The 43,685-nt window shown below is 72.1% G+C and carries 43 protein-coding genes (1 of these 43 cut by a window edge); 16 read left to right on the forward strand and 27 right to left on the reverse strand.

Annotated elements, in window-relative coordinates; genetic code table 11:
* On the reverse strand, nt 1-2,479 hold the 5' portion of the coding sequence (locus ACFY8W_RS34455) for a phosphotransferase (protein ID WP_391114081.1). It extends 485 nt beyond the left edge of the window; only the first 2,479 of its 2,964 coding nucleotides appear in the window; the start codon lies at nt 2,477-2,479; the stop codon falls past the left edge of the window.
* A gap of 134 nt (nt 2,480-2,613) precedes the next feature.
* Nucleotides 2,614-3,375 (reverse strand): hypothetical protein, encoded by a 762-nt coding sequence (locus ACFY8W_RS34460; protein ID WP_391114083.1) that lies wholly within the window; start codon nt 3,373-3,375, stop codon nt 2,614-2,616.
* A gap of 263 nt (nt 3,376-3,638) precedes the next feature.
* On the opposite strand from ACFY8W_RS34460, the gene ACFY8W_RS34465 reads away from it, so the two are divergent.
* Entirely contained in the window at nt 3,639-4,028 is a 390-nt protein-coding gene (locus ACFY8W_RS34465; RefSeq protein WP_391114245.1) for a MerR family transcriptional regulator, read from the forward strand.
* A gap of 78 nt (nt 4,029-4,106) precedes the next feature.
* Here the strand turns inward: ACFY8W_RS34465 and ACFY8W_RS34470 are convergent, their stop codons facing one another.
* The gene (locus ACFY8W_RS34470; RefSeq protein WP_391114086.1) at nt 4,107-4,985 is read right to left on the reverse strand and encodes an ABC transporter substrate-binding protein; all 879 of its coding nucleotides are present in this window, start codon (nt 4,983-4,985) and stop codon (nt 4,107-4,109) included.
* 294 nt (nt 4,986-5,279) lie between these two features.
* Between ACFY8W_RS34470 and ACFY8W_RS34475 the strand changes: the two genes are divergently transcribed.
* A complete protein-coding gene (locus tag ACFY8W_RS34475) occupies nt 5,280-5,522 on the forward strand; it encodes a hypothetical protein (protein WP_391114089.1) in 243 nt (80 codons plus the stop codon).
* 132 nt (nt 5,523-5,654) lie between these two features.
* Here the strand turns inward: ACFY8W_RS34475 and ACFY8W_RS34480 are convergent, their stop codons facing one another.
* A complete protein-coding gene (locus tag ACFY8W_RS34480; protein ID WP_391114092.1) occupies nt 5,655-6,260 on the reverse strand; it encodes a TIGR03086 family metal-binding protein in 606 nt (201 codons plus the stop codon).
* A 110-nt stretch (nt 6,261-6,370) separates the two neighbouring features.
* Here ACFY8W_RS34480 and ACFY8W_RS34485 point away from each other — a divergent pair, with 110 nt between their 5' ends.
* A complete protein-coding gene (locus ACFY8W_RS34485; protein WP_391114094.1) occupies nt 6,371-7,396 on the forward strand; it encodes a DUF6597 domain-containing transcriptional factor in 1,026 nt (341 codons plus the stop codon).
* 15 nt (nt 7,397-7,411) lie between these two features.
* On the forward strand, nt 7,412-7,972 hold the full coding sequence (locus ACFY8W_RS34490; protein ID WP_391114097.1) for a GNAT family N-acetyltransferase: 561 nt from the start codon (nt 7,412-7,414) through the stop codon (nt 7,970-7,972).
* On the opposite strand, the gene ACFY8W_RS34495 is transcribed toward ACFY8W_RS34490, so the two are convergent.
* Nucleotides 7,956-8,396, reverse strand: a complete 441-nt coding sequence (locus tag ACFY8W_RS34495) for a GNAT family N-acetyltransferase (protein ID WP_391114099.1) — start codon at nt 8,394-8,396, stop codon at nt 7,956-7,958. The two genes, ACFY8W_RS34490 and ACFY8W_RS34495, sit on opposite strands and share 17 nt — an antisense overlap.
* 302 nt (nt 8,397-8,698) lie before the next feature.
* On the opposite strand from ACFY8W_RS34495, the gene ACFY8W_RS34500 reads away from it, so the two are divergent.
* A complete protein-coding gene (locus ACFY8W_RS34500) occupies nt 8,699-9,439 on the forward strand; it encodes a Mut7-C RNAse domain-containing protein (RefSeq protein ID WP_391114102.1) in 741 nt (246 codons plus the stop codon).
* A 24-nt stretch (nt 9,440-9,463) separates the two neighbouring features.
* On the opposite strand, the gene ACFY8W_RS34505 is transcribed toward ACFY8W_RS34500, so the two are convergent.
* Together ACFY8W_RS34505 and ACFY8W_RS34510 are read right to left on the reverse strand one after the other, a co-directional pair.
* Nucleotides 9,464-9,958, reverse strand: coding sequence for a MarR family transcriptional regulator (locus tag ACFY8W_RS34505; RefSeq protein WP_391114105.1), 495 nt, complete (start codon nt 9,956-9,958; stop codon nt 9,464-9,466).
* Between the two features lie 55 nt (nt 9,959-10,013).
* Complete coding sequence (locus ACFY8W_RS34510; RefSeq protein WP_391114108.1) at nt 10,014-10,574, reverse strand: TetR family transcriptional regulator; 561 nt, start codon at nt 10,572-10,574, stop codon at nt 10,014-10,016.
* Between the two features lie 115 nt (nt 10,575-10,689).
* Between ACFY8W_RS34510 and ACFY8W_RS34515 the strand changes: the two genes are divergently transcribed.
* Complete coding sequence (locus tag ACFY8W_RS34515) at nt 10,690-12,129, forward strand: FAD-dependent monooxygenase (protein ID WP_391114110.1); 1,440 nt, start codon at nt 10,690-10,692, stop codon at nt 12,127-12,129.
* A gap of 155 nt (nt 12,130-12,284) precedes the next feature.
* On the opposite strand, the gene ACFY8W_RS34520 is transcribed toward ACFY8W_RS34515, so the two are convergent.
* Nucleotides 12,285-12,995 carry an AAA family ATPase gene (locus tag ACFY8W_RS34520; protein WP_391114113.1) on the reverse strand — a complete coding sequence of 237 codons (711 nt, stop codon included), beginning with the start codon at nt 12,993-12,995 and terminating at the stop codon, nt 12,285-12,287.
* A 120-nt stretch (nt 12,996-13,115) separates the two neighbouring features.
* Entirely contained in the window at nt 13,116-13,595 is a 480-nt protein-coding gene (locus tag ACFY8W_RS34525; protein ID WP_391114115.1) for a hypothetical protein, read from the reverse strand.
* Nucleotides 13,596-13,805: 210 nt separating this feature from the next.
* Between ACFY8W_RS34525 and ACFY8W_RS34530 the strand changes: the two genes are divergently transcribed.
* Nucleotides 13,806-14,570, forward strand: a complete 765-nt coding sequence (locus ACFY8W_RS34530) for an SDR family NAD(P)-dependent oxidoreductase (protein ID WP_391114117.1) — start codon at nt 13,806-13,808, stop codon at nt 14,568-14,570.
* 52 nt (nt 14,571-14,622) lie between these two features.
* On the opposite strand, the gene ACFY8W_RS34535 is transcribed toward ACFY8W_RS34530, so the two are convergent.
* Entirely contained in the window at nt 14,623-15,816 is a 1,194-nt protein-coding gene (locus tag ACFY8W_RS34535) for an RtcB family protein (protein WP_391114120.1), read from the reverse strand.
* A gap of 175 nt (nt 15,817-15,991) precedes the next feature.
* Between ACFY8W_RS34535 and ACFY8W_RS34540 the strand changes: the two genes are divergently transcribed.
* The 3 genes from ACFY8W_RS34540 (at nt 15,992) to ACFY8W_RS34550 (ending at nt 19,257) form a co-directional block, all read left to right on the forward strand.
* Entirely contained in the window at nt 15,992-16,963 is a 972-nt protein-coding gene (locus ACFY8W_RS34540) for a DUF3558 domain-containing protein (protein WP_391114123.1), read from the forward strand.
* 132 nt (nt 16,964-17,095) lie between these two features.
* Entirely contained in the window at nt 17,096-17,824 is a 729-nt protein-coding gene (locus ACFY8W_RS34545; RefSeq protein ID WP_391114125.1) for a DUF3558 domain-containing protein, read from the forward strand.
* A 119-nt stretch (nt 17,825-17,943) separates the two neighbouring features.
* Complete coding sequence (locus tag ACFY8W_RS34550) at nt 17,944-19,257, forward strand: DUF2637 domain-containing protein (RefSeq protein WP_391114127.1); 1,314 nt, start codon at nt 17,944-17,946, stop codon at nt 19,255-19,257.
* A 408-nt stretch (nt 19,258-19,665) separates the two neighbouring features.
* Here ACFY8W_RS34550 and lysS read toward each other — a convergent pair whose 3' ends face one another.
* Nucleotides 19,666-21,387: a lysine--tRNA ligase gene (lysS, locus tag ACFY8W_RS34555; protein WP_391114130.1), complete on the reverse strand. Its 1,722-nt coding sequence runs from the start codon at nt 21,385-21,387 to the stop codon at nt 19,666-19,668.
* Nucleotides 21,388-21,565: 178 nt separating this feature from the next.
* Between lysS and argS the strand changes: the two genes are divergently transcribed.
* Nucleotides 21,566-23,335 carry an arginine--tRNA ligase gene (argS, locus tag ACFY8W_RS34560; RefSeq protein WP_391114133.1) on the forward strand — a complete coding sequence of 590 codons (1,770 nt, stop codon included), beginning with the start codon at nt 21,566-21,568 and terminating at the stop codon, nt 23,333-23,335.
* A 68-nt stretch (nt 23,336-23,403) separates the two neighbouring features.
* On the opposite strand, the gene ACFY8W_RS34565 is transcribed toward argS, so the two are convergent.
* Entirely contained in the window at nt 23,404-24,666 is a 1,263-nt protein-coding gene (locus ACFY8W_RS34565; protein WP_391114136.1) for a helix-turn-helix domain-containing protein, read from the reverse strand.
* Nucleotides 24,667-24,756: 90 nt separating this feature from the next.
* Here ACFY8W_RS34565 and ACFY8W_RS34570 point away from each other — a divergent pair, with 90 nt between their 5' ends.
* A complete protein-coding gene (locus ACFY8W_RS34570) occupies nt 24,757-24,894 on the forward strand; it encodes a hypothetical protein (protein WP_391114139.1) in 138 nt (45 codons plus the stop codon).
* Between the two features lie 151 nt (nt 24,895-25,045).
* Nucleotides 25,046-25,735 (forward strand): DUF4232 domain-containing protein, encoded by a 690-nt coding sequence (locus ACFY8W_RS34575; RefSeq protein WP_391114142.1) that lies wholly within the window; start codon nt 25,046-25,048, stop codon nt 25,733-25,735.
* Between the two features lie 3 nt (nt 25,736-25,738).
* On the opposite strand, the gene ACFY8W_RS34580 is transcribed toward ACFY8W_RS34575, so the two are convergent.
* From ACFY8W_RS34580 to ACFY8W_RS34610, 7 genes are all read right to left on the reverse strand, one after another.
* A complete protein-coding gene (locus ACFY8W_RS34580; protein WP_391114248.1) occupies nt 25,739-26,011 on the reverse strand; it encodes a dsRBD fold-containing protein in 273 nt (90 codons plus the stop codon).
* Nucleotides 26,012-26,170: 159 nt separating this feature from the next.
* Nucleotides 26,171-27,172, reverse strand: a complete 1,002-nt coding sequence (gene hemB, locus ACFY8W_RS34585) for a porphobilinogen synthase (protein ID WP_391114145.1) — start codon at nt 27,170-27,172, stop codon at nt 26,171-26,173.
* A gap of 113 nt (nt 27,173-27,285) precedes the next feature.
* Nucleotides 27,286-28,956: a uroporphyrinogen-III synthase gene (locus tag ACFY8W_RS34590; RefSeq protein WP_128976751.1), complete on the reverse strand. Its 1,671-nt coding sequence runs from the start codon at nt 28,954-28,956 to the stop codon at nt 27,286-27,288.
* The gene (hemC, locus tag ACFY8W_RS34595) at nt 28,953-29,939 is read right to left on the reverse strand and encodes a hydroxymethylbilane synthase (RefSeq protein ID WP_391114148.1); all 987 of its coding nucleotides are present in this window, start codon (nt 29,937-29,939) and stop codon (nt 28,953-28,955) included. Before hemC ends, ACFY8W_RS34590 begins: the two co-directional genes overlap by 4 nt.
* Nucleotides 29,936-31,291: a glutamyl-tRNA reductase gene (locus tag ACFY8W_RS34600; RefSeq protein WP_391114151.1), complete on the reverse strand. Its 1,356-nt coding sequence runs from the start codon at nt 31,289-31,291 to the stop codon at nt 29,936-29,938. Before ACFY8W_RS34600 ends, hemC begins: the two co-directional genes overlap by 4 nt.
* Nucleotides 31,288-32,073 (reverse strand): redox-sensing transcriptional repressor Rex, encoded by a 786-nt coding sequence (locus tag ACFY8W_RS34605; protein WP_391114154.1) that lies wholly within the window; start codon nt 32,071-32,073, stop codon nt 31,288-31,290. The genes ACFY8W_RS34600 and ACFY8W_RS34605 overlap by 4 nt, the downstream gene beginning before the upstream one ends.
* A gap of 272 nt (nt 32,074-32,345) precedes the next feature.
* Nucleotides 32,346-32,636, reverse strand: coding sequence for a glutaredoxin family protein (locus ACFY8W_RS34610; RefSeq protein ID WP_391114156.1), 291 nt, complete (start codon nt 32,634-32,636; stop codon nt 32,346-32,348).
* Between the two features lie 108 nt (nt 32,637-32,744).
* Between ACFY8W_RS34610 and ACFY8W_RS34615 the strand changes: the two genes are divergently transcribed.
* The 3 genes from ACFY8W_RS34615 (at nt 32,745) to ACFY8W_RS34625 (ending at nt 36,467) form a co-directional block, all read left to right on the forward strand.
* Nucleotides 32,745-33,692, forward strand: coding sequence for an HAD-IB family hydrolase (locus ACFY8W_RS34615; RefSeq protein ID WP_391114159.1), 948 nt, complete (start codon nt 32,745-32,747; stop codon nt 33,690-33,692).
* A 452-nt stretch (nt 33,693-34,144) separates the two neighbouring features.
* Nucleotides 34,145-34,960: an ECF subfamily RNA polymerase sigma factor, BldN family gene (locus ACFY8W_RS34620; protein ID WP_391114161.1), complete on the forward strand. Its 816-nt coding sequence runs from the start codon at nt 34,145-34,147 to the stop codon at nt 34,958-34,960.
* A gap of 313 nt (nt 34,961-35,273) precedes the next feature.
* A complete protein-coding gene (locus tag ACFY8W_RS34625; protein WP_391114163.1) occupies nt 35,274-36,467 on the forward strand; it encodes a DUF5667 domain-containing protein in 1,194 nt (397 codons plus the stop codon).
* A 58-nt stretch (nt 36,468-36,525) separates the two neighbouring features.
* Here the strand turns inward: ACFY8W_RS34625 and ACFY8W_RS34630 are convergent, their stop codons facing one another.
* The 8 genes from ACFY8W_RS34630 to ACFY8W_RS34665 all read right to left on the reverse strand — a co-directional run bounded on the left by ACFY8W_RS34630 (nt 36,526) and on the right by ACFY8W_RS34665 (nt 43,578).
* On the reverse strand, nt 36,526-37,536 hold the full coding sequence (locus ACFY8W_RS34630; RefSeq protein ID WP_391114166.1) for a 1-acyl-sn-glycerol-3-phosphate acyltransferase: 1,011 nt from the start codon (nt 37,534-37,536) through the stop codon (nt 36,526-36,528).
* 14 nt (nt 37,537-37,550) lie between these two features.
* A complete protein-coding gene (locus tag ACFY8W_RS34635; RefSeq protein WP_391114168.1) occupies nt 37,551-38,603 on the reverse strand; it encodes an NAD-dependent epimerase/dehydratase family protein in 1,053 nt (350 codons plus the stop codon).
* Nucleotides 38,604-38,750: 147 nt separating this feature from the next.
* Nucleotides 38,751-38,849: a 30S ribosomal protein bS22 gene (locus ACFY8W_RS34640; protein ID WP_003948845.1), complete on the reverse strand. Its 99-nt coding sequence runs from the start codon at nt 38,847-38,849 to the stop codon at nt 38,751-38,753.
* A 163-nt stretch (nt 38,850-39,012) separates the two neighbouring features.
* Complete coding sequence (locus ACFY8W_RS34645) at nt 39,013-39,222, reverse strand: helix-turn-helix domain-containing protein (RefSeq protein ID WP_046910004.1); 210 nt, start codon at nt 39,220-39,222, stop codon at nt 39,013-39,015.
* Between the two features lie 126 nt (nt 39,223-39,348).
* Complete coding sequence (locus ACFY8W_RS34650; protein ID WP_391114172.1) at nt 39,349-40,164, reverse strand: phosphatase; 816 nt, start codon at nt 40,162-40,164, stop codon at nt 39,349-39,351.
* A gap of 335 nt (nt 40,165-40,499) precedes the next feature.
* Nucleotides 40,500-41,675, reverse strand: a complete 1,176-nt coding sequence (locus tag ACFY8W_RS34655; RefSeq protein WP_391114175.1) for an acetoin utilization protein AcuC — start codon at nt 41,673-41,675, stop codon at nt 40,500-40,502.
* Complete coding sequence (locus ACFY8W_RS34660; protein ID WP_391114178.1) at nt 41,644-42,864, reverse strand: MFS transporter; 1,221 nt, start codon at nt 42,862-42,864, stop codon at nt 41,644-41,646. The genes ACFY8W_RS34655 and ACFY8W_RS34660 overlap by 32 nt, the downstream gene beginning before the upstream one ends.
* Before the next feature lie 66 nt (nt 42,865-42,930).
* Nucleotides 42,931-43,578, reverse strand: a complete 648-nt coding sequence (locus ACFY8W_RS34665; RefSeq protein ID WP_391114181.1) for an HAD-IA family hydrolase — start codon at nt 43,576-43,578, stop codon at nt 42,931-42,933.
* Between the last annotated feature and the right edge of the window lie 107 nt (nt 43,579-43,685).

Consider the following 43,685-nt stretch of genomic DNA (forward strand, 5'->3'; position numbering starts at 1 on the left):
TCTCGCAGTGCAGATCGCCGTGGGAGACACAGGTGAGGTACGAGCGGGTGGTCAGGCCCTCGTCGCGGTTGTAGAGCAGCCACTCGAGCAGCTCGGACGGGTCCTCCCCGGCCTCCTCGGCCTGCCCGGCCCCTCCCGCGTCGACGCCCGGCCTGGCCACCTCGGCGATGTGCGCCACCAGCCACAGCGGGTTGGTCAGCTCGGCGTCGCTGTCGGTGAACAGCGGGTCCGCCGCGAACGAGGACCCCTCGAACAGTGCCCCGAGGGTGCGGGGCCGCCAGGTGAGCCCGCCCTCGACCCCGAAGACCTCGGCGACCTCGGGCGCCTCGAAGTGGTCCAGCTCCGTGCCGGCGTCCTTGCCCGGGGCGTAGCCGGTCCGCTCGTAGTCGTCGGGCCGCAGCGCCGGGTACTCGCCCCGCAGGTCGCCCATGGCGCGGCTCGCGTTGCTCAGCCACGGCCCGAGGGCCTCAAGGAAGAGCTCCTTGACCACCTTGCGCAGCGCCTTGTCCTCCAGGCCCTCGGTCTTGACCAGCCAGGCGCGCAGGGTGGTGGGCTCGTCGCGGTTGCGGAACACGTACGAGGTGAGGATGCCCTGGTAGCGGCCGCCGTTGGTGCTGTTGATGACGGTCGCGGTGGACACGGTGCACTTGCTCGACCGGACGGCGGGGTGCAGCAGCTCGCCGTACGCGTCGAAGTTCCGCTTCTCCCGCTGCACCTTCGCGGCCTCGTCGATCTTGAGGACGCCGATGGGTCCGAAGACGTTCGAGGCGAGGAAGGTCGGCACGGGCCGGTCGGCGAACAGGGCGCCCTGCATCACGGCGCCGTTCGTCTTCGGCGCCAGCTCGACGGCCATGCCCTGGAGCAGCCGGCTCGGCAGCTGGACGACGGAGTCCCGTTCGGTCAGCGACATGGAGGTGGACGCCGCTCCCTGCGCCGATCCCGGCTCCCACGCGTTGCGGATGACGCGGACGCCACGGGCGGCGCCCAGCATGTCCAGGGCGCGCTCCCGCCAGAACTCCCGGACCTCGTCCTTGGTCTCCGGGCCGCTCGACGCCTCGTTCTGCTTGGAGTAGTACAGGGCGGCGAGCAGGCGTTCGAGCCCTTCCGCCTTCCAGTTGGAGAGCAGCAGCAGGATGAAGGCGATGCTGTTCCAACGCTCGGGCTCGCCCGCCCACTGCCGAAGCAACTCCCCCGCCCACGTTTCGGGATTGTCGTAGCCGCCGGGGAGCGCCGTGTTCTTGACCCGCCGGTGGGCCCTCATCCCGCCGGGCTCGACCGGTTCGGGACCGGCGACGAGCAGCTGGATGCCGACGGCGTGCCGCAGCCACCGACACACAAAGTCGATCTTGGACAGGTGGTACACCTGAAGTTCACCGACGGCGACGAGCGTGGTCGCCTCCGACACGGCGAGGAGCAGTTCGCGCCGGTCGTTGTTGTAGCGGTACTCCACCTGGAGGGTCTGCAGGTAGCCGAGGACGTCGGCGATGATCTGGTGGTCGTTCTCCGGCAGGTGCACCCGCAGGGAGAGATTGTGCAGCGCGGTCGCCAGCCACTGCAGCCGGATCCGCTGCCCGTCGTAGGCCGTCCCGCCGCGGGTGAAGCCGTAGAGGGTGCGGGAAGCGACCTGCCGGACCTCCTTCGCCCGCTCGTGCAGCGGCACGAAGACCTCGGTCGGTACGGAGGCGCCGGTGAGCTTCTCCCTGAGCAGGACCAGGTCCTTCTCGATGATCGGCTTGAGCTGTTTGAAGGCCATCGGCGCGTTCCGGCCGATCATCCCCGTCACGTGCTTGGCAAACGTGTCGAGCAGGTTCTCGACGGGCGTCTCGCCCTCTCCGCCTCCCCGCCACTCCTCCAGGAGCTGCTCCCAGGTGACGTTCCGCTGGCCCTGTCCGTCGCCGTCGCCGTCGTCGGCGAAGTCGAAGGACGAACGGCGCCAGGAGGACGGCTGGACCGCCCGGGGCGCCGAGACGGACGGCGGGGCGGAGGCCTGCTGCGGCAGCGGCGGAGCCTGCGAGGCGGGCGGCAGGGACGCGTCGGCCGGTGCGCCCTGCGGAGCCTGCGAGGCGGACTCCGCCGGCCCCGACGTCTGGACGGGCGCCGTCGCCGCGGGAGCCGTCGCGGCGGGCCGCAGGGCGTCCAACTGCGCCAGGTTCTCGTGGCACTGGGCGATCGACGCGGCGTACCTCTCCTGGTTGCGGAAGCCGTACAGGCGAACCGCTATGTAGAGCAGCTCACGCGCCCGCTCCTGGTCGGTCCTCATGTAGTAGGTCTCCGCCACGGTGAGCGCCGTATTGGCGATCTTGAAGGCCGGCCCGACCGGGTTGCCCCCGGAGAGCTCCTGCCCGGCCTCCGCCATGACAGCGCGCGACCTGGCGAAGCGCGCGGCCAACTGCGGTTCGGCGCGCAGGGCCTCGTCCATGGCCGCGTCGACCGTCGTTAAGTAGTTCTCGAAGTCGTCCGCCGAGATGTATGGCGTCATTGCCATGCCCCTTCGTGCCGCGTGCGCTGGTTCGTTGCGCAAGGATCTATCGCAGATCCCCCAGGCACGGGAGGCGCCATTGCGCCACGAGCCCGCCGGCGCCCCGGGGCTCTCACACCGGCCTCACATGCCCCTCAGGACACCGGCGTGAGGTCCTCCCGGAACCTCTTCTCACCCGCCAGGAAGGCCGACTGCGGCAGCACGACGTGCGCCTGAGCCCGTCCGCGGGCGATCTCGGCGCGGCTGGCGCCGATCACCGTCCCCGCCTCGGCGTCACCGGCGAGCGCGAGCAGCGCCTCGCGCAGCCGGGTCGCGTCCGGCTTGTCCAGGACCAAGTCGTAGACCTCGAAGAAACGGATCTGCCGGTACGTCTCGCCCGGGACCTTCAGCGGCCCGTCGATGACACGGCGAACTGTCCGGAAACCGACCTCCCGGGCCAATGGGATCAGCTCCTCGTGTCCCACCTCGCCCAGTTCCTCGACGAGTTCACGGCGCAGACAGTCGGCCGCGGTCTCCCGGTCGACCTCCTTGTACAGCCAGCGGGCGAAGCCCAGGACGCGCACCGCGCCCAGGAAGCCCCGCAGGTCGTGCCGCATCACCTCCCGGCTGCGGCCCTCCGGCTCGAAGCCGATCCGCTCCAGGAAGCGCTTGGCCGACTCCTGGTACTTCACGACGCCGCCGGGCGGGCCGAACGCGCCGGGCCGGTTGGCCGAGGAGAACAGGACGTAGTGGTCCTCCTCGTGGACCCGCAGCAGCACCGCCACGGAGACCCGCGCCCTGCCGAACGGCGTGAGCAGCAGCCGCAACAGGGTCAGATGCCTTCTGTTCTGCCACAGCAGCCGACCCACTCCGGTCAGCAGAGCCACGACGATGCCGCCAACGATCTTCTCGACCACGGGGTGCCCCCTCCGTCACACACCGCACCACGCCACGCCTCATCCCGAGCCCACCAATGTACGCGTGTCGGCCGACGCACCCGGGGCCTCTCGGACGGCCCGCAGGCGTTTCACCGCACTTCCCGCGCTCATAAGTGCTGAAGTTAGGACGAATCGGATGTACTGCACGGAGTGCGTGTCAGCAGCGTGTCAGCAGCGTGTCAGCAGAGAGAGGACCCGATGTGGCGAGCCCCGACGTCCTGAACAGCGTGCGCCCCCGCCCCATGAAGATCGGCGAGGTCGCGGCACGGACGGAACTGTCCCTGCGCACCATCCGCCAGTACGAGGACAGCGGCCTCGTCGTCCCGTCCGCGGCGTCCGAGGGCGGCTTCCCGCTCTACACGGACGCCGACGTCGCCCGGCTGATGGTGATCCGCCGGATGAAGCCGCTCGGCTTCACCCTCGACGAGACCCGCGAACTCCTCGACGCCGTCGACCGCCTCGCCGCCGACGCCCCCGGCACCCCCGCCGAACTCGACCCCGACACCCGCACCGCCCTCGTCGCACGCGTCCGCGGCTACGAGCAGGCCGCGGCCGAGCGCGTCGCCGAACTGCGCGCCCAGCTGGCCCGGGCCGAGGAGTTCGCGGACTCGCTGCGGGCGCGCGTGCCGTAGACGGCGCACGTACGGCGCTGACGACGGTGCCGGGTGGCGCCTTGGGTGCGCGCCCGCGCCCGATCCGCCGGACAAGCCCTACTGATGGTCCTCCAGCGCCGCCGTCAGGTCCTGGAAGAAGCGGGCGTACGCGGCCGGGCTCGGCGGCGTCTCCGGGTTCCAGGGCGCGAGCCGGGCACCCTGCGGAACCACCTGCGGCGGCACCGCGTTGGCCCGGCTGTCGAAGAGCACCAGGCCGGGCGCGAGCCCGAGGGCGTACTCCCAGTCGGTGGTCAGCCAGCTCGCGCCCGGCCCCGGACCCGGATCCACGAGCCGCACGCCCAGCTCCGCGAGCCGGGCCAGCTCCGGCCAGGCGTGCGGCCGCGCCAGGTGCACCTGCTCGGGGCCGGCACCGGACAGCGCGAGCACGCTGAGCCCGGTGCGCCCGGCGGCGGCGCGCAGCGCCGCCTCCGCGTCGCCCACCGGCCCGGCCGCCGCGCCGGTCGCCCCGAGGGCCCCGGCCAGCTCGCCGAACCGCCCCACGATCGCCGACAGCGCGAGCTCGCTGCCGACGGAGAGCGCGACGAGCGGCACCCCGAGCCGGTCGGCGAGCGCCTCGTCCAGCGCGTACGGGCTCTTGCCGTCGTACGTCACGTCCACCACGAGGTCGACGCCGCCCAGCTCCCGAACCCGCGCCTCGTCCAGGGCCCGCCCCGCCCCCAGGTACGGGACGCCCGATCCGGCGAGCCCGCCGGCCTTGACCGGATCCAGCAGGCCGCCGTCGTGCGCGGAGCCGTAGACCGCGACCGGCCGCACGCCCAGGTCGAGCAGGGCCGCCCCGGCCCGTACGTACGCCAGCACCCGCCCGGGCCGGCGCGCGGCGGCCGACGCCGCACCCCGGTCGTCCGTGAACTCCCACCCGCTCGCGCCGCCCGCCGCACCCGCGCCCGATATGTCCGTGTCCGTTGCGTCCGCCATCGCGGCTGCTCCCTCCCCGGCCGGAAATCTCCGTCCCCGCCACCTTGAAGCGGTTCCCGGGCCCGCACAAGAGGGCCTGCGGCGGGCACGGGACGTCCCCCAGGCGTGGGCACAGGAGGGGTCGCTTGGCGTCTGGACTTTGGTCCCGGGCCCCCTGCCGAAAGACCCCCAGGGTGGTGTTAACTGAACGAGTCGGGAGGAAGCAGTAGGAACAGTCAGCACCGTACGGGCGTGTGCCGCCGTCTGCCGTGGTGGGCCGCCGTCGCCGTACGGGCACGTGCCACGGAGTCAGTCATGACCTTGCCCGGCCAGTTCTCGGACCCCCGCGTGATCACCCTCTTCGGCCTGCTCGCCGTCTCCGCGGCCGCGTGGGTGACCCTCGGCCTGCGGGCCCGCGCCCGCCGCGACCGCGCGAACATCCCGCTGGAACGGGTCTGGCACCCGCAGGAGACGGTCGCGCTCACGCCGGCCGAGGAACGGACCTTCGGCCAGGTCGTCTCGCGCCTGTCGCCGAGCGCGGCGGGCCGGCTGCGCTAGGCGGGGAGCCCTCCGTTCCGTCCGCGCACACGGCGGGTGCGCCGCGCACGGCCAGCACGGGACGTAGGCATGTACGGCCTGCACGGCAGGTACGGCATGCACGGCCTGCACGGTGCACGGCCGGCAGGGCGGTCAGACCGCGGCCGCCCAGATCCTCGGGTCGCGTCCCGTCACCGCGAGCAGCCGCTCGAACGGGGAGGCGCCCTCGGGCAGCTCCACCTCGGCGCCGAAGACGCCCATCTCGCGGGCCATCGGCGCCATGCGGGCCACCTCGCCGGCGAGCACCGTCACGACCACAGGGTCCGGCTCGTAGGCCCGGCCGGTGGCCCGGGCCAGGTCCCAGACGTGCACGGTCAGGTCGAGCAGCACCATCGCGCCGACCGTCCGCGCCGGCATGTCCATCGCCCCGGTCGTCCCCTCCTCCGCGCCGGGCTCGGCCCAGGCGGCGACCAGCCGCCCGGTCTCCTCCTCGAAGCGCGTCCGCCACTCCGGATCGGCGAGCCGTTCGGGGTCGGCGCCGGAGAAGTCGGACGGCTGCTTGGCGGCGAGCAGCCGGAAGTTCTCGACGACCCGGAAGAGGTGGTCGAGCAGCCCGCGCACGTCGTAGTCGGCACAGGGCGTGGGCGCGCCGAGCTCCTCGTCCGTCGTGGCCCGCACCAGGGGCACGGCGAGGGCGGCGGCGGAGCCGAGCAGAGCGGCGATGCGGTGATCCTGCTGTTGCCGGTCGTCGTACGTCATGGGTCCGACGCTAGGCGGGGCGCCACCGCCCGTCTTGAAGAAACCCGCCACCGGCGCCCGGCTCGGCGGGGAGTCGGCCTGGCGGCGGGGAGTCGGCCTAGCATCGGAGCATGACCGACCCCGGTCCCGCACCGCGCCGTGACACCCGAGGCATCGTGGACCCGGCCGAACTGCTCGCCCGCGTCCGGTTCCGCCGGCACGTGCCCGCGCCCGGGCTCCGGCCGTACCTGGAGCACTACTGGCTGATCGACTGGGACCTCGCCGAGCCGTACGCGACCCATGTCGTCCCGCACCCGTCCGTGAACGTCGTCTTCGAGCGGTCGGCCGAGCCGCGCGGTCCGGCCGACGGGAACCCGGCCGCCGCGGAGTCGGCGGTCGGGGGGCCTGGGGACGGGGGGTCTGGGGACAGGGGGTGGGCGGTCGGGGGGTCTGCGGTCGCGGACTCGGCGGGCGCGGACTCGGCCGTCACGGACTCCGCGGTCACGGACTCGGCAGTCGTCTCGGGCATCGGCCTGGAGCTCTTCACGAAGAAGCTGACCGGCCGCGGCCGGGTCTGCGGTGTGCAGTTCCGGCCGGGCGGCTTCCGACCGTTCGCGCCCGCGTGGCCGGTCTCGCACTGGACGGGCAGGATCGTCCCGCTGGCCGCGGCCTTCGGCAGCGAGGCCGGCGACGGGGCTGAGGATGCGCACTCCGCCTCTCCGTCCGGCCTCCTCGCGCGCGTGCTGTCCCCGGACGAGGACCACGCGCGCGTGGCGGCGCTCGACGCGTTCCTGCTGGCCCACGGGCCAGCCGCCGATCCGGCCGCCGAGCAGGCGATGGCGCTGGTGGACCTGGTCCGCGCCGACCGCACCGTGCGCCGGGTGTCCGCGCTGGCCCGGGCCGCCGGGCTCTCGCCGCGCTCGCTCCAGCGCCTGTTCGCCTCCCACGTCGGCGTCGGCCCGAAGTGGGTCATCCTCCGCTACCGCATCCACGAGGCCCTGGAACGCGCCGAGTCGGGCCCCGCCGCCACGCCCCCGGACTGGGCCGCGCTCGCCGCCGACCTCGGGTACAGCGACCAGGCCCATCTCGTAAGGGACTTCACGGCGACGATCGGGGTGCCGCCGACCGCGTACGCACGGGCGTTGTCAGTGCCCTGACCTAGGGTGCGGCTCATGACGAGCGACACCGCCGGCAGGACCGGTGAGGGCACGGTCCGCCTGGAACCGTGGGCGGACGAGGACTTCGCGCTGCTCCAGGCGGTGAACGCGCCGGAGTTGACGGAGCATCTGGGCGGCCCGGAGAGCGAGGAGCAGCTCGTCGTCCGTCAGAGGCGGTACGTCGAGCTGGGCGCCGACCCCGACCGTCCTGGGTGCATGTTCCGGATCGAGGTGCTGCCGGAGGGCCGCCCGGCCGGCGCGATCGGCTTCTGGGAGACGTCCTGGGAGGGCGAGCAGGTGTACGAGACGGGCTGGACGATCCTGGCCGGTCTCCAGGGCCGGGGCGTGGCCACGGCGGCGACGCGCGCGCTGATCGGGAAGGCGCGGGCGGAGGGCCGGTTCCGGTCGCTGTTCGCCTTCCCGTCGACGGACAACGGGCCCTCGAACGCGGTGTGCCGCAAGGCCGGCTTCACCCTGCTCGGCGAGCGGGACTTCGAGTACCCGCCGGGCCGGCCGATGCGCTGCAACGCCTGGCGCCTCGACCTGGCTCCGGCCGGCCTCACTGCAGAGGCCTGAGCTCCCGGGTGAAGTGGAAGGCGACGATGTCGAAGCGCTCGCGCAGGTAGAAGCGGTGGGCCCCGGTGCGGTGGGTGCCGGAGTCCAGGTTGAGTTCGTAGCAGCCGGCCTCGCGGGCGTGCGCCTCCAGGTGCGCGACCATCGCGTTCCCGACGCCGCCGGAGCGGGCGTCCTCGCTGGTCACCAGGTCGTCCACGTAAAGCTTCTTGAGCGAACTGGTGTTGACGATGATCCGCCATCCGGCGGCCCCGACGCAGCGTCCGTCGTCGGCGTAGGCCGCGCTGAAGCGCAGGCCCTGGGCGTGCCCGGTCGCGTAGATGTCGCGGAAGAGTTCCGCCGTGAGATGCGGCCGCAGCTCGCGGAGCACCGGCAGCAGGTCGGTCTCCAGGCGCGGGTCACCGGGCTCGAGGTCAACGATCTTCATACGGCGACCGTACCGTGCGGCCCGCCCGGCGCCCGGTCCCGCCGGCGAGCGGGGGCACGACGACCGGGCGGGCCGGGCGGGCGGCAGCCCCGCGACCGCTGGACACCCCGCGCGGGCGGCGCCCCGCGACCGCCGAGTGGGCCGGGCGGGCGGCAGCCCCGCGACCGCTGGACACCCCGCGCGGGCGGCGCCCCGCGACCGCCGAGTGGGCCGGGCGGGCGGCGACCCCGCGACCGCCGGGCACGCCGTGTGGCGGCGGAATTGCCTGGCCGGGAAGTGACGCGCGGTGCCATCCTGGCTGCGTGAACGGACCGGAGATCCAGATCAGCTTCGCCCCCGCCCTGCGGCTCTTCGTCTCGGCGGAACGGCGCGCGGGGCACACCGCGGTCGCCACGGACGGCGCCTCCTCGCTCGGCCATGTCGTGGAGTCGCTCGGCGTCCCGCTGACCGAGACCGGGCGGCTGCTCGTGAACGGCCGGCCCGTCGCGCCCTCGCACGTCCCCGCGGCCGGCGAGACCGTCGACGTGGAGGGCGTCGAGCGGCCACAGTCCGTTCCGGGCGCCCCGCTCCGCTTCCTCCTGGACGTCCACCTCGGGACGCTGGCCCGGCGGCTCCGGCTGCTCGGCGTCGACGCCGCGTACGAGAGCGAGGACATCGGCGACCCGGCCCTGGCCGCGCTCTCCGCGAAGGAGCGGCGCGTGATGCTGTCCCGCGACCGCGGGCTGCTGCGCCGCCGCGAGCTGTGGGCCGGCGCCTACGTCTACAGCGACCGGCCCGACGACCAACTGCGCGACGTTCTGGAGCGGTTCGCGCCGCCGCTCGCGCCGTGGACCCGCTGCACGGCCTGCAACGGACCGCTCGCGGAGGCCGACAAGGACACGGTGCGGGAGCGGCTGGAGAAGGGCACGGAGAACACGTACGACGTCTTCGCCCAGTGCACCGAGTGCGAGCGGGTCTACTGGCGGGGCGCCCACCACGCGCGCCTGGAGGCGATCGTGACGGACGCGGTCCGGGAGTTCGGCGGCACGCCAGCCGCGCGCTGAGCGGCGGCGGGCCGACCGCTCCCCTCAGTCGGAGTCGAACTCCCCCGAGCGCAGCCGCTCGACCTGGGCCGCGCTCACGTCGACCGTGCGCCGCATGTAGTCGGTGAGCAGGGCGATCCCGGCGTCGTCGTACGCGTCGAAGAGCTCGGCCCAGGTGCGGTTGAGCCGCCGCCAGAACGCGCCGAGTTCGGCCGCCTTCTCGGGAACCGACGCCACCATGACCCGGCGCCGGTCCTCGGCGTCGCGCTCGCGCCGGACGTATCCGGCGCGTTCGAGCCGGTCCACGAGCCGGGTGGCGGAACCGGTGGTGAGCCCGGTGAGCTCGGCGACCCGCCCGATGGTGACCGGCTCCCCCTCCAGGCTCAGCAGGCTGAGGCACTGGACGTCGGTCGGGTGCAGGCGCAGATGATCGGCGACGGCCTGGTTGAACAGGGCGTACGAGGCCATGTAACGACGCGCCTCGCCCTGCATCTCGGCCATCAGCGCGTCCCTGCCGCCGCCGGCTTTCTTCTGCGTCATGCAGAAATCGTACGGGACAGGGAATGCGGCTGCGCGCCCGTGACCGCCGCCGGTTTCAGGGCCCCTCGGCGGTCAGATAGCGCTGCACGGTCGGCCCGAGCCAGGCCACCACGTCCTCGCGGCCCATCTCGACGAGCGGGCCGAGGCGCAGTACGTATCGGGCGAGCGCCATGCCGAGTATCTGGGAGGCGACGAGCCCGGCGCGGCGCGGCGCGTCCGCGGGGTCGGGGCAGACGCCGGCGACGACCGGACCGATCTGCTCCGCGAAGAGCCGCTGCATCCGCTCGGCCCCCGCCTCGTTGGTGACGCCGACCCTCAGCAGTCCGGTCAGGACGTCGTCGCGCTCCCAGCGGTCGAGGAAGTGGGTGACCAGGGCGGCACCGGCGTGCCGGGCGGGCAGCGAGCCGAGCTCGGGGAGTTCCAGCTCGATCGTGGAGGCGGCGGCGAACAGCCCCTCCTTGTTGCCGTAGTAGCGCATGACCATCGACGGGTCGATCCCGGCGTCGCGCGCGATGGAGCGGATCGTCGCGCGCTCGTACCCGTCCGCGGCGAAGCGCTCGCGGGCGGCGTCGAGGATCGCGGCGCGGGTGGCGTCGGAACGGCGTGCGGTCGTCATGCCAACAAGTGTAGGCCAACAGCCGTTGACAGTGCGTCGCGGACGGGTCTACATTTGCCAACAAGCGTTGACCAACACACGTTGGCCAACGGACGTAGGCACCCTGGAGGCAGCGATGAGCACCACGGGCACCCCCGGCACCCCCACCTCCCCGACCACCTCACCGGCCCCCTTCGACACCGACGTGCTCGTCGTCGGCGCGGGCCCCACCGGCCTGCTCCTCGCCGGGGACCTCGCCGCCGCCGGACTCAGGGTCACGGTCGCCGAACGCCGCCCCGAGGGCCGCTCGAACCTGACCCGCGCCTTCGGCGTCCACGCCCGCACCCTCGAACAGCTCGACGCCCGCGGCCTCGCGGACGAACTGGTCGCCACCGGCACGCCGATCACCGACCTGCGCCTCTTCGGCCGGCTGTCCCTCGACCTCTCCCGGCTGCCCTCCCGCTTCCCCTTCCTGCTCATCACCCCCCAGTACGAGGTCGAGCGCCTGCTCCAGCGCCGGGCACAGTCCGCGGGTGTGGAGTTCCGGTACGGCATGGAGCTCCGCGGCCTGCGCCAGGACACCGACGGGGTCACCGCGGAACTCACGGGACCCGACGGTCCGGCGACGCTCCGGGCCCGCCACCTCGTCGGCACCGACGGCGTCCGCAGCGCGGTCCGCTCCGCCCTCGGCCTGCCCTTCCCCGGCGCCTCCGTGATCCGCTCGATCGTGCTCGCGGACGTCCGGCTCACGAAGGAACCCGGCCGGCTCCTCACGGTCGCCGCCTCCCCCTCCGGGAACGCCTTCGCGTTCGTCGCCCCCTTCGGCGACGGCTGGTACCGGGTGATGGGCTGGGACCGCCGCCGGCAGGTCGCCGACGACGCGCCGGTCGACCTCGACGAGGTCAGGTCCATCGCCCGACAGGCCCTCGGCAGCGACTTCGGCATGCACGACGCCCGCTGGATCTCCCGGTTCCACAGCGACGAGCGTCAGGCACCCGCCTACCGCTCCGGCCGGGTCTTCCTCGCCGGCGACGCCGCCCACGTCCACTCCCCCGCCGGCGGCCAGGGCATGAACACCGGCCTCCAGGACGCCGCCAACCTCTCCTGGCGACTCACCGCGGTGCTGCGCGGCGAGGCACCCGACCCCGAGGCCCTGCTCGACGGCTACCAGGCGGAGCGGCACCCCGTCGGCAGGAAGGTGCTGCGCAGCAGCGGCACCATCGTCCGGCTCGCCATGGCCCGCACCCCACTCCAGCGGACCGCCCGCGACCTCGCCGCCCGACTCCTCGGCGGCATCCGGCCCGCGGCCGCCCGGGCGATGGGCCTGATCAGCGGAATCGGCATCACCTACGGCCCCGAGACGCGCCGGGTCCCCGACCTCGAGCTGCGCGAGGGCCGGCTGTACGAACTGCTGCGCGCGGGCGAGTTCGTCCTGATCACCCCCGACGGCACCACCCCGGCCCCGCCCCGAACGGCCCCCGTCGCCCGCGACCGCGTCATACACGCCACCTGGGCCGACCCCGCCCGCCGCGACACCCTCCTGGTCCGCCCCGACGGCTACACGACCCCGCTGTAGCCCGCCGGCATCCGAAAGCCAGGGGACCCGAGGCCCGGAAGCCCGGAAGCCCGGAAAGGCCAGGGAGACCGCCCCAAGGGCTGCGACGAGGCCGTTTCCTTCGGGTCAGGGCCGGACAGGCCGCCGCGGACCGGCCGGCGTCCGGAGGAGGCGGCCTAGTCCTCGAGGACGTGCCGCAGATAGCTCCGCGGGTCCGCCAGATAACGGCGCCAGTGGTCGACCACGCCCAACTCCGCCCAGGCCACCCGGCGCATCCCGTGCTCGCCGACCTCCACGATGTCGGCACCCGGCAGGGCCGTCAGCAGCGGCGAGTGCGTGGCGCACACGACCTGGCCGCCCCGCTTCACCAACTGGTCCACATGCCCCAGCAGCTCCAGGCACGAGGTGAAGGACAGCGCGGCCTCCGGCTCGTCCATCACGTACAGCCCGGGCAGCAGGAACTTCTCCCGGAACGCCGCCAGAAAGCCCTCGCCATGACTCACCGCATCGGGCGCGAAGCCCTCCCGGTCCAGCGCGTCGAGCGCCGTCTCGGCCCGCAGGAAGAAACCCTTGCGCGCCGCGCGGCTCCCCAGCATCCGGCGCCCGCGCGGCGCGGCGTCGAAGCGGATCCGCTCACCGAGCACCGACCTGCCGCGCGAGGTGGCATAGCGCCAGTCGTGCGAGCCGCCCCAGGAGTCGAGCCCGAAGCCCTCGGCGAGCGCCTCGACCAGGGTGGACTTGCCGGAGCCGTTCTCACCGACCAGGAAGGTGACGGGCGCGTCGAAGCGCAGCCCCTCGGCCATGAGCTGACGCACGCACGGCACCGACCAGGGCCACTCGCCCTCGTCATAGGAGGCGACATGGGCGTACGCGCGTTCGACGATCACGGATCGAGTCTCACACGACGGCCGCCACACGGCAGCCGACCAGGCCACCGCACCCGCCCCGCCACCGGCACGGCACCCGCCCCGTCACCAAACCCGGCGCCGGCCCCGGCACCCGCGCCGTCAGAAGACGTACGGGTCGCCGGTGGCGAGGACCAGGACGTGGTGCCGGTCGTTCCGCGGGTTCGCGTCGGCCACGCCGTCCCGCCAGACCGTGCGGATGTCCACGGTCAGCTCGTCCGGCCGCCCCACCGTCCGCAGGTCGAGCGCGAGCTCGTCGGCCACACCGGCCGCCCGCAGCTCGCCCGTACGGCAGGAGACCACCCGGTCACTGCTCCACAGACAGGACGGCGGCAGCTCCTGACCGCCCGCCATGGGCTCCGAGAAGGCGAGCCGGACGGTCGCCTGGGAGACGTCCGAGGGCCCGTGGTTCTCGCTCACCAGCCAGACACCCAGCCGCCCGTCCCACAGGGAGGCATGCCCGTGGTGGGCCAGGTCCGCCTCGGCCCCCACGCCCGCCGCCACACCCGTACCCGTACCCGTACCGCCCACCAGGGCAGCCGTCAGGGCCGCACCGAACAGGGCCTTGCGCATTGCACTCATGCCCCGAAGATACCGATTGATCCCCATATATTCTGACTACCTGTCAGTCGCGTGTCCCGGCCCCCGGGACACGCCCCGCCCCACAGCGCGCCCCATCGCGCGCCTCACCGCGCCCTCACCCACCGGCCCACCGGCCCCAAGGCCACCCCGCCTATCCTGACGACGCGATCGAACGATCGACACCACGACCACCCGCGCGAGGAGCCCGTCATGACCGCCCCCGGCAAGCCCATCGCCGTCGTCACCGGAGCGAGCAGCGGCATCGGCGCGGCCACCGCCCGACAGCTCGCCGCCGCCGGCTACCGCGTCGTCCTGACCGCCCGCCGCAAGGACCGCATCGAGGCCCTGGCCGCCGAGATCAACGAGGCCGGCCACCAGGCCACCGCCTACGCCCTCGACGTCACCGACCGCGCCGCCGTCGACGAGTTCGCGACCGCGTTCCCCACCCTCGGCGTCCTGGTCAACAACGCCGGCGGCGCACTCGGCGCCGACCCCGTCGCCACCGGCGACCCCGACGACTGGCGCCGGATGTACGAGGTCAACGTCATCGGCACCCTCAACCTCACCCAGGCCCTGCTCCCCGCCCTCACCGCCAGCGGCGACGGCACCGTGGTCGTCGTCTCCTCCACCGCCGGCCACGCCACCTACGAGGGCGGCGCGGGCTACGTCGCCGCCAAGAACGGCGCCCGCGTCCTCGCCGAGACCCTCCGCCTGGAGATCGTCGGCACCCCGGTCCGCGTCATCGAGGTCGCCCCGGGCATGGTCAGGACCGAGGAGTTCGCCACCACCCGCTTCCGCGGCGACACCGAGAAGGCCGCCAAGGTCTACGCGGGCGTGGCCGAACCGTTGTCCGCCGACGACGTCGCCGACACCATCACCTGGGCCTGCACCCGTCCGCCCCACGTCAACATCGACCTCTTGGTCGTCCGCCCCCGCGCCCAGGCCTCCAACACCAAGGTCCACCGCGAACTCTGACCCGCACGGCCGGCAGGGTGTCGCTGACGCGACACCCGCACCGGTTTCACCCTCAACCCTTCACGTTCACGACCTGCTTCAGCTTCGCGACGACCTCGACCAGGTCCTGCTGCTGCTCCATGACCTGCTCGATCGGCTTGTAGGCGCCGGGGATCTCGTCGAGTACACCGGCGTCCTTGCGGCACTCCACGCCCCGCGTCTGCTCCTCCAGGTCCCGGACGGTGAACCGCCGCTTCGCCGCGCTCCGGCTCATCCGGCGGCCCGCCCCGTGCGAAGCCGAGTTGAACGCGGCCTCGTTGCCGAGTCCCTTCACGATGTACGAGCTGGTGCCCATGGATCCCGGGATGATCCCGAACTCTCCGGATCCCGCGCGGATCGCACCCTTGCGGGTGACCAGCAGGTCCATGCCCTCGTACCGCTCCTCCGCCACGTAGTTGTGGTGGCAGGAGATCACGGGTTCGAAGGTGACCTTCGCCTTCCGGAACTCCCGTCGCATGACCTCCTGCAGGAGCGCCATCATGACGGCACGGTTGTACTTCGCGTACTCCTGGGCCCAGTAGAGATCGTTCCGGTAGGCCTCCATCTGCGGCGTGTCCGACAGGAACACCGCAAGGTCACGGTCCACCAGTCCCTGGTTGTGGGAGAGCCTCTGCGCCACGCCGATGTGGTACTCGGCGAGCTCCTTGCCGATGTTCCGAGAGCCGGAGTGAAGCATCAGCCAGACCGAACCTGCCTCATCAAGACAGACTTCGATCAGGTGATTCCCTCCACCGAGGGTTCCCATCTGCTTTTCAGCCCGCCCGCGAACGAACTTGACCGAGTCCGCGACCGTGTCGAACCGCGACCACAGGTCCCCGAAGCCCGCCGTAGGGAACCGGTACAGCCGCCCCGGGTCCACCATCTCCCGGTGCATCCCCCGCCCCACCGGAATCGCCTGCTCGATCTTCGACCGCAGCCGCGAAAGATCACCCGGCAGGTCGTTCACGGTCAGCGACGTCTTGACGGCGGACATGCCGCAGCCGATGTCCACGCCGACCGCCGCCGGGCACACCGCGCCCCGCATCGCGATCACCGAACCGACCGTCGCACCCTTGCCGTAATGCACATCCGGCATCACGGCCAGGCCCTTGATCCAGGGCAGCGTGGCGGTGTTCTGCAGCTGCCGCATCGCGCCGTCCTCGACCGACCCCGGATCCGTCCACATCCGGATGGGCACCTTCGCGCCCGGCACCTCTACGTACGACATACCTACCCACTTCCCCCGAAAAGTCTGATAACGCAAAAACCGGAGCCAAAGCCCGTACAGGTGACTACGGACCGGCATCGACGGCTGCGCTTGCGATAGACATTGTGTTCACTGCGCCATGCGGAGCAGCAAACAGTTTTCGGGGGGACTCCCCCGGAGAAGGGAGCCTGGGATCGTGCAGCGCAAGGCGTACGCACCGGGTCGCACGCCGGGGCGGTCCGGGTCCGCGGCGCTCTCCGCGGTCGCTCTCGCCCTCGGTCTCGGGATCGGCCTGTCGGGCTGTTCCTCCGGTGCCTCTCCGGACGCCGAGACGGTCGACTCCAAGGCGGGTCCCGCCGCGCCCACCGCGGCACCCGGACGCTACCGCACGTTGTTCGAGCCGTGCGGTGCCGTACCGCCGTCGACGCTCAAGGATCTTCTGCCGGGGGCCGCCGGGCTGCCGGAGCCCGAGCGTGACCGGACGTACCGCGGGACCGCGGCGCCCACCTTCGACACGGACCGCCGGGTGGGCTGCGGCTGGAAGTCGGATGCTCCGGACGCCACCCACCGGCTGACGCTCGACGTCGAGCGGGTGGTGTCGTACGACCCGACCGTGAGCGACGACGACCGGGCGCAGGAGGTGTACGGGCGGAAGCAGGCCGCCGCGGGCATCGCGGCGCCGCCGACGGCTCCGTCGACGCCCGCCACTCCGTCGGGTGGCGGCACGCCGCCCGCCAAGGCCGGCGGCGCCGGGACCGGTACCCCGGCCTCGCCGTCCGCCGGCGCGGGTGCGACTTCCCCGCTGGCCGGCCATCAGGCCCAGGGGCCGCTGGCACCGCCCCCGCCCCAGACGACTCCTTCGACCGGTGCCGGTTCCGGCACCGGCACGGCCACCGCCCCGACCACGCCCGGCTCGCCGACCACCGGTCTCGAGGACCGGGTCCTCGACGGTCTCGGCGAGGTGGCCTTCCTGAAGGACACGCTCGCCACTCCCGGCCCGTCCGGTGCCAAGCGGCTCGTGAGCGTGGTGTTCCGCACATCCAACGTCATCGTCACCGTCTCCTACGAGGAGCAGACGACCACCTCCGCCGAGGTCCCGGACAGCAGGGAACTGCAGGAAAAGGCCCGGAATCTGGCCCGTCTGCTCGCGGAGCGGCTGGAGGAGTAGCCGCCCGGCCCCGCTCCGTGAGCGGGGCCGGACCACGTAACGTGTCGGCGTATCCCGCCCGTCGGCAGCCGGCCGCCGACCGCCCGGACGCAGCCGGCCGCCCGGACCGTACGACAAGCGACTGAAGGAACCATGCAGCGATCAGCCCAGCGACTTTCCCGCATACTCGCCTGTGCCGCCGTTCCGGTGATGCTCGTCGCCGCCGGCTGCTCCTCCGGCTCCGACTCCGGCGACAAGGGCTCCGGCTCCGGTGAGCAGGCCTCGGCCTCCGCGACGCCGAAGGCGACGCAGTCGACGAAGGCGGTGGAGCCCGCGAAGTTCGCGAAGCTGCCGGAGATCTGCAAGTCGCTGTCGACGAAGACGGTCGAGGGCCTCGTGCCGAAGGTGAAGAACAAGAAGGGCACGGAGGCCGCTTCCAGCGACGCCGGCAGCCGCGGCGGCTGCTCGTGGAACGGCCTGGAGGACAAGGGCACGAAGGGTTCGCAGTACCGCTGGCTCGACGTCTCCTTCTACCGCTACGAGTCGGACGCCACGCTCGGCAGCGGGCAGGAGCGGGCGGCGGACAACTACGCCAAGGAGCTGGCGAAGGTCCAGGCCACCGCGGGTGCGAAGAAGCTGCGTACGACGCAGGCCTCGGGTGTCGGTGACCAGGCCGACACGGTCACGTACGAACTGCGCAAGACCGACGAGGACTTCCGTTACGCGTCGGTGGTGGCGCGTACGGGGAACGTCGTGATCCTGCTCTCCTACAACGGCGCCGGTTACGCGGGTGCCGACACCCCGTCCGAGAAGTCGATCCAGGACGGTGCGCTGAAGGCGGCCAAGGAGGCCGTCGCCTCGGTGGCGGCGGCCAACAAGTAGCCGAACTCGTCACCGTTTGTACGGATTCGCACGGAGCCCGGTCCTCCCCAGAGGGCCGGGCTTCGCGCGCATGTGCCACTCTGTGCCCGCGAGATGTCGATTGACGGGAGGGATCGCGGGTGGCCGCGATGCAGCTGACACGCACGCACCGGATACTCATCGGCCTGGTCGTCGCGGGCGCGGTGATCATCGCCGGTATCGGATTCGCCGGCTCGTACGCGGCGGTGCGCGAGCTCGCCGTCGACAAGGGCTTCGGCACCTTCTCGTACTTCTTCCCGATCGGCATCGACGCGGGCATCTGTGTGCTGCTCGCGCTGGACCTGCTGCTGACGTGGATCCGCATACCGTTCCCGCTGTTGCGGCAGACGGCCTGGCTGCTGACCGCGGCGACCATCGCCTTCAACGGCGCCGCGGCCTGGCCGGACCCGCTGGGCGTGGGCATGCACGCGGTCATCCCCGTGCTGTTCGTGGTCGCGGTCGAGGCGGCGCGGCACGCGGTGGGCCGGATCGCGGACATCACGGCCGACAAGCACATGGAGGGTGTGCGGCTGACGCGCTGGCTGCTGTCGCCGATCCCGACGTTCCGGCTGTGGCGGCGGATGAAGCTGTGGGAGCTGCGCTCGTACGAGCAGGTGATCAAGCTGGAGCAGGACCGGCTGATCTACCAGGCGCGTCTGCAGGCCCGGTTCGGGCGCGCGTGGCGCCGCAAGGCGCCGGTGGAGGCGTTGATGCCGCTGCGGCTCGCGCACCTGGGCGTTCCGCTGTCGGAGACGGCGCCGGCGGGGCTGGCGGCGGCGGGCATCGAGCCCGTGCTGCTGCCTCCGGCCCCGGTGACGGCCCAGGCCGGGGTCCAGGCCCCGGTCCAGGTCGCTGTGACGGCAGGCGCGACGCCGGAGCTGGAGCAGCCGCGCCCGCAGGGCCAGGTTCCGGTCCAGGCCCAGGTCCCGGGCCAGGTCCCGGCCCAGGTCCCTGGCCAGACGCAGCCGGCGCCGATGGCGATGCCGCAGCCGATGCCGCAGACGGCTGCGGAGGCCTCGCAGGACGGCAACCCGTGGTTCGTGGCCCAGCAGGTCTCGCCGGAGGCGTACCAGGGCACGTACGACCCGCAGATCGTGGAGGGCCTGGAGCCGATTCCGGTGCCGATCCCGCAGGGTCCGGACGATGTTCCGCCGCCGGGGCCGGAGCAGTTCGAGGAGTACCAGGAGTTCGTGGACGAGCAGCCGTCGCTGGACGAGTTCGCCGAGTCCGCGTACAAGGCGATGTGGAACTACGTCGAGGAGAAGCAGGAGTTCCCGAACTCCGAGCAGCTCGACATATGGCTCAGTGACACGTACGGGATCACGCACCCGCGCAGCGCGTCGATCCTGCGGGAGCTGACCCCGCAGCTGCGGCGCCGCATCGAGGAGGAGTGGGCGGAGACCCACACCCCGTAGCCGCGACGGGTACGACACCACCAAACGGCACCGCCCTCCTCCGATCGACTCGGAGGAGGGCGGTTTCCGTTGGGGATCAGGCGCCGAGCAGCTTGCGCACCCGGTCCGCGCCGGCCGCCGGCAGCAGCGTCGGCAGACGCGGGCCGGACCCCTCGCACCACCGCCCCCTCGCACCACTCGGCCCCAAGGGGCCTCACAGGCTTCGGGAGGCTGCGCCGGACTCCGACCGGCGGCGGTAGGGATCAGGCGCCGAGCAGCTTGCGCACCCGGTCCGCGCCGACCGCCAGCAGCAGCGTCGGCAGACGCGGGCCGGACCCCTCGCACCACCGCCCCCTCGCACCACTCGGCCCCAAGGGGCCTCACAGGCTTCGAGAGGCTGCGCCGGACTCCGACCGGCGGCGGTAGGGATCAGGCGCCGAGCAGCTTGCGCACCCGGTCCGCACCGACCGCCAGCAGCAGCGTCGGCAGACGCGGGCCGGTCTCGCGGCTGACGAGGAGCTTGTAGAGCAGGGCGAAGAAGGAGCGCTGGGCGAGCTTGAGCTCCGGGGTGGGCTTGGCCTCGGGGGTGAGGCCGGCCATGACCTTCGGGACGCCGTAGACGAGCGTGGTGAGGCCGTCGAGGGACCAGTGGCTGTCCAGGCCTTCCAGGAGCAGTCGGAGCGACTCGCGGCCCTCGTCGTCCAGGGAGCCGAGGAGCTCGGTGTCGGGCTCCTCGCGGACGATGGTGCGCTGGTCGGCCGGGACCTGGGTGGTGATCCAGTTCTCGGCGCGGTCCAGGCGCGGGCGGACCTCGTCGAGGGAGGTGACCGGGTTCTCCGGGTCGAGCTCGCCGAGGATGCGCAGGGTCTGCTCGTCGTGGCCCGCGGTGATGTCCGCGACCGAGGCGAGCGTCCGGTACGGCAGGGGGCGCGGCGTGCGCGGGAGTTCGCCGGCCGCGGTGCGGGCGGCGCGTGCGTACGCGGCGGCGTCGGCCGGGAGGACGGTGCCGTCGGCGACCTTGGCCTCCAGCTTGTCCCACTCGTCGTAGAGCCGCTGGATCTCCTGGTCGAAGGCGATCTTGAAGGACTGGTTGGGCTTGCGGCGGGCGTACAGCCAGCGCAGGAGCTGGGGCTCCATGATCTCCAGCGCGTCGGCCGCGGTGGGGACGCCGCCCTTGGAGGAGGACATCTTGGCCATGCCGCTGATGCCGACGAAGGCGTACATGGGGCCGATCGGCTGGACGCCGCCGAAGATCCCGACGATCTGTCCGCCGACCTGGAAGGAGGAGCCGGGCGAGGAGTGGTCGACGCCGGAGGGCTCGAAGATGACGCCCTCGTAGGCCCAGCGCATGGGCCAGTCGACCTTCCAGACCAGCTTGCCGCGGTTGAACTCGCTCAGCTTGACGGTCTCGGCGAAGCCGCAGGAGGAGCAGGTGTAGGCGAGCTCGGTGGTCTCGTCGTCGTACGAGCCGACGGTGGTCAGGTCCTTCTCGCAGCGGCCGCAGTACGGCTTGTACGGGAAGTAGCCGGCGCCGCCGCCGGAGCCGTCGTCCTCGGCGGCCGCGCCGGAGCCCTCGGCGGCTTCCAGCTCGGCCTCGTCGACGGGCTTCTGGGACTGCTTCTTCGGCGCCTTCTTCGTCCGGTACTGGTCGAGGATGGCGTCGATGTCGCCGCGGTGGCGCATGGCGTGCAGGATCTGCTCGCGGTAGACGCCGGAGGTGTACTGCTCGGTCTGGCTGATCGGGTCGTACTCGACGCCGAGCTCGGCGAGCGCCTCGACCATGGCCGCCTTGAAGTGCTCGGCCCAGTTCGGGTGCGGCGAGCCGGCCGGGGCCGGGACGGACGTCAGCGGCTTGCCGATGTGCTCGGCCCAGGACTCGTCGATGCCCGCGATGCCGTTCGGCACCTTGCGGTAGCGGTCGTAGTCGTCCCAGGAGATCAGGTGCCGGACCTCGTGGCCGCGGCGGCGGATCTCGTCGGCGACCAGGTGCGGGGTCATGACCTCGCGCAGGTTGCCCAGGTGGATCGGGCCGGACGGGGAGAGGCCGGAGGCGACGACGACCGGTTTGCCAGGCGCACGTCGCTCCGACTCGGCGATGACCTCGTCCGCGAAACGGGAGACCCAGTCGGTCTCGGTGCTGCTCTGAGCCACGATCGGTTCGTCCTTCTTCCTTGGTCCTTGCTGACCTTGTTTCCCTCGCACCAGCCATTCTCCCAGACGGAAGGCGGCACTCCGAGGTTGTCCACAGGGGAGAAAACACGTTGCCCACCCATGGGACACTTGACAAGCGAAATAGTCCGTAAGACTCCCATCACAGGAACGGAAGCTCATGGCCTCGGTCCCTTCCCTCGCTTCGACCGTGCAGCAGCGTCTCGCGGAAGGCCTCTCGGCAGCCCTGCCGGAGGCCGGTTCCGCCGATCCGCTGCTGCGACGAAGCGACCGGGCCGACTTCCAGGCCAACGGCATCCTGGCACTCGCCAAGCAGCTCAAGGGCAACCCGCGTGAGCTGGCGACGAAGGTCGTCGAGGCGATCCCGGCGAACGACGTCCTGAAGGACATCGAGGTGTCCGGCCCCGGCTTCCTCAACATCACCGTCTCGGACGCGGCCATCGTGAACACGCTGGCCGCCCGTGCGGCGGACGACCGCCTCGGTGTGCCGTTCAACGCGTCGGCCGGCACGACGGTGATCGACTACGCGCAGCCGAACGTCGCCAAGGAGATGCACGTCGGCCACCTCCGTTCGGCCGTGATCGGCGCGGCGATGGTCGGGATCCTGGAGTTCACGGGTGAGACGGTGGTCCGCCGCCACCACATCGGCGACTGGGGCACCCAGTTCGGCATGCTCATCCAGTACCTGATCGAGCACCCGCACGAGCTGGACCACAAGGCCGAGGGCACGGACGGGGAGGTCTCCGGCGAGGAGGCCATGTCCAACCTCAACCGGCTCTACAAGGCCTCTCGCGCGCTCTTCGACTCCGACGAGGAGTTCAAGACGCGGGCGCGCGCCCGGGTCGTCGACCTGCAGGCGGGCGACGAGGAGACGCTGGCCCTGTGGCAGCGGTTCGTCGACGAGTCGAAGATCTACTTCTACTCGGTCTTCGAGAAGCTCGACATGGACATCCGCGACCCCGACATCGTCGGCGAGTCCGGCTACAACGACATGCTCCAGGAGACGTGCCGCCTTCTCGAGGAGTCGGGCGTCGCGGTCCGCTCCGAGGGTGCGCTGTGCGTGTTCTTCGACGACGTGAAGGGCCCGGACGGCAACCCGGTGCCGCTGATCGTGCAGAAGTCCGACGGCGGCTTCGGTTACGCGGCGACGGACCTGTCCGCGATCCGTGACCGGGTGCAGAACCTGAAGGCGTCGACGCTGCTGTACGTGGTGGACGCCCGGCAGTCGCTGCACTTCAAGATGGTCTTCGAGACCGCCCGCCGGGCCGGCTGGCTGAACGACGAGGTGAAGGCGCACCAGCTGGCCTTCGGCACGGTCCTCGGCAAGGACGGCAAGCCGTTCAAGACCCGTGAGGGCGAGACGGTGCGTCTGGTGGACCTGCTGGACGAGGCGATCGAGCGGGCGTCCGCTGTGGTCCGAGAGAAGGCTCAGGACCTGTCGGAGGAGGAGATCGCCGAGCGTGGTGCCCAGGTGGGCATCGGCGCGGTGAAGTACGCGGACCTGTCGACCTCGGCGGCCCGTGACTACAAGTTCGACCTGGACCAGATGGTCTCGCTCAACGGTGACACCTCGGTGTACCTGCAGTACGCGTACGCGCGTATCCAGTCGATCCTGCGGAAGGCCGGCGACGCCAAGCCGGCGGCCCACCCGGAGCTGGTGCTCGCCGAGTCGGAGCGGGCCCTCGGCCTGCACCTGGACTCGTTCGGTGACCTGATCGAGGAGACCGCCGAGGAGTTCGCCCCGCACAAGCTGGCCGCGTACCTGTACCAGCTGGCGTCGCTCTACACGACGTTCTACTCGGAGTGCCCGGTGCTGAAGGCCGACACCGCGGAGCAGGTCGAGAACAGGCTCTTCCTGTGCGACCTCACCGCCCGGACCCTCCACCAGGGCATGGCCCTGCTGGGCATCCGGACGCCCGAGCGCCTCTGACGTCCACCGGTGCGTCCGGTCGGTGACGCGAGCTGACGGCCCTGCCCTCCGGCGGGGCCGTCACTGTTTCACTGCCTGACCCACTCGCCCTTGTCGGGCCAGTAGCCGTACGTCGGCCGGCCTTCCGTCGCGCTGGTACGGAACGGCTCCCCGCCGTCGTCGACCCGGATCCGGCCCTTCTCGTCGCCGCTGCTCCAGTCCAGCTCCAGGTACCAGGAGGCGGCGTGCTGCTCGGTGTGCACGTCCAGGTTGAGCACCTGGGGATCGCCGGTGGCGACCTTGTAGGGGAAGTCCTTCGCCGGCACCACGCGGTCCCCGTCCTGTCCGGCGACCGGCTTCACGTACGGGCGGGGTGCGTCGAGGTCGACGTCGAAGGTCTGCGGGGTGATCCCGCTGCCGCAGCCGTCGCCCATCGAGTACGCGGCACGGTCGAGGGGCTCGTGCCGTTCCACGACCCGCACGTGGAGCTTGCCGAGCACCACGGGCGCCTGGGTGCGGCCGGTGACGGTGAGCTGGAGCTGCATGTGCCCGCCGTCGATTCCGCCCATCGAGCGGCCCCAGCTCCGGGTGTCCTGGGGCGGGGGCGGCGGCGGGACGTGGCCGGGGTCCTGGTCGAGCAGGAAGTACTGGCCACAGGGCTCGGCCCAGTTGTACGAGCTGATGCCGACGCTCAGGGGCGCGGGTGCCGTGGTGGCGGGCGCGGCGCCTGCGCCGTCTTCCGGTGCGGCGTCACCGACGCGTCCCACGAGGTAGGCGCCGGGCACGGCGAGGACGACGACCGCGGCGGCGGCGACGGCGCCCTTGAGGCGGGTACGGGAGGGTCCGGAGGGCCCGCCTGATCCGGTGGGCCGGCCTGACCCGCCGGGCCTGTCGGTGACGAGCAGGCCGGGCTCGGGCTCGGCGGACGAGGGCTCAGAGGGCGCGGGCGCGGCGCCCCGCTGCTCCGGCGAGGCCGGCACGGCGGGCGCGGCCGTCACGGCGCGCCCACCCGGCGCGGCAGACCCACCCGGCTCGGCGGGCCGGGCCGGCCCGCCCTGCGCTGCCGGCCCGGCCTCCGCTGCCGGTCCGGCCGGCTCGGTCTTCCCTCTCTTCCGCGCGTCGTCGGCGACGATCCAGGCGCGGTGCAGCTCGATGAGCTCGTCGCGGGAGGCCCCGCAGAGCCGCCCGAGCCTCTCGACCGGCGCGAATTCGGCCGGAACGGCGTCGCCGTTGCAGTAGCGGTGGAGCGTGGAGGTGCTGACGTGCAGCCGCCTGGCCAGTGCCCCGTAACTGAGCCCGGATCGCTCCTTCAAGCCCCTCAGCAGTCCGGCGAGGCCGTTCGCCGCATCCATCGGATCCCCCGTTCCGCATCCCAGCCAAGCATTCCAGGGAACGGTCGTTTCCCCAGGTCACAGCAGGTGAAGGCGTTCCACCGTCCCCCATTGTCCCGTGTCGATTGCGGGTGGATCACCCCGGCCCGCAAGCTCTCAGCCATGCCGGACAGCCGCGTCACCGACGCAGTGGCCGCGATGGTGCTGATCGTCTGCACCGCGGTCGTGATCGCTCTGCTCAACCGCTGACGTTCCGATCAGCCACCACTGACCTCCAGCTCGACTAGCCCGACTCGCTCGACCAGCCCGACTAGCCCGACTAGCCCGACTCGCTCGACTTGCCCGACTCGCTCGACCAGCACTGACACCGACCGACACACACCACCACGGGGAACCCACCATGCGCATCGTCGCCCGCCGTCTCGCCCTGCCCGCCGCCGCCCTCGCGGCGGCCCTCGCCCTCACCGCCTGCCAGTCGGACGACACCCCGGCGGCGTCGCCGAAGGCACCGGACGCGTCGGCGTCGGCGACCCCGACGTCACCGACATCGCCGACGTCCCCCACGACCGGAGCGGCCCCGACGACCGAGGCCGCTGCCACGCCGACGAAGGCGCCCGCCCCCAGGCCCAGCTCCGGGAAGGCGACCGCCAGGCCCACCACGCCCGCCGGGCCCGTCACGCCCGCGAAGACCGTCACCTGCACGGCGGCGAACACGAAGATCGTGGCGAGCAAGGTGAGCCGCCCCGTCAACCACCTGCTGCTGACCGTCACCAACGTCGGCGGCCGCCCCTGCAACGCCCTGAACGCGCCGGTCGTCGGCTTCGACGACCCCCAGGCGCCGATCACGGTCGTGGAGGACAGCAAGCCGCAGGCCGTCGTCACCCTGGCCCCGGGCGAGTCCGGCTACGCGTCGGTGATCCTCACCGGAGAGCCCGGCCCGGACACCAACGGGCGCACCGTGAAGAAGATCCGGGTGTACCTGACCGGGGACAGCGGCACGACGGTGACGGCGCCGAGCGGCACGTTCGCCGACGACGGCGCCGCCGTGTCGTACTGGCAGCGATCCCTCGAGGACGCCCTCACGTACTGAGGGTCACCGGTGGATGGGGTGGGAGGTCCGCCCCGACGCCTCGTCGATCTCGACGTGCGCCTTCTGCAGCATCTGCGAGGCGATGTCCATCAGCGCGCGGGCGCCGGCGATCTCCTCGCCGACCCGCAGCTGCTCCGGGTCGGACGGGTGGCGATTGGCGTTGCCGTGGCCGCGCATCTCGGTGCCGTCCGTGAGCCGCACCATCGCCGCGGCCCGCGTCCGGTCGCCCTCTTCCTTGAATTCCATCTCGACGTGCCAGCCGACAAGTGTGTTCATCATGAGGACCACCTCCAGAGAGGTACCTGTCGGGTACCTCTCCAGGGTGCATCCCAGGGCGGCCAGTCCGCGCGCCCAGAGCCCGACCGGACCCGCTGAGAAGCCCGACCGGACCCGCCTGGGACCCGCCGGGACCCGCGGGGCCCGTCGGAGCGCGTCTCAGAGGCCGCGGGAGAGCTTCTGGGCGACCTCGGTGGCCCAGTAGGTGAGGATCAGCTGGCCGCCGGCCCGGCGGATGCCGGTGAGGGTCTCGAAGATCGCCTTGTCGCGGTCGATCCAGCCCTTCTCCGCCGCCGCCTCGACCATCGCGTACTCACCGCTGATCTGGTACGCGGCGACCGGCACGTCCACCGACTCCGCGACCTTGGCCAGGATGTCGAGGTAGGGCCCGGCGGGCTTCACCATGACCATGTCCGCGCCCTCCTCCAGGTCGAGGGCGAGCTCCCGCATCGACTCGCGCACGTTCGCGGGGTCCTGCTGGTACGTCTTGCGGTCGCCGGTGAGGGAGGAGCCGACCGCCTCACGGAAGGGCCCGTAGAAGGCGGAGGAGTACTTCGCGGTGTACGCGAGGATCGACACGTCCTCCTTGCCGATGGTGTCCAGGGCGTCGCGGATGACGCCGACCTGGCCGTCCATCATCCCGGAGGGGCCGACGACGTGGACGCCGGCGTCGGCCTGGACCTGGGCCATCTCGGCGTACCGCTCCAGGGTGGCGTCGTTGTCGACGCGGCCGTCGGCGTCCAGGACACCGCAGTGTCCGTGGTCGGTGTACTCGTCGAGGCACAGGTCGGACATGATCACGAGGTCGTCGCCCACCTCGGCCCTCACGTCCCGGATGGCGACCTGGAGGATGCCGTCCGGGTCGGTGCCCGCCGTGCCGGCGGCGTCCTTCTTCGCGTCCTCGGGCACGCCGAAGAGCATGATCCCGGAGACGCCGGCCTCCACCGCCTCCACGGCGGCCTTGCGCAGGGTGTCCCGCGAGTGCTGCACGACGCCGGGCATCGCGGTGATCGGCACGGGCTCGGTGACGCCCTCCCGCACGAACGCGGGCAGGATCAGATCGGCCGGATGCAGCCGCGTCTCCGCGACCATCCGCCGCATGGCAGGCGTCGTCCGCAGCCGCCGCGGCCGCGCCCCGGGAAAGCTTCCGTACGAGTTCATGCCCCGAGGCTACGCCCGCGCGGCCCCTGCCCTTACCGACGCCCTGTGGGCATGCGCGCGGGGCGCGGGCCCTCGGAAGGACCCGCGCCCCGCGCGTACGGCGGCTGCGGCCGCTACGTCGTCCGGCGCCTCCGGGCGCCCGGGCGCCGCTCGCTCGGACGCGTCACCGGGTCACCGGCCTCCAGGGCCGCGGCGCGGCGACGCAGGCCGAACTCGGCCAGGGCCTCGGCCAGCTTGTGCACGGACGGCTCCGGCGACAGGACGTCGACCCGCAGGCCGTGCTCCTCCGCGGTCTTCGCGGTCGCGGGGCCGATGCAGGCGATCACCGTCACGTTGTGCGGCTTGCCGGCGATGCCGACGAGGTTCCGCACGGTGGACGACGAGGTGAAGAGAACGGCGTCGAAGCCGCCGCCCTTGATCGCCTCGCGGGTGTCCGCCGGCGGCGGCGAGGCGCGCACGGTGCGGTAGGCGGTGACGTCGTCGACCTCCCAGCCGAGCTCGATGAGGCCCGCGACGAGCGTCTCGGTGGCGATGTCGGCGCGCGGCAGGAAGACGCGGTCGATCGGGTCGAAGACCGGGTCGTACGGCGGCCAGTCCTCCAGGAGGCCGGCCGCGGACTGCTCACCGCTCGGCACCAGGTCGGGCTTCACTCCGAAGTCGACGAGCGCGGCCGCGGTCTGCTCGCCCACCGCCGCGACCTTGATCCCGGCGAAGGCGCGGGCGTCGAGCCCGTACTCCTCGAACTTCTCGCGGACGGCCTTGACGGCGTTGACCGAGGTGAAGGCGATCCACTCGTAGCGGCCGGTGACCAGGCCCTTGACCGCCCGCTCCATCTGCTGCGGGGTGCGCGGCGGCTCGACGGCGATCGTCGGCACCTCGTGCGGCACCGCGCCGTACGAACGCAGCTGGTCGGAGAGCGACGCGGCCTGCTCCTTGGTGCGCGGCACGAGCACCCGCCAGCCGAACAGCGGCTTGGACTCGAACCACGCGAGCTGGTCGCGCTGCGCGGGGGCGCTGCGCTCGCCGACCACGGCTATCACCGGCCGGTGGCCCTCGGGCGAGGGGAGCACCTTGCCCTGCTTGAAGACCTGGGCGATCGTCCCGAGGGTGGCCGTCCAGGTGCGCTGCCGGGTGGTGGTTCCCGCGATGGTCACGGTGAGCGGGGTGTCCGGCTTACGGCCTGCCGCCACCAGCTCGCCGGCCGCGGCGGCGACCGAGTCCAGGGAGGTGGACACGACGACCGTGCCGTCGGACGCGCCGACCTCGGCCCAGCACCGGTCGTCGGCGGTGCGGGCGTCGACGAAGCGCACGTCGGTGCCCTGGGCGTCGCGCAGCGGCACACCGGCGTACGCGGGCACGCCGACGGCGGTGGCGACGCCGGGGACGACCTCGAAGGGGATGCCGGCGGAGGCGCAGGCGAGCATCTCCTGGCCCGCGTTGCCGTCGAGGCCGGGGTCGCCGGTCACCGCACGGACGACCCGCTTGCCGCCCCGCGCGGCCTCCATGACAAGATTGGTCGCATCCCTCAACACGGGGACACCGACGGTTGTTGACGCCTCGTCGACAACCGTCAGCTCAGGCGTGCTCACGCCCGCGCGCGCATGGCCGCGGACGACTTCGAGCACCTCCGGCTCGGCGATCAGGACGTCCGCGCCTGCCAGGGCTTCGACGGCCCGGAGCGTCAGCAGTCCGGGGTCGCCGGGGCCGGCTCCGAGGAAGGTGACGTGACCGTGGCCGGGGAAGGCGGCGGACGCGGGGCTGGTGGTCGGGCTGGTGGGGCTCAAAGTGCTCGCTCCCCCATAAGACCGGCCGCACCCTTGGCGAGCATCTCGTCCGCGAGTTCGCGTCCGAGTGCCACCGCCTCGTCGTAGGAGGTGGGTACGGGACCGGTGGTGGACAGCTGCACCAGCGTGGAACCGTCGGTGGTGCCGACGACGCCGCGCAGGCGCATCTCGGTGACAACCTGCCCGTGACCGGGGCCGTCGGCCAGAAGGTCGGCCAGCGCACCCACGGGTGCGGAGCAGCCGGCCTCCAGGGCGGCGAGCAGGGATCGCTCGGCGGTCACGGCGGCCCGCGTGAGCGGGTCGTCGAGCTCGGCGAGCGCGGAGACGAGGTCGGCGTTCGACGCCGGACACTCGACGGCCAGGGCCCCCTGGCCAGGGGCGGGAAGGACCGCGTCGACCGACAGGGGGTCGACCGACAGGGAGCCGGTCAGCTCCTCGGTCCCGCCGATGCGGTTGAGTCCGGCCGCGGCGAGGACCACCGCGTCGAGCTCTCCCTTGCGTACGTAGCCGACCCGGGTGTCGATGTTGCCTCGGATCGGTACGGTCTCGATGGTCAGGCCGTGGCTGCGCGCGTACGCGTTGAGCTGGGCCATGCGACGCGGGGAGCCGGTGCCGACGCGTGCGCCGGCCGGCAGCGCGTCCAGGGTGACGCCCTGCCGGGCGACGAGGACGTCGCGCGGGTCCTCGCGGCGGGGGATCGCGGCCAGCACCAGGTCGGGGTGCTGGGCGGTCGGCAGGTCCTTGAGGGAGTGCACGGCGAAGTCGACCTCGCCGGCGAGCAGCGCGTCGCGCAGCGCGGCGACGAACACGCCGGTGCCGCCGATCTGCGCGAGGTGCTCGCGCGAGGTGTCCCCGTACGTCGTGATCTCCACGAGCTCGACGGGCCGGCCGGTCACCTGCCGGACGGCGTCGGCCACATGTCCGGACTGGGCCATGGCGAGCTTGCTGCGCCTGGTCCCGAGCCTCAGTGCCCTCTCGGTCATACTCGCCCTCGGTTCTTGACGTCGCCGTCGTTTCGGTCGGCCCGGCTGACAGAGGCAACCGTCTCCGGGTCGAGGTCGAAGAGTGTCCGCAGTGCGTCCGCGTACCCGGCGCCGCCGGGCTCGCTGGCGAGCTGCTTGACGCGCACGGTGGGCGCGTGCAGGAGCTTGTCGACCACCCGGCGCACGGTCTGGGTGATCTCGGCGCGCTGCTTGTCGTCGAGGCCGGGCAGCCGGCCTTCCAGCCGGGCGACCTCGCCGGCGACCACGTCGGCGGCCATGGCGCGCAGGGCGACCACGGTCGGCGTGATGTGGGCGGCGCGCTGGGCTGCGCCGAAGGCGGCGACCTCGTCGGAGACGATGCCGCGCACCTGGTCGACGTCGGCGGCCATGGGCGCGTCGGCGGAGGCTTCGGCGAGCGATTCGATGTCGACGAGCCGGACGCCGGGCATCCGGTGGGCGGCGGCGTCGATGTCGCGGGGCATCGCGAGGTCGAGCAGGTAGAGGGGCCGGTCGCGGCCCTGCAGGGCGGTCTCGACGGCCTCGCCGGTGAGGACGAGGCCTGTGGCGCCGGTGCAGGAGACGACGACGTCGGCACGTGTCAGTTCGTCGCCGACGGCAACCATCTCGACCGCGCGTGCGGCCACGCCCGTGCCACCGGGCTCGGTGAGGATCTCGACGAGCCGGTCGGCGCGGGGCGCGGTGCGGTTGGCGACGACGATCTCGGCGACGCCGGCCCGGGCGAGGGTGGCGGCGGCGAGCGAGGACATGGAGCCGGCGCCGATGACGAGCGCGCGCTTGCCCTTTGCCCAGTCCGCGACGTCCGTGCCGTCGGCCAGCTGCTCGAGGCCGAAGGTGACGAGCGACTGGCCGGCCCGGTCGATGCCGGTCTCGCTGTGGGCGCGCTTGCCGACCCGCAGGGCCTGCTGGAACAGGTCGTTCAGGAGGCGTCCCGCGGTGTGCAGCTCCTGGCCGACCGCGAGGGCGTCCTTGATCTGGCCGAGGATCTGGCCCTCGCCGACGACCATGGAGTCCAGGCCGCAGGCCACCGAGAAGAGGTGGTGGACGGCCCGGTCCTCGTAGTGCACGTAGAGATAAGGGGTGAGCTCTTCGAGGCCGACGCCGCTGTGCTGGGCGAGCAGCGTGGACAGCTCGGCGACTCCGGCGTGGAACTTGTCCACGTCGGCGTAGAGCTCGATGCGGTTGCAGGTGGCCAGGACGGCGCCTTCGGCGGCCGGTTCGGCGGCGAGGGTGTCGTGGAGCAGCTTGGACCGGGCGTCCGGGGAGAGGGAGGCCCGCTCCAGGACGCTGACGGGGGCGCTGCGGTGGCTGAGGCCGACGACGAGGAGGCTCATGCCGGCATCACCGCGGGCATGTCCCCGTCAGGTCCCTTGCGGCTCGTGTCCTCGGCGGCACGGGCGGCCGGCGGTACGACGGCGGTCTCGGCGCCCTCGCCGGCTTCGGCGCCCGGCTCCTCGCCGGCCTTGCGCTGCTCGTGGAAGGCGAGGATCTGCAGTTCGATGGAGAGGTCGACCTTGCGCACGTCCACGCCGTCGGGCACGGAGAGGACGGTCGGCGCGAAGTTGAGGATCGAGGTCACACCGGCGGCCACGAGCCGGTCGCAGACCTGCTGGGCGACGCCGGCCGGGGTCGCGATGACGCCGATGGAGACGCCGTCCTCGCTGATGATCTTCTCGAGGTCGTCGCTGTGCTGCACGGGGATGCCGGCGACCGGCTTGCCGGTCATGGCGGGGTCGGCGTCGATCAGCGCGGCGACACGGAAGCCACGGGAGGCGAAGCCGCCGTAGCCGGCGAGCGCGGCGCCGAGGTTACCGATGCCGACGATGACGACCGGCCAGTCCTGGGTCAGGCCGAGTTCGCGGGAGATCTGGTAGACGAGGTACTCGACGTCGTAGCCGACGCCGCGCGTCCCGTACGAGCCGAGGTAGCTGAAGTCCTTGCGCAGCTTGGCGGAGTTGACCCCCGCCGCGGACGCGAGCTCTTCCGAGGAGACCGTGGGTACGGAGCGCTCCGACAGTGCCGTGAGGGCACGCAGATACAGCGGAAGGCGGGCGACGGTGGCCTCGGGAATTCCTCGGCTACGGGTCGCCGGTCGGTGAGTTCGGCCAGTTGCCACGGTGCTCCTGCGGGATGAGCGGGGCTGCAGGCGGCCGTGTGTCCCAGGACCGCCCCGTCGAATGCAGGCTATGTCTTTGTGAACGCGTGCACAAAGATGGTGTCCGTTTTGTCTGCCCAAAGTGACCGGGGTCACGCGGCCGGATCGCGACGGTACGGAACCGCCGACGGCCTCAGAGCGTTGGGAACCCGAAGGGGGCAAAACCGCACACTCTCCTTACGACGCCGCCCCCGAAACCCAACAAAACGTCCACGATGGTAACCGCCTTTCGGTCAGGCACCCAGTTCACGCCGGAGCCGCCCGGCGTCCACACGCCAGAAGGTGTGCTGCTCCCCGTCGACCAGAACGACCGGGATCTGCTCCCAGTACGCGCGGTACAGCTCCTCGTCCTGGGTGATGTCCTTCTCCTCCCAGAGTGCTCCCGTCTCGGCGCAGACGGCCTCGATCACCGCCCTGGCGTCGTCGCACAGATGACACCCCGGCCTGCCGATCAGCGTCACCGTGCGCGGACCGCTCTCCCGCGGAGCGCTCTTCTTCCTCGTACGTCCGAACATGCCGTCCATTCTGCGGCCCGGACGGCGCGGCCCGGGTAACAAAGGAGTCCGCCACTGTTCACACCACGGCATCCTCACAAGTCGGGAAGTACCGAACAGACTGGCTATGCTCACCGCATGGCCCCTCCCGGATGGCTCACCCCCCGTAGGCGCTCCGCCACCGCGCGCAGCGTCCTGGCAGGCGAGGCCGCCGCGGAGGCGGCGCGCAAGACCTCCCAGCAGCTCGAACAGGAGCGGGAAGAGGCCTCCGCCGCCGAAACCGAGGCCGCGGAGCCGGAGTTCCCCGTCGTCGGCGACACCCGGGCCGCCGCCTTCTTCGACCTCGACAACACCGTCATGCAGGGCGCCGCGATCTTCCACTTCGGCCGCGGCCTGTACAAGCGGAAGTTCTTCCAGCGCCGCGAACTCGCCCGGTTCGCCTGGGCGCAGGTCTGGTTCCGGCTGGCCGGCGTCGAGGACCCCGAGCACATGCAGGAGGCCCGCGACAGCGCCCTGTCCATCGTCAAGGGCCACCGCGTCTCCGAACTGATGTCGATCGGCGAGGAGATCTACGACGAGTACATGGCCGACCGCATCTGGCCCGGCACCCGCGCCCTGGCCCAGGCGCACCTGGACGCCGGGCAGAAGGTCTGGCTGGTGACCGCCGCCCCGGTCGAGACCGCCACGATCATCGCCCGCCGCCTCGGCCTCACGGGCGCCCTCGGCACGGTCGCCGAGTCGGTCGACGGCGTCTACACGGGCAAGCTGGTCGGCGAGCTGCTGCACGGCCCCGCCAAGGCCGAGGCCGTGCGCGCGCTGGCCGCCGCCGAGGGCCTGGACCTCGCGCGCTGCGCCGCGTACAGCGACTCGCACAACGACATCCCGATGCTCTCGCTGGTGGGCCACCCGTACGCGGTCAATCCGGACACCAAGCTGCGCAGGCACGCCCGGGACCGCGACTGGCGGCTGCGCGACTACCGCACCGGCCGCAAGGCGGCCAAGGTCGGCATCCCCGCCGCCGCGGGCGTCGGAGCCCTCGCCGGGGGCACCGCCGCCGCGCTCGCGCTGCACCGCCGCCGCCGCTGAGCCGGCCCGGCGCGCCGACGGTCTCCGCGATTTCCGCGAACGGATTTACCGATCATGCCGATACGTTTCGGCTGCGATCGGCGGAGACAACCCGCGACCAGCGGCCCTCACCCGTCCGTGGTCGAACACCCCCCGCACACCGCGCGCCCCGGGCATTCCGCACTCCCTACCCGGCAGCGGCCCCGGTCACTCCCCTCTACCGCACTTGAGCACAAGCGGGCCCCCGGTTGATCACAGTCGGAAGCAATCCGATCAACAACCGGTCATCAAGTGCGAGTGATCACGACCACAAGCAGTAACAGATAAGACTGAATCGATGATTTGAGCAACTGGGTGTAGCGCTGCCTGTACTAAGCGTTATTCTCCTCAGACGCACGACGGACCCACACTTCGCCACCATGAGTGAACGGTCCCGCACTGCACGTGATGGAAGCTCTGCCTCTGGGAGTCCCGTGTACCCACACGTCGGGGTTGACGCCTCGGGCCTGGCTACGCTGCGCGCAACGGTCCTCGACCACTTGCGCGGCTTCGTCCCCACCGCGTACGCCGGTCCCGTCCCCGCTTTCGGCGGACCGGCCTTCGCCGGATCCGCCTTCGCCGGGCCGGCACCCGCCGGTCCTTGCTATGCCCTGGCCGAAAGCGGCGCCGCCGTCGGCAGACGCGGCACCCGGGGCGGCGCCGGCACCTCGACCACCGCCCGCCGGCCCACCGCGGACAGCGACAGCGCCCGGATGATGGACCTGGTCGAGCGCGCCCAGGCCGGCGAGGCCGAGGCCTTCGGCCGGCTCTACGACCAGTACAGCGACACGGTCTACCGCTACATCTACTACCGCGTCGGCGGCAAGGCGACGGCGGAGGACCTCACCAGTGAGACGTTCCTGCGCGCCCTGCGCCGGATCTCCACCTTCACCTGGCAGGGCCGCGACTTCGGCGCCTGGCTCGTCACCATCGCCCGCAACCTCGTCGCGGACCACTTCAAGTCGAGCCGTTTCCGCCTGGAGGTCACCACCGGCGAGATGCTCGACGCCAACGAGGTCGAGCGCAGCCCCGAGGACTCCGTCCTCGAGTCCCTCTCCAACGCCGCCCTCCTCGACGCCGTCCGTCGCCTGAACCCGCAGCAGCAGGAGTGCGTCACGCTCCGCTTCCTCCAGGGCCTGTCGGTCGCCGAGACCGCCCGGGTCATGGGCAAGAACGAGGGAGCGATCAAGACCCTCCAGTACCGGGCCGTGCGCACCCTGGCCCGCCTCCTCCCGGACGACGCCCGCTGAGCGCTGCGCGCCCCCCACACGCGCCGCCGCCACCCGCCCCGTCGTCGCCGGCACCGCAGTCCCCGCACGCCCTCTTCTCCCCCGTCCCCACCTTCCCCGCTCAACTCACAGTCGGTGACGCCTCGATGACGCACTGGTCCGATCATCTTTCGCGCGTAACCCAAGTGCCGCGCCGCTCGTTGTGCGAAATGCAGGCTCCCTGTGGTCACGCCATGTCCACTTCCACTCACTCTTTCGTGTGGATGCGTTCAAGGTGTGCAACCTTCCGAACCCCTCGGGGAGTCGACCGTCATGACGAGAGGAGGTGCCGCCAGTGATCGCGAACGTTTCGGCGCACCGGCGGGCGAACGCCTTCGCCCAGGCCCTGGAGGATCGGACGTCCGAGGGCGCGGCGGCCGAGCAGCCCGAGGCGTCGGCCGAACCGGCCGAGCACGGACGGCTGTTGGCCCTGGCGAACGGTCTCGGCGATCTGCCGAAGCCGGAGATGGACCCCGAGGTCAAGGTGGTGCAGCGAGCCCAGCTCGTCGCCGCCATGGAAGCGATGCTCGCGGAGGGAAGCGCGGCAGGTGGCCCTACGGTGCCGGAGCAGCGGACCGCAGGAGGCAAGGGAGCCCACCGGGCCTCCCCGCTCCGGAAGTTGCGGCCACGCTCCCGCTGGACGAAGGGCCTCGCCGCGGGCGGCCTCACCGTCGGTGTGGCCGCCGGAGCGTTCAGCGGCGTGGCCGCTGCCAGCTCCGACGCACTCCCAGGTGACTCGCTCTACGGCCTCAAGCGCGGGATGGAGGACATCAAGCTGGGGATGGCGGACGACGACGCCGACCGCGGCGGCCTCTACCTCGACCAGGCGTCCACACGCCTGAGCGAGGCCCGCCGGCTGATGGAGCGCGGCCGGGCCGGCGACCTCGACCACGAGTCGCTCGGCGAGATCCGCCGTGTCCTCGACGGCATGAAGCACGACGCCTCCGAGGGCCACCGCCTGCTCCGCCAGGCGTACGAGCGGGACGGCGAGATCGGTCCCATGGCCCGCCTCAACTCCTTCGCCCAGGCGCACCGCGCCACCTGGGACGGGCTTCGTGACCGCCTCCCGGTCCAGCTCACCGACGTGGGCAACGAGGTGAACGACGTCTTCGACGCCATAGACGAAGAGGTCGAGCCGCTCCAGTCCGTCCTCCCGCGCACCCCCGAGCGCGGTTCCATCGGTTCCGGCGGCCCGAGCACGCCGAGAAACACCTCACCGACCACACCTCAGAGCCCCCACAGCTCGTCCGCCACGCCGTCCCACGGCGGCACGCCCACACAGCCGAAGCCCTCGGGCTCGGGCACGGGCGCGCCCCAGGACGAGGGCCTGCTCGGCGGCACCGGCGACCTGCTCAACCCGCCGCAAACGGGCCCGAGCACCGACCCGTCCGGCTCCGAGTCGACCACGCCGGTCCCGGACGTGACGATCCCGCCGATCCTCCCGGGCCTGCTCCCGGGCCTCGGCATCGACAGCAGCGACGCGAGCTAGCGACGCGGGTACGGGGAAGGGGCGCCACCCACCAGGGCGGCGCCCCTTCCCCGTACGGTCAGAAGAACACCGACCTCCGCTGCACCAGCAGCTTGTAGAGGGTGTGCTGGATCTGCTCGCGGACCTGGTCCGTCAGGTTGAACATCAGCATCGGGTCCTCCGCCGCCTCCAGCGGATAGCCGTCCGTCGGGATCGGCTCGCCGAACTGGATCGTCCACTTCGTCGGCAGCGGCAGCGCGCCCAGCGGCCCGAGCCACGGGAAGGTCGGGGTCAGCGGGAAGTACGGCAGACCGAGCACCCGCGCCAGGGTCTTGGCGTTGCCCAGCATCGGGTAGATCTCCTCCGCGCCCACGATCGAGCACGGCACGATCGGCACCCCGGCCCGCAGCGCCGTCGACACGAAGCCGCCGCGCCCGAAGCGCTGCAGCTTGTACCGCTCGGCGAACGGCTTCCCGATGCCCTTGAAGCCCTCCGGCATCACACCGACGATCTCCCCGGCCCGCAGCAGCCTTTCCGCGTCCTCCGCGCACGCCAGGGTGTGCCCCGCCTTGCGGGCCAGCTCGTTCACCACCGGCATCATGAAGACCAGGTCGGCGGCGAGCAGCCGCAGATGACGACCCGCCGGGTGGTGGTCGTGGACGGCGACCTGCATCATCAGGCCGTCGAGCGGCAGCGTTCCCGAGTGGTTGGCCACCACCAGGGCGCCGCCCTCCTTCGGGATGTTGTCGACGCCCTTCACCTCCACCCGGAAGTACTTGTCGTACAGCGGACGGAGCAGCGACATCAGGACCTGGTCGGTGAGCTCCTTGTCGTAGCCGAACTCGTCGACCTCGTAGTCGCCCGTGACCCGCCGCCGCAGGAACGCCAGCCCGCCGGCCAGCCGCCGCTCCCAGCCGCCGGCCGCCGGGGGCGCCGGAGGCGGCGCGGAGGTCGTCTCCTCGACCGGCTGCGGGTCGACCGGCTGCTGCGCCGGCAGCGCCCGTACGGAGGCCTCACCGTCGCTCCTGGTGGGCCTCCGGCGCGCCCGGGACCGGTCGTCGTCGAAGGGGATGACCTTGGCGTCCGCCATCGCGATCTGGGCTCCTATTCCGCGGTCGTGGAGGTCGGTTCGGGCGCGAGCCGCTCGGCGAGCCGGTCCACGGCCCCCGCGAGCAGCTCCGGCGGCAGCAGCCCCGGCCCGCGGCTGTCCGCGAAGGCCGCGAAGGCCTCGGCGGTGGTGTGGCGCGGCGAGAAGCCGAGGGTCTCGCGCATCTGGACGGTCGACACCACCCGGCCGTGGGTGAGGAGCCGGATCTGCTCCGGCGAGAAGTCGGTGACGCCGACCGTACGCAGCGCCTGACCCACCCAGGTGACCGCGGGCAGCAGCACCGGCACCGTCGGCCGCCCGAGCCGCCGGGCGCACTGGGACAGCAGCAGCACGCCGTCGCCGGCGATGTTGAAGGTGCCGCTGTTGAGGGTGGCCCGTCGCGGCTCGCGCGACGCGAGCTCCAGGACGTCGATGACGTCGTCCTCGTGGACGAACTGCAGCCGCGGGTCGTAGCCGAAGACCGTGGGGAGCACCGGCAGATCGAGGTACTCGGCGAGCGGGGAGTCCACCCGCGGCCCGAGGATGTTCGCGAACCGCAGCACGCACACCGCCACGTCCGGACGGCGCCGGGCGAAGCCCCGTACGTACCCCTCGACCTCCACGGCGTCCTTCGCGAAGCCGCCGCTCGGCAGCGACTTCGCCGGCGTCGTCTCGGTGAAGACCGCCGGGTCGCGGGGCGCGGAGCCGTACACGCTCGTGCTGGACTTCACCACGAGCCGCTGGATCCGGGGCGCCTTCTGGCACGCGCCGAGCAGCTGCATGGTGCCGATGACGTTGGTCTCCTTGACCGACGTACGGCCGCCGGAGCCCAGCGCCGTCCCGGTGACGTCCATGTGCACGACGGTGTCCACGTCGTACTGGGCCAGCACCTTGGCGACGGTCGGCTGCCGGATGTCCGCCCGGACGAACTCGGCCGCGCCGAGCGGGTGTGGTGAGGGCACCGCGTCCAGGGCGATCACGCGCTCCACGTCGGGATCCCGCTGGACGCGCCGGACGAATCGCGCACCGAGGTGCCGGGCCGCACCGGTGACGAGCACGACCTTGCCCAAGAGAAGCGCCTTCCGTCGGTCTTCCATCGGTGTTCCGCTGACCGCCACCGTAGCGCCTCCACATTTCGGCGCAATAAAAGCGTGGCCCCTCACCGGAAAACGGTGAAGGGCCACACCTGACGCTGTACGCGGTCGTCGCCGCGTCGCTTACTTCTTGTTGCGACGCTGAACGCGCGTGCGCTTGAGCAGCTTGCGGTGCTTCTTCTTCGCCATCCGCTTACGCCGCTTCTTGATAACAGAGCCCACGACTACCCTCGCTCACTACTCGGAACATCCCCGCGCCAGCGGGGATCGGTGCGGGGCGTCTGGGCCCACACGACCTACGAGGGGCTAGCCTACCGCCCCGAGCGACCGGCTCGTAATCCGAGGGCGGCATTGGGCTTCCGGCCCGTTTCCGGCCGCGCGCCCGCTACGCGGTCGCCACCCCCACGAACGACTCCCTGAGGTATTCGTGCACCGCCTGTTCCGGCACCCGGAAGGACCTGCCCACCCGGATCGCCGGCAGATGACCGCTGTGCACCAAGCGGTACACGGTCATCTTCGAGACGCGCATCACCGAGGCGACCTCCGCCACGGTCAGAAACTTCACCTCGTTGAGAGGCCTGTCGCCAGCAGCCATGACCCACCTGTACCTTCCGCCGCGACGCCCACCGGCTTCCCCTCCGGTGACTCTTCGTCGCCGAGCGCTCACGCCCAGAGTAGGGGCGGGTGGTACGAGTGGGGAAGAGGAGCAGCCATCGGCCGTTTACCGTGACAGACACGCTCGATTGAGTACATAGCGAGTGAGTGGACGGTAGTAGTCCGAGCGCACCCCGTCATCAAGCGGAACGGCGACCGACACCTGCCCCTCCGCCTCTCCCACGAACAACGCGGGATCGTCCGTGTCGGCGAGCCCGATGGCCTCGATACCCAGCTGACCTGCCCCGCAGACCCAGCCGTGGTCCCCGACCACCAGCTCCGGGAGCGGTCCGCCGGCCACGGCCGCGCTCTCCAGGGCCGCCCTAACCGGCAGTGGCGAGTGCGTGTGCGCCCCTGGCTCGCGCCCTGCGGGCGGCAGGTCCGCATCTCGCACCAGCGCGACGCCCCGTACGTAGTCCAGGAGGTGCGTGCGTACGCCGAACCGGGTCGTTATGTCGACACATCTCCCCTGCGCTGGGGTGAGAACAAGACATCCCGCCGCCGACAAAGCGTCTGCGAGCGCGGCGTAGAAACCGAGCAGCCGGTGTGGATGCCCCGTCCCGAAGAGCACCGGAGCCCGCCGCCGCGCCGCCGCCGCGAGCCGCTCCGCGAACGCCGCGAGCGCGCCGAGGGTCCGCTCCGGATCGATCACGTCCGGCCCCGAGCGGTGCGCCGGATCGTCCGACACCCCGCACTTGTCCGCCATCAGCCGCAGCAGTTCACCCTCGTCCCAGCCCCACGCCGGATCGAGCCCGAGCGTCACCCGCGGATCACGAGCGGCGAAGAGCCGATAGCTCCGCAGGCTCACCTCCCGCGAGGTCGCCACGGTCCCGGCCAACCCGGCCGCCAACAGATGCGCCCGCAGCGCCCCGGTACTCAGCACCCTGACGATGCTGCCGGAACGACCCTGCACCGGGGTCGAAACCCGGTTGATGACGCACAGTCGGCGTAACGGCCGCCCCGCCCGTACGAACGGATCGAGCCAGCACCGGATCAGGCCGCGCCGGATCAGGCCGGCAAGCGGGTCGGGCCGGCAAGCGGGTCGGGCCGGCGACCGGGTTGGGACGCCATCAGGTCGGGACGGCCGTCGGGCCGGGACGGCGAGCGGGTCAGGATGGCGAACGGGTCAGCACGACCACGGAGTGCAAGACGGCGAGCAGTCCGGCCAGGCTCCAAGCCAGGCGCCAAGCCAGGCGAGCAGGCCGGCCAGGCGGCCAGTCAGGCGAGCAGTCCACGCAGCGGGAACACCGAACGCCGCGTCGCGAGCACCGCCTGGTCCAGCCGGTCCGCCGGGTCGTAGCCCTCCTCCCAGCCCCGCCAGCCGACCGGCCACCGCCCGTCGGTCATCCGCAGGGGACCCGGCTGCCGCGTCCGCGCGTACACCTCGTCCCGCCACGAGGACGGGATCACCGACTCCGGATCGATCGGGGCGTGCGCCGCGATCCCCACCAGATGCGTCCACGACCGCGGAACGACGTCCACCACCGCGTACCCGCCGCCGCCGAGCGCCACCCAGCGCCCCTCCGCGTACTCGTGCGCCAGCTCGTGACACGCCTCCTGCACCGCCCGCTGCGCGTCCAGCGACACCGCCAGATGCGCCAGCGGATCCTCGAAGTGCGTGTCCGCGCCGTGCTGCGTCACCAGCACCTGCGGCCGGAAGTCGGCGAGCAGTTCCGGCACCACCGAGTGGAACGCCCGCAACCACCCCGCGTCACCGGTCCCCGCCGGCAGCGCCACGTTCACCGCGCTGCCCTCGCCCGGGCCGGCCGCGCCCGTCTCCTCCGGCCAGCCCGTCTGCGGGAACAGCGTCCGGGGATGTTCGTGCAGCGAGATCGTCAGCACCCGCGGATCGTCCCAGAACGCCGCCTGCACCCCGTCCCCGTGATGCACGTCCACGTCCACGTACGCGACCCGCTCCGCGCCCAGCTCGAGCAGCCGCGCTATCGCCAGCGACGCGTCGTTGTAGATGCAGAACCCGGACGCGGCACCCGGCATCGCGTGGTGCAGCCCGCCCGCGAAGTTCACCGCGTGCGCCGCGTCCCCGCGCCACACCGCCTCCGCCGCGCCGACCGACTGGCCGGCGATCAGCGACGACACCTCGTGCATCCCCGCGAAGGCCGGATCGTCCATCGTCCCGAGGCCGTACGCCTGGTCGGCCGACCTCGGGTCCGCCGAGGCCGCCCGCACCGCCGCCACGTAGTCCTCGCGGTGCACGAGCCGCAGCGTCGACTCCCCCGCCGGCTTCGCGGCCACCACGTCCACCGCCCGGTCGAGCCCGTACGCCCGCACCAGACCCATGGTCAGTGCGAGCCGCACCGGATCCATCGGGTGCTCGGGCCCGAAGTCGTACCCGGTGACAGCTTCATCCCACATCAACAGTGCGCGGCCGCTCATGCCCGCCACCGTATCGGGCCTTCGGAGCGCCGAACGACGTGGCATACACCACCGTCACCAGGACCAGCACCATCGGGACGAGCATCGCCCCGCGATAGCTCCACGCGTCGCCCAGCGCACCCACGAGCGGCGATCCGACCAGGAAACCCACGTAGTTGAAGACGTTGAGCCGGGCCACCGCGGCGTCGCTCGCCCCGGGGAAGAGCCGTCCCGCGGCGGCGAAGGTCTGCGGCACGATCACGCTCAGCCCGAGCCCGAGCACCGTGAACCCGGCCATGCCGACCCAGGCCCCCGGAGCCACCGCCACCACCGCGAACCCGAACGCCGAGAGCACCGCACCGGCCCGCACCACCAGCACAGCCCCGAACCGCCGCACCCCGAAGTCCCCGACCGCCCGCCCCAGCAGCGTCGTCACCATGTACGCGTTGTACGGCACGGTCGCCAGCTCCTCCGAGCCGTGCAGCACGTCCTGGAGGTACTTCGCCGACCAGTTGGAGACGGTCGAGTCCCCTATGTACGCGAAGGTCATCACCATGCACAGCGGCAGCAGCACCCGGAAGCCGACCCCGCTCGCCCCGCCCTTGTCCCCTTCCTTCTCCGCCACGCCGACGGGGCCCGGCTCCGCCGCCTCCCCGTCCACGTACCAGCGGCTCCCGACGAACGCGGCCGGCAGCAGCACGGCCACCACGGGGAGGTACGAGGCGAAGAGCGACAGGTGCCAGTGCGCCCCGACCCAGGCGAGCGAGGCACCGGCGATGCCGCCGAGGCTGTACGCGGCGTGGAAGCCGAGCATGATGCTCCGGCCGTACGCCCGCTGGAGGCTCACGCCCAGCATGTTCATGGACGCGTCCAGCGCACCGACGGCCAGCCCGAACACGCCCAGCGCGACGGCCGCCGTCCACAGCTCCGAGCCGGCACCGACGGCGAGCAGCGCCAGGAGGACGACGGACTGGGCCCAGCGCAGCACCACGGAGGGCCCGACCCGTGCCACGAGCCTCTCGGTCCCGACGCTGGACACCCCTGCCAGCACGGGAACCGCGGCGAGGAAGACGGGCAGCAGCCCGTCGGATATCCCGTACCGGTCCTGGATCGCCGGTATTCGGGTCACGAGCAGGGCGAAGGTGACCCCCTGCACGAAGAAACCGACCGCCAGGGATCCCCGCCCACGCCGCAACCGCGCATCCGTCATGGCGGCACAGCGTAGGGCCGGGACCTACTGCTGGGTAGATGGATCACAGACCCAAAAGCCGCAGGATCACAGGCCGAGGACGGAGGGGAGCTCGGTCATGGTCCCGAAGTACCCGGCGGCGCCCGCCAGCTTCGCCTCGGGCGTCATCGCGGTGAACCCGTACACGTCCATCCCGGCCGCGAGCGCGGCCTGCACGCCGAGCCCGCTGTCCTCGACCACCACACAGCGCTCGGGGGCCACGCCCATCCGCTCGGCGGCGTGGAGGAAGAGGTCGGGCGCCGGCTTCCCGCGGCCGACGTCCTCGGCACTGAACACGACCCCCTCCGGGAAGTGGACGTCGAGCCCGGTCTTCCGGTGCCCGACGCGGATCCGCTCATGGCTCCCGGACGACGCCACGCAGTACGGAACGCCTTGCGCGGCAAGCATCTTCAGCACGTCGGCGGCCCCCGCCACGGCCTCCAGCTCCCGCTCGAACGCGGCGAACACCCGCCCGTGGAAGGTCTCGTCGAACTCGGCCGGCAGTCGCTGCCCGCTCCGCTGCTCGACGATCTCGTGGATCCGGTGCATGGCGGACCCCATGTAGTCCCGTACGGACTCCTCGTAGGTGGTGGGATGCCCGAGCTCGGTGAGGTAACCGGCGAGCAGACGGTTCGAGATCGGCTCGCTGTCGACCAGCACGCCGTCGTTGTCGAAGATGACCAGGTCGTATCTCATGAGCCGAGCCTAAACGCAGAAAAGCCCCGCACCATAAGGTGCGGGGCTTTCCCACAATGATTGTTCGGCGGCGTCCTACTCTCCCACAGGGTCCCCCCTGCAGTACC

It is taken from the genome of Streptomyces sp. NPDC012637 (assembly GCF_042954805.1).
GTDB lineage: Bacteria > Actinomycetota > Actinomycetes > Streptomycetales > Streptomycetaceae > Streptomyces.

Excerpts from the sequence above, each read along its gene's own strand:
- ACFY8W_RS34465 (WP_391114245.1), top strand. The coding sequence starts at position 3,639 with ATGAAGATCGGCGAGGTCGCGGCACGGACGGAACTGTCCCTGCGCACC.
- ACFY8W_RS34470 (WP_391114086.1), bottom strand. The coding sequence starts at position 4,985 with ATGGCGGACGCAACGGACACGGACATATCGGGCGCGGGTGCGGCGGGC.
- ACFY8W_RS34475 (WP_391114089.1), top strand. The coding sequence starts at position 5,280 with ATGACCTTGCCCGGCCAGTTCTCGGACCCCCGCGTGATCACCCTCTTC.
- ACFY8W_RS34480 (WP_391114092.1), bottom strand. The coding sequence starts at position 6,260 with ATGACGTACGACGACCGGCAACAGCAGGATCACCGCATCGCCGCTCTG.
- ACFY8W_RS34485 (WP_391114094.1), top strand. The coding sequence starts at position 6,371 with ATGACCGACCCCGGTCCCGCACCGCGCCGTGACACCCGAGGCATCGTG.
- ACFY8W_RS34490 (WP_391114097.1), top strand. The coding sequence starts at position 7,412 with ATGACGAGCGACACCGCCGGCAGGACCGGTGAGGGCACGGTCCGCCTG.
- ACFY8W_RS34495 (WP_391114099.1), bottom strand. The coding sequence starts at position 8,396 with ATGAAGATCGTTGACCTCGAGCCCGGTGACCCGCGCCTGGAGACCGAC.
- ACFY8W_RS34505 (WP_391114105.1), bottom strand. The coding sequence starts at position 9,958 with ATGACGCAGAAGAAAGCCGGCGGCGGCAGGGACGCGCTGATGGCCGAG.
- ACFY8W_RS34510 (WP_391114108.1), bottom strand. The coding sequence starts at position 10,574 with ATGACGACCGCACGCCGTTCCGACGCCACCCGCGCCGCGATCCTCGAC.
- ACFY8W_RS34515 (WP_391114110.1), top strand. The coding sequence starts at position 10,690 with ATGAGCACCACGGGCACCCCCGGCACCCCCACCTCCCCGACCACCTCA.
- ACFY8W_RS34525 (WP_391114115.1), bottom strand. The coding sequence starts at position 13,595 with ATGAGTGCAATGCGCAAGGCCCTGTTCGGTGCGGCCCTGACGGCTGCC.
- ACFY8W_RS34530 (WP_391114117.1), top strand. The coding sequence starts at position 13,806 with ATGACCGCCCCCGGCAAGCCCATCGCCGTCGTCACCGGAGCGAGCAGC.
- ACFY8W_RS34535 (WP_391114120.1), bottom strand. The coding sequence starts at position 15,816 with ATGTCGTACGTAGAGGTGCCGGGCGCGAAGGTGCCCATCCGGATGTGG.
- ACFY8W_RS34545 (WP_391114125.1), top strand. The coding sequence starts at position 17,096 with ATGCAGCGATCAGCCCAGCGACTTTCCCGCATACTCGCCTGTGCCGCC.
- argS (WP_391114133.1), top strand. The coding sequence starts at position 21,566 with ATGGCCTCGGTCCCTTCCCTCGCTTCGACCGTGCAGCAGCGTCTCGCG.
- ACFY8W_RS34565 (WP_391114136.1), bottom strand. The coding sequence starts at position 24,666 with ATGGATGCGGCGAACGGCCTCGCCGGACTGCTGAGGGGCTTGAAGGAG.
- ACFY8W_RS34575 (WP_391114142.1), top strand. The coding sequence starts at position 25,046 with ATGCGCATCGTCGCCCGCCGTCTCGCCCTGCCCGCCGCCGCCCTCGCG.
- ACFY8W_RS34580 (WP_391114248.1), bottom strand. The coding sequence starts at position 26,011 with ATGAACACACTTGTCGGCTGGCACGTCGAGATGGAATTCAAGGAAGAG.
- hemB (WP_391114145.1), bottom strand. The coding sequence starts at position 27,172 with ATGAACTCGTACGGAAGCTTTCCCGGGGCGCGGCCGCGGCGGCTGCGG.
- hemC (WP_391114148.1), bottom strand. The coding sequence starts at position 29,939 with ATGACCGAGAGGGCACTGAGGCTCGGGACCAGGCGCAGCAAGCTCGCC.
- ACFY8W_RS34600 (WP_391114151.1), bottom strand. The coding sequence starts at position 31,291 with ATGAGCCTCCTCGTCGTCGGCCTCAGCCACCGCAGCGCCCCCGTCAGC.
- ACFY8W_RS34610 (WP_391114156.1), bottom strand. The coding sequence starts at position 32,636 with ATGGACGGCATGTTCGGACGTACGAGGAAGAAGAGCGCTCCGCGGGAG.
- ACFY8W_RS34615 (WP_391114159.1), top strand. The coding sequence starts at position 32,745 with ATGGCCCCTCCCGGATGGCTCACCCCCCGTAGGCGCTCCGCCACCGCG.
- ACFY8W_RS34630 (WP_391114166.1), bottom strand. The coding sequence starts at position 37,536 with ATGGCGGACGCCAAGGTCATCCCCTTCGACGACGACCGGTCCCGGGCG.
- ACFY8W_RS34645 (WP_046910004.1), bottom strand. The coding sequence starts at position 39,222 with ATGGCTGCTGGCGACAGGCCTCTCAACGAGGTGAAGTTTCTGACCGTG.
- ACFY8W_RS34655 (WP_391114175.1), bottom strand. The coding sequence starts at position 41,675 with ATGAGCGGCCGCGCACTGTTGATGTGGGATGAAGCTGTCACCGGGTAC.
- ACFY8W_RS34660 (WP_391114178.1), bottom strand. The coding sequence starts at position 42,864 with ATGACGGATGCGCGGTTGCGGCGTGGGCGGGGATCCCTGGCGGTCGGT.
- ACFY8W_RS34665 (WP_391114181.1), bottom strand. The coding sequence starts at position 43,578 with ATGAGATACGACCTGGTCATCTTCGACAACGACGGCGTGCTGGTCGAC.